At 42.9% G+C, this 57,671-nt stretch carries 48 protein-coding genes and 1 pseudogene (1 of these 49 cut by a window edge); 23 read left to right on the top strand and 26 right to left on the bottom strand.

What is annotated here, in order from left to right:
- A protein-coding gene (gene thiD, locus YK48G_RS05085) for a bifunctional hydroxymethylpyrimidine kinase/phosphomethylpyrimidine kinase (protein WP_203629641.1) crosses the window boundary here: on the top strand, positions 1–303 show its 3' portion. Its footprint begins 510 nt before the window's first position; only the last 303 of its 813 coding nucleotides appear in the window; its start codon lies beyond the left edge, outside the window; it ends in the stop codon at positions 301–303.
- A gap of 264 nt (positions 304–567) precedes the next feature.
- On the opposite strand, the gene YK48G_RS05080 is transcribed toward thiD, so the two are convergent.
- The 5 genes from YK48G_RS05080 to YK48G_RS05060 form a co-directional block, all read right to left on the bottom strand.
- On the bottom strand, positions 568–747 hold the full coding sequence (locus YK48G_RS05080) for a hypothetical protein (protein WP_203629640.1): 180 nt from the start codon (positions 745–747) through the stop codon (positions 568–570).
- Positions 748–749: 2 nt separating this feature from the next.
- Positions 750–1,445 carry an NAD(P)H-dependent oxidoreductase gene (locus YK48G_RS05075; protein ID WP_203629639.1) on the bottom strand — a complete coding sequence of 232 codons (696 nt, stop codon included), beginning with the start codon at positions 1,443–1,445 and terminating at the stop codon, positions 750–752.
- Positions 1,446–1,636: 191 nt separating this feature from the next.
- Positions 1,637–2,404 carry a DUF2705 family protein gene (locus YK48G_RS05070; RefSeq protein WP_203629638.1) on the bottom strand — a complete coding sequence of 256 codons (768 nt, stop codon included), beginning with the start codon at positions 2,402–2,404 and terminating at the stop codon, positions 1,637–1,639.
- Positions 2,397–3,296 carry an ABC transporter ATP-binding protein gene (locus YK48G_RS05065; protein ID WP_203629637.1) on the bottom strand — a complete coding sequence of 300 codons (900 nt, stop codon included), beginning with the start codon at positions 3,294–3,296 and terminating at the stop codon, positions 2,397–2,399. The genes YK48G_RS05070 and YK48G_RS05065 overlap by 8 nt, the downstream gene beginning before the upstream one ends.
- A 49-nt stretch (positions 3,297–3,345) precedes the next feature.
- Entirely contained in the window at positions 3,346–3,939 is a 594-nt protein-coding gene (locus YK48G_RS05060) for a helix-turn-helix domain-containing protein (RefSeq protein WP_203629636.1), read from the bottom strand.
- Between the two features lie 335 nt (positions 3,940–4,274).
- On the opposite strand from YK48G_RS05060, the gene YK48G_RS05055 reads away from it, so the two are divergent.
- The 7 genes from YK48G_RS05055 to YK48G_RS05025 all read left to right on the top strand — a co-directional run bounded on the left by YK48G_RS05055 (position 4,275) and on the right by YK48G_RS05025 (position 11,796).
- The gene (locus YK48G_RS05055) at positions 4,275–4,703 is read left to right on the top strand and encodes an OsmC family protein (protein ID WP_203629635.1); all 429 of its coding nucleotides are present in this window, start codon (positions 4,275–4,277) and stop codon (positions 4,701–4,703) included.
- A gap of 290 nt (positions 4,704–4,993) precedes the next feature.
- Positions 4,994–7,033 (top strand): ATP-dependent Clp protease ATP-binding subunit, encoded by a 2,040-nt coding sequence (locus YK48G_RS05050; RefSeq protein WP_203629634.1) that lies wholly within the window; start codon positions 4,994–4,996, stop codon positions 7,031–7,033.
- Between the two features lie 269 nt (positions 7,034–7,302).
- Positions 7,303–7,506 carry a cold-shock protein gene (locus tag YK48G_RS05045; RefSeq protein ID WP_013728822.1) on the top strand — a complete coding sequence of 68 codons (204 nt, stop codon included), beginning with the start codon at positions 7,303–7,305 and terminating at the stop codon, positions 7,504–7,506.
- 332 nt (positions 7,507–7,838) lie between these two features.
- Positions 7,839–8,714 (top strand): hypothetical protein, encoded by an 876-nt coding sequence (locus tag YK48G_RS05040; protein ID WP_203629633.1) that lies wholly within the window; start codon positions 7,839–7,841, stop codon positions 8,712–8,714.
- A 21-nt stretch (positions 8,715–8,735) separates the two neighbouring features.
- The gene (locus tag YK48G_RS05035; RefSeq protein WP_203629632.1) at positions 8,736–10,055 is read left to right on the top strand and encodes a hypothetical protein; all 1,320 of its coding nucleotides are present in this window, start codon (positions 8,736–8,738) and stop codon (positions 10,053–10,055) included.
- Positions 10,056–10,086: 31 nt separating this feature from the next.
- A complete protein-coding gene (locus YK48G_RS05030; protein WP_203629631.1) occupies positions 10,087–10,965 on the top strand; it encodes a hypothetical protein in 879 nt (292 codons plus the stop codon).
- 228 nt (positions 10,966–11,193) lie between these two features.
- On the top strand, positions 11,194–11,796 hold the full coding sequence (locus tag YK48G_RS05025; RefSeq protein ID WP_203629630.1) for a nitroreductase family protein: 603 nt from the start codon (positions 11,194–11,196) through the stop codon (positions 11,794–11,796).
- Positions 11,797–11,896: 100 nt separating this feature from the next.
- On the opposite strand, the gene YK48G_RS05020 is transcribed toward YK48G_RS05025, so the two are convergent.
- Entirely contained in the window at positions 11,897–12,517 is a 621-nt protein-coding gene (locus YK48G_RS05020; RefSeq protein ID WP_203629629.1) for an isochorismatase family protein, read from the bottom strand.
- A 761-nt stretch (positions 12,518–13,278) separates the two neighbouring features.
- On the opposite strand from YK48G_RS05020, the gene YK48G_RS05015 reads away from it, so the two are divergent.
- Positions 13,279–13,833 carry an NADPH-dependent FMN reductase gene (locus YK48G_RS05015; RefSeq protein WP_203629628.1) on the top strand — a complete coding sequence of 185 codons (555 nt, stop codon included), beginning with the start codon at positions 13,279–13,281 and terminating at the stop codon, positions 13,831–13,833.
- 158 nt (positions 13,834–13,991) lie between these two features.
- Complete coding sequence (locus tag YK48G_RS05010; protein WP_203629627.1) at positions 13,992–14,996, top strand: LacI family DNA-binding transcriptional regulator; 1,005 nt, start codon at positions 13,992–13,994, stop codon at positions 14,994–14,996.
- A gap of 84 nt (positions 14,997–15,080) precedes the next feature.
- On the opposite strand, the gene YK48G_RS05005 is transcribed toward YK48G_RS05010, so the two are convergent.
- Positions 15,081–16,424, bottom strand: coding sequence for a gluconate:H+ symporter (locus YK48G_RS05005; RefSeq protein ID WP_373300174.1), 1,344 nt, complete (start codon positions 16,422–16,424; stop codon positions 15,081–15,083).
- A 74-nt stretch (positions 16,425–16,498) separates the two neighbouring features.
- Positions 16,499–17,272, bottom strand: a complete 774-nt coding sequence (locus YK48G_RS05000; RefSeq protein ID WP_203629625.1) for an SDR family oxidoreductase — start codon at positions 17,270–17,272, stop codon at positions 16,499–16,501.
- Between the two features lie 282 nt (positions 17,273–17,554).
- On the opposite strand from YK48G_RS05000, the gene YK48G_RS04995 reads away from it, so the two are divergent.
- Positions 17,555–17,836 (top strand): type II toxin-antitoxin system HicB family antitoxin, encoded by a 282-nt coding sequence (locus YK48G_RS04995; protein ID WP_203629624.1) that lies wholly within the window; start codon positions 17,555–17,557, stop codon positions 17,834–17,836.
- Positions 17,837–18,281: 445 nt separating this feature from the next.
- Here the strand turns inward: YK48G_RS04995 and YK48G_RS13635 are convergent, their stop codons facing one another.
- The 10 genes and pseudogenes from YK48G_RS13635 to YK48G_RS04945 form a co-directional block, all read right to left on the bottom strand.
- A complete protein-coding gene (locus YK48G_RS13635) occupies positions 18,282–19,187 on the bottom strand; it encodes a DUF5776 domain-containing protein (RefSeq protein WP_203629623.1) in 906 nt (301 codons plus the stop codon).
- Positions 19,175–19,594: a hypothetical protein gene (locus YK48G_RS04985; RefSeq protein ID WP_203629622.1), complete on the bottom strand. Its 420-nt coding sequence runs from the start codon at positions 19,592–19,594 to the stop codon at positions 19,175–19,177. Before YK48G_RS04985 ends, YK48G_RS13635 begins: the two co-directional genes overlap by 13 nt.
- An 81-nt stretch (positions 19,595–19,675) precedes the next feature.
- Positions 19,676–19,777, bottom strand: a pseudogene (locus tag YK48G_RS04980) (DUF5776 domain-containing protein); the annotation flags it as partial.
- 48 nt (positions 19,778–19,825) lie between these two features.
- On the bottom strand, positions 19,826–19,966 hold the full coding sequence (locus YK48G_RS04975) for a hypothetical protein (protein ID WP_203629621.1): 141 nt from the start codon (positions 19,964–19,966) through the stop codon (positions 19,826–19,828).
- Between the two features lie 183 nt (positions 19,967–20,149).
- Positions 20,150–22,207 carry a DUF5776 domain-containing protein gene (locus tag YK48G_RS04970; protein WP_203629620.1) on the bottom strand — a complete coding sequence of 686 codons (2,058 nt, stop codon included), beginning with the start codon at positions 22,205–22,207 and terminating at the stop codon, positions 20,150–20,152.
- A 695-nt stretch (positions 22,208–22,902) separates the two neighbouring features.
- Positions 22,903–23,280: a type II toxin-antitoxin system PemK/MazF family toxin gene (locus YK48G_RS04965; protein ID WP_232365288.1), complete on the bottom strand. Its 378-nt coding sequence runs from the start codon at positions 23,278–23,280 to the stop codon at positions 22,903–22,905.
- Positions 23,273–23,527 (bottom strand): type II toxin-antitoxin system PemI/MazE family antitoxin, encoded by a 255-nt coding sequence (gene mazE / locus YK48G_RS04960; protein WP_203629619.1) that lies wholly within the window; start codon positions 23,525–23,527, stop codon positions 23,273–23,275. The genes YK48G_RS04965 and mazE overlap by 8 nt, the downstream gene beginning before the upstream one ends.
- A 217-nt stretch (positions 23,528–23,744) precedes the next feature.
- The gene (locus YK48G_RS04955; RefSeq protein ID WP_203629618.1) at positions 23,745–24,593 is read right to left on the bottom strand and encodes a hypothetical protein; all 849 of its coding nucleotides are present in this window, start codon (positions 24,591–24,593) and stop codon (positions 23,745–23,747) included.
- 148 nt (positions 24,594–24,741) lie between these two features.
- A complete protein-coding gene (locus tag YK48G_RS04950) occupies positions 24,742–25,542 on the bottom strand; it encodes a hypothetical protein (RefSeq protein WP_232365287.1) in 801 nt (266 codons plus the stop codon).
- A gap of 32 nt (positions 25,543–25,574) precedes the next feature.
- Positions 25,575–25,808 (bottom strand): hypothetical protein, encoded by a 234-nt coding sequence (locus tag YK48G_RS04945; RefSeq protein WP_203629617.1) that lies wholly within the window; start codon positions 25,806–25,808, stop codon positions 25,575–25,577.
- Between the two features lie 66 nt (positions 25,809–25,874).
- Between YK48G_RS04945 and YK48G_RS04940 the strand changes: the two genes are divergently transcribed.
- Positions 25,875–26,366, top strand: coding sequence for an RNA polymerase sigma factor (locus YK48G_RS04940; RefSeq protein ID WP_203629616.1), 492 nt, complete (start codon positions 25,875–25,877; stop codon positions 26,364–26,366).
- Positions 26,359–27,285 (top strand): anti sigma factor C-terminal domain-containing protein, encoded by a 927-nt coding sequence (locus tag YK48G_RS04935; RefSeq protein WP_232365286.1) that lies wholly within the window; start codon positions 26,359–26,361, stop codon positions 27,283–27,285. The genes YK48G_RS04940 and YK48G_RS04935 overlap by 8 nt, the downstream gene beginning before the upstream one ends.
- 102 nt (positions 27,286–27,387) lie before the next feature.
- On the opposite strand, the gene YK48G_RS04930 is transcribed toward YK48G_RS04935, so the two are convergent.
- Entirely contained in the window at positions 27,388–28,416 is a 1,029-nt protein-coding gene (locus YK48G_RS04930; protein WP_203629614.1) for a ketopantoate reductase family protein, read from the bottom strand.
- Between the two features lie 675 nt (positions 28,417–29,091).
- Between YK48G_RS04930 and YK48G_RS04925 the strand changes: the two genes are divergently transcribed.
- Positions 29,092–29,673 (top strand): YdeI/OmpD-associated family protein, encoded by a 582-nt coding sequence (locus YK48G_RS04925; protein WP_203629613.1) that lies wholly within the window; start codon positions 29,092–29,094, stop codon positions 29,671–29,673.
- A 113-nt stretch (positions 29,674–29,786) separates the two neighbouring features.
- Here the strand turns inward: YK48G_RS04925 and YK48G_RS04920 are convergent, their stop codons facing one another.
- Positions 29,787–39,245 carry a DUF7601 domain-containing protein gene (locus YK48G_RS04920; RefSeq protein ID WP_203629612.1) on the bottom strand — a complete coding sequence of 3,153 codons (9,459 nt, stop codon included), beginning with the start codon at positions 39,243–39,245 and terminating at the stop codon, positions 29,787–29,789.
- Between the two features lie 243 nt (positions 39,246–39,488).
- Positions 39,489–40,502: a lipoate--protein ligase gene (gene lplA, locus YK48G_RS04915; RefSeq protein ID WP_203629611.1), complete on the bottom strand. Its 1,014-nt coding sequence runs from the start codon at positions 40,500–40,502 to the stop codon at positions 39,489–39,491.
- Between the two features lie 83 nt (positions 40,503–40,585).
- Here lplA and YK48G_RS04910 point away from each other — a divergent pair, with 83 nt between their 5' ends.
- Both YK48G_RS04910 and YK48G_RS04905 read left to right on the top strand, forming a co-directional pair.
- The gene (locus YK48G_RS04910) at positions 40,586–40,963 is read left to right on the top strand and encodes a glycine cleavage system H family protein (RefSeq protein WP_203629610.1); all 378 of its coding nucleotides are present in this window, start codon (positions 40,586–40,588) and stop codon (positions 40,961–40,963) included.
- Positions 40,964–41,050: 87 nt separating this feature from the next.
- Positions 41,051–41,272, top strand: a complete 222-nt coding sequence (locus YK48G_RS04905; RefSeq protein ID WP_203629609.1) for a P8 family protein — start codon at positions 41,051–41,053, stop codon at positions 41,270–41,272.
- A 454-nt stretch (positions 41,273–41,726) separates the two neighbouring features.
- Here the strand turns inward: YK48G_RS04905 and YK48G_RS04900 are convergent, their stop codons facing one another.
- From YK48G_RS04900 to YK48G_RS04890, 3 genes are all read right to left on the bottom strand, one after another.
- Positions 41,727–43,631: a S53 family peptidase gene (locus tag YK48G_RS04900; RefSeq protein WP_203629608.1), complete on the bottom strand. Its 1,905-nt coding sequence runs from the start codon at positions 43,629–43,631 to the stop codon at positions 41,727–41,729.
- Between the two features lie 3 nt (positions 43,632–43,634).
- The gene (locus YK48G_RS04895) at positions 43,635–45,533 is read right to left on the bottom strand and encodes a S53 family peptidase (protein WP_203629607.1); all 1,899 of its coding nucleotides are present in this window, start codon (positions 45,531–45,533) and stop codon (positions 43,635–43,637) included.
- A 127-nt stretch (positions 45,534–45,660) separates the two neighbouring features.
- Positions 45,661–45,969 (bottom strand): DUF7671 family protein, encoded by a 309-nt coding sequence (locus YK48G_RS04890; RefSeq protein WP_203629606.1) that lies wholly within the window; start codon positions 45,967–45,969, stop codon positions 45,661–45,663.
- Between the two features lie 148 nt (positions 45,970–46,117).
- Between YK48G_RS04890 and YK48G_RS04885 the strand changes: the two genes are divergently transcribed.
- Positions 46,118–46,957, top strand: coding sequence for a DegV family protein (locus tag YK48G_RS04885; RefSeq protein WP_203629605.1), 840 nt, complete (start codon positions 46,118–46,120; stop codon positions 46,955–46,957).
- Here the strand turns inward: YK48G_RS04885 and YK48G_RS04880 are convergent.
- A complete protein-coding gene (locus tag YK48G_RS04880) occupies positions 46,938–47,954 on the bottom strand; it encodes a LacI family DNA-binding transcriptional regulator (RefSeq protein ID WP_203629604.1) in 1,017 nt (338 codons plus the stop codon). The genes YK48G_RS04885 and YK48G_RS04880 overlap by 20 nt on opposite strands.
- Before the next feature lie 228 nt (positions 47,955–48,182).
- Between YK48G_RS04880 and YK48G_RS04875 the strand changes: the two genes are divergently transcribed.
- From YK48G_RS04875 to YK48G_RS04860, 4 genes are all read left to right on the top strand, one after another.
- Positions 48,183–49,928 (top strand): phospho-sugar mutase, encoded by a 1,746-nt coding sequence (locus YK48G_RS04875; RefSeq protein WP_203629603.1) that lies wholly within the window; start codon positions 48,183–48,185, stop codon positions 49,926–49,928.
- 358 nt (positions 49,929–50,286) lie between these two features.
- A complete protein-coding gene (locus tag YK48G_RS04870) occupies positions 50,287–51,159 on the top strand; it encodes an ATP-binding cassette domain-containing protein (RefSeq protein WP_203629602.1) in 873 nt (290 codons plus the stop codon).
- Entirely contained in the window at positions 51,156–52,637 is a 1,482-nt protein-coding gene (locus YK48G_RS04865) for an ABC transporter permease (protein ID WP_203629601.1), read from the top strand. Before YK48G_RS04870 ends, YK48G_RS04865 begins: the two co-directional genes overlap by 4 nt.
- Before the next feature lie 14 nt (positions 52,638–52,651).
- Positions 52,652–53,209 carry a helix-turn-helix transcriptional regulator gene (locus tag YK48G_RS04860; RefSeq protein WP_203629600.1) on the top strand — a complete coding sequence of 186 codons (558 nt, stop codon included), beginning with the start codon at positions 52,652–52,654 and terminating at the stop codon, positions 53,207–53,209.
- A gap of 119 nt (positions 53,210–53,328) precedes the next feature.
- Here YK48G_RS04860 and YK48G_RS04855 read toward each other — a convergent pair whose 3' ends face one another.
- Entirely contained in the window at positions 53,329–54,648 is a 1,320-nt protein-coding gene (locus YK48G_RS04855) for an MFS transporter (protein ID WP_203629599.1), read from the bottom strand.
- Between the two features lie 535 nt (positions 54,649–55,183).
- Here YK48G_RS04855 and YK48G_RS04850 point away from each other — a divergent pair.
- Entirely contained in the window at positions 55,184–56,050 is an 867-nt protein-coding gene (locus YK48G_RS04850) for a DegV family protein (RefSeq protein ID WP_203629598.1), read from the top strand.
- Between the two features lie 162 nt (positions 56,051–56,212).
- Complete coding sequence (locus YK48G_RS04845) at positions 56,213–57,607, top strand: MFS transporter (RefSeq protein WP_203629597.1); 1,395 nt, start codon at positions 56,213–56,215, stop codon at positions 57,605–57,607.
- Positions 57,608–57,671: the final 64 nt, after the last annotated feature.

The raw sequence follows: 57,671 nt of genomic DNA, 5'->3' as shown, positions 1-57,671 counted from the left end.
GCCAAAAATATCGTCTTAAAGGGTAGCCACCACGACCCCAACCAAACCAAGGTGTCAGATTACATCCTCCTTGAATCTGGCAAAAGCTTCTGGTTAACTGGTGACTTCTACCCAACCGAACGCAAAAACGGCACGGGCGATAGTTTATCCGCCTGCATTGCTGCCGAATTGGCCAAGGGTGAAGACATTGAAACCGCCGTTCGAATCGCCAAAAAGTTTGTGGATGTCGCAATTGCCAATGAAATTCAAGTTGGCCATAAATTCGGCCCAATTAATCACTGGGCCCCGGCGGACGAACTCTAAAAATAAGCCGGTGTTATGAATGAAACTATTTTCTGATCACGTCATTATTGAGTTGGGATAAAATCCCGTATTGGCCTTCGAGTTCGCATAGCTATTCGGCGGCTAACGTCGTCAAAATAATGTCCTTCAGCTTCTACTACGGCAAAAGAAGCGTGGCAGTCATCTTTTGGGTGGCTGCTTTTTTAGTGCAAGTATTATTCTTACCTCGATGATATTTCATTACATAAGAGTCATTTTTACTCACTTTATCTCCCAGAAGCATCCCTACCACTTATCCGGGCTCCAAATTCGCCCGTCAATCTCATCTTGAGCCTGACGAATCCGTTTATTCTGCTCGGCTACCAATGCTTTAGTGGCTTCTAAAATTGAGCGATTAATAAATGACGGCTCCTGCTCCTGCAACTGGGATAATTGCTTGGTCAACCAATCCGTTGTGTCACTCATGCTCATTCCTCCTGATCGCGAATCATTTTAACGTTTGTTTTCAAATCATCAAGCTGGTCTTGCCGGGCCTCGATTGAACCGATGATAAGATCTAACTTCTGCTGGTCATCCTCAGACTTTTCCTGTTTCATATGAGTCAATTGGTCAACCAACCATTTCTCCCGATTATCCAGACTCAATGGCATTTGGGCACTCACATACTGCAAATAATCAACCAATAACAATTCTTTTTGTTCTTCTTCCAGATAGCCAAATTGGCTCACTACAAACGGCTTGAGATAAGTCATCCCCGCCTTATTAGCAAATGCTTCGAATGGCCGCAACAGTTCGGAAATCGTGAAGTGTTCACTGCCACCAGCTTGAAATTCGGCTTCAGCATCGCCCAAAGTCACTACAATACCCAGTTCTTTGTTCCGCAGCAGATGATTAGCCACCACAAATTTTCGGGTGAAGACATCATCCATGTACTGCTTCAAACTTGCTGGTGATGAATACCAATACAATGGGAATTGAAAAACCATTCGATTATATTTTATGAGTCGCTGCTGTTCTTGGACAATATCGATTTTAGTTCCCTTATACAGGTCATCGATATACTCAAATGCTACGTTTGTTTGAGATTTCCCAGCTGTTTTTAGAAATTCCTGAGTAGCTGAATCCGCTAACTTTGGATGAGAAATTAGAATTAATGTTTTCATTTTTAACCTCTTCAAATGGTTATTATCATTTTTGACTATTCTATTGATCAGCTATTATTCTAGACTATCCTGCTGAGCTAGCAAAGAAGATTTGCTCCCATTGCAAAAAACAGATGTCAGGCATTTCTGCTTAACATCTGTCAATTTAGATCCACGCTTGAGAATCAGCTGATATTATCACACAGCCATTCTTATATGCGCTTACGCTTAAAAGCACCGTATCCAAGGGCAATAAATATAACCGCCCAAATCAAGTTGCCAATGACCAGTTGCGTGTTGGTCAACATTGATTGTTGATATACATCTGGAGTTAAAAACTGAAAAGCCACATTGAACATGTTACCAGGATTCCATTTAATACTTGGCAAGGCCCTCCCAACAGTATTAATTAGAATTCTTGAAACTGCTGTCGCCATAAAAATGAAAAGAACACCAACGACAGCCGCAATTGAACTTGTTCGACTCAGGCTCGCAATTAGGAAAACGACAGTCACAACTAACAAACATGAAAAAAGATTGCTCAAAATGCTCGTCAATAAATTTTGCATGACCGTTTGATGGTTGTCATAAATTGCGCTAAACGGATAACTGTTTCCATACACGGCGTACTTCACAACAATTGCAAAAATAAACGCACACAAATGAAGCACAACGCAGTATATACCAATGACAATCATTTTAGAAAGATAGATTAACAATCTTTGATTATGCTGAGCAATTAAATGTTTGATTGTTCCGTGTTCAAATTCCATTGAAATAATGTTGGCACTGGCAATAATAATCAAGATGTCCAACCACTGTGCGGCCGCAAATCCCTGAGAAATATAATCATTTAGATCACCTGTGTGGATTGACGCAAATCCAACAAACAACATCAGGCTAAACAAAATCAACGGTGAAAATTGAATACTCTTTTGATGAACCATTTTATAAAGTTCTTGCCTGAGTAAATCAATCATGATCAGCACCACCTTTGATGAAACGCAAAGTTGCACTCTCCAAATCCATTCCCTCATGACTTACGTCCCAAAGTTGAAGGTCGTTTGTCAATATTACTTTCAGTGAATCAGTTAGCCGGTCATTTGAATTATTAATTTTAATTGAATGCTGTTGTAGCTCGGCCTTAATTCCCTTTGCGTCCAGCAGCGCCATAGCCCTCTTATTATCATTGGTGGTAATTAAATAATATCGCTTACCGAGGCCGCGTAAGGCTTGTAAAGTTGTCTGGAAAACAAGTTTTCCGTTATTAATCAAGATAATATCATCAGAAATCTTTTCAAGTTCACTCAAAATATGGCTAGAAACAATAAACGTTACGCCCTTAGCCGCTTCTGTTTTAATCATATTTCGTAGATCCAGCGTAGCCATTAGATCCAAGCCATTCATTGGTTCGTCAAGAATAACTAATTCTGGTTGATTAATCAGTGCCAGAGCAATTCCTAACTTTTGCTTCATCCCAAAAGAATATCCAGTCACTTTTTGGTGAATATAATTCTGCATCCCTAATAAAGCAACTATTCTATTCACTTCATCCTTACTAGCTGAATACAACTTAAAATGCTGAAATCCGCTTAAAAATGGATAGATCGACGGGCTTTCAATTAAGGCACCCGTCTTTAAGCTCATCTCATTGACGTTATGCTTAGTGATCCGTTGGCCATCGAAGAATAGTTCACCTTGATCATAAGAATAGATGCCCAAAATACACTTCATAATTGTTGATTTACCAGCGCCGTTTGGTCCGACTAGGCCGACAATGTGTCCCTTGGGAACATTAAATGAAAGATCATCCAAAACGCTTCGTTTGCCAAACTGCTTTGTTAAGTGCTTAAAAACTAATATATCCTTCATTTCAATCACTTCCCATTTTCAGATGTGATCGATTGATTAACGACTCAACTTAATCAGCCCTATGCCGCCAAATTAAATACAGGTTGAATAGCGCTAAGTAACCAGAAAATCCCAATCCATACTGAAAGCCAAACCCCATTTTAAACACATACATAATTGCACTGGCAATCGCTGATACCGTAAACAAAACATAGCCGCTTAAAAATATAGGAGATTTCAGTGGATCGACTTTTTTTAAACCATATTTACTGATTAAAATCCGCAGTCCCAAAATCAAAAAGACGAATACGTCCATCAATAAGAATGCAGCCATCGTCGCATATTGAGTCACTCGTTCGGCTACTAAGATGGCTAAAATGACAGTCAGAACACTACTTGTAAACCGATGGATCTTAGACGATTGCCGCGCCATCAGAATTTCACGACTTTTAAACTGCTGCGGATTCGATACTAACTGATCAAGAGAGACTCGATAAACCGCTGCCATTCGCCGCAAGGTATCAATATCAGGTAAACTTCGGCCGGTTTCCCAACCTGAAACTGTCTTTCTTGAAACATTTAGGCGATCTGCCAATTGTTGTTGAGTTAAAGACGAAGCCTTCCTTTGATCCCTAAGCCGTCGAGCAAATTGGTTATCAACCATATCGATCACCCCCAATGTAAATTCATTGTCACTATATAACAAGCTTATCTCTCAAGCATAAGCGCTAAATCAACGAATTAATCAAAAAAGTTAGATTAAATCAAGTTAACTCTCCCTATAAATCAGTTGATGACACAAACCGCAAACCAGAAACCGAACGCTTATCCGATAACAAATTGTGTCACCACTTTGGTGTTTTAGAAGTATCTGTATCCAATCCAACCCTCTCAATTAATATGCTTACTTGATATTTCAAATAGCTTTTGCACTTTCTGTTGGGAAGCGCTCTCTTTTATTGTAAACTATGGGCAGAAACTAACAAAGGAGAATTAGCTATGTCAGAATACACCCTTCATTCAGAACTACACAACATTGGTGCCAAAGTTGTTCATACCACCCGACTTCATCGATTTGTCTCAGACACGCCAACTGATCATCACGGAACCGATACCGGCCCTTCTCCCGTCGAATATCTACTGGGCGCACTGGGGGCTTGCCTAGGTGCCAGCGCTGCAGCTTATGCGCATAGTCCCAAATACAAAATCAAGCTCAACAAGTTTGATATGGATTTCACCGCCGAAACTGAACGCTACCCCGACAAATCATCTCGGGTTACTAAAATTCACGCCAAGATTGATTGTCAATCAGACGATATGGATAAAGCCAAAACTGAACAATTTGTCGAAGACGTTATTCATGTCTCCACGATTCACAATACTTTACAAAATGCCGTTGAATTTACGTTTGAAATTACGACACCGTAATCATCACGAAAATTACTTATCTTGTTAGCACTCAATTTTATTGAGTGCTAATTTTTTCGGAATTTTTTTGAAACTATTTTAATAACGCCTATATATAGGCGTTTAATCCAGATGATTCCCGTGCTCCTTTCTTGCATACATAACAAACATGTGATAATATATAGTTGTTCGGTAGGGGAATAAACGTTCCCGTTAACGAACGACTTTTAAAATTAGCACATTTAAACTCAAACACTTTAAGACCGTTGAGTTAAGCAAAGATTTGGCTCAACTAACAAGGGGGTATTTTGATGGATAATGATATTTTCGGCACCAATGGTTTTGATGATATTTTCAATGACCCGTTCTTCAAGCAAGCATTTAATGATGCCGACGGGCAACGGCAAATGCGACAACAGCCAATTCAGGTGCAGGAGCGTCAGCCGCAAAACAAGCAAACTTTATTAGATCAATACGGAACTGACCTCACCCAAATGGCCAAAGATGGCAAATTAGATCCGGTCATTGGCCGAGATAAAGAAATTGAACAAATGGAAGAAGTCCTCAGTCGCCGGACTAAGAACAACCCGGTTTTGATTGGTGAAGCCGGGGTTGGTAAGACTGCCGTTGTTGAAGGCTTGGCCCAAAAGATTGTCGCTGGTGACGTTTCTGAGAAGCTCTTGAACAAGAAGATTATTTCGATTGATGTGGTTTCATTAGTTCAAGGCACCGGAATCCGGGGCCAATTTGAACAGCGAATGAAGCAATTAATCGATGACGTTTCCAAGGATAAAAACGTCATCTTGTTCATCGATGAAATCCACCAGATTATGGGCGCTGGATCCACTGGTGAAGGCGACAAGATGGACGCCGGCAACATTTTAAAGCCAAAGTTGGCCCGGGGCGACTTCCAGTTGATTGGGGCCACCACCAGCAATGAATACCGTGATATTGAAAAAGATCAAGCATTGGCTCGGCGGTTCCAGCCAATTATGATTAACGAACCGAGTGAAAAAGATACCTTAACCATTATTAAGGGCTTGGCACCAAAGTACGAGAAGTTCCACCACGTCACCTATACCGCTGATGCTTTAAAAGCTGCTGTTTCCTTAAGCAACCGTTACATTCAGGATCGAATGAACCCTGATAAAGCGATTGACTTGATTGACCAAGCTGGTGCCAAAGTTGCCATGGGCTCATCATTAACCAAGGATAAGTCCACCTTACAACAAGAAGCTCAACAGCTTGAAAAGGACAAGCAGGCTGCTTCTTCCAAGGATGATTTCGAAAAGGCCGCTCAATTACGAGATAAGCTTGATAAAGTTAACGAACAGATTAAGAACATTGACAACGGCACCAAGGTCGAAACACCAAAAGTAACGCCGGAAGTCATTCAATCAGTAGTTGAACGCATTACCGGGGTGCCAGTTACCGATGTTAATAAGAACGAAGTCAACCAACTCAATAATCTCGACAAGGACTTGAAGAAAGAAGTCATCGGCCAAGATAACGCCCTTGATGCAATCTCGGCCGCTATCCGTCGAAGCCGGGTTGGCTTTACGGAAGGCAATCGGCCAATTGGCAGCTTCTTGTTTGTCGGCCCAACCGGTGTCGGAAAGACACAAACGGCTAAGGCCCTTGCAAAAGAGTTGTTTGGCACTACCAAAGCCATGTTTAGATACGATATGTCTGAATATATGGATAAAATCAGCGCCAGCAAGCTGATCGGCTCAGCTCCTGGTTACGTGGGTTACGAAGAAGGCGGCCGCTTAACCGAACAAGTTCGTCGTCACCCATACAGCCTCATTTTGATGGACGAAATTGAAAAAGCGCACCCAGATGTTTTGAACCTGCTGTTACAAATCTTGGACGACGGTCGCCTATCAGACGCTCAAGGCCGAACCGTTGACTTTAGCAACACCGTCATTATTATGACGAGTAACGCTGGCCAAGGAACAACCGACGACAAGCAAAACGTCATCGACAGATTAAAGCCGTACTTCAAGCTGGAATTCTTGAATCGAATTGATGACATTATTCAGTTCAATTCATTGACCAAGCCAGACTTGCTGAAGATTCTTGATCTGATGCTCAACGATTTGAACGCATTAGTCAATAAGTCGCGAGGTATCCACTTTACCGTAACTGATAACGCCAAGAATAAGTTAGTCGACATGGGCTACAGTAAAGAATTGGGGGCTCGACCAATGCATCGAGTAATTACCAAGGAAATTACCGATAAGTTGACCAACAGTTATTTAGAAAATCCTGACGTTAAGTCGTTCAACGTCGATCTTAAAAATAACAACACCATCGTCGTGACGCCGACAGATAGCCAAGTCGCTGCATAATTGGCGGTTTAATTAAAGCCAGTTGAATAATTAGCAAAAATGCCTTACTGGTTGCTGTCAAAGCGATTAGCGAGGCATTTTCTGTATAAACAATGCGTTGTCATTGACATAGTTCGATGGATAAGGTATCCTATTGTTAATGTGTTTTAGGTTTCCGAGTTTCAAAGGTACTTGTTTTATAGTTTTATGAAATGACTTCCTTGGAATCACGTTCAACTAGATGCATTAAATTTAAAATGCGCAAAAAGCGCAAGGAGGTTTCATATATTATGAAACAAGGTACTGTTAAATGGTTCAACGCTGATAAGGGTTATGGCTTCATTACTACTGACGATGGTGACGTATTTGTTCACTTCTCAGCTATCAACAAAGACGGCTTCAAGTCATTAGACGAAGGCCAAAAAGTTACCCTTGACGTTGAAGACAGCGACCGTGGCCCACAAGCTGCAAACGTTACACCAATCGAAGACTAATTTACTTTTTAATTAAACCTGAGAGAATCAACCAGAAATGGTTGGTTCTTTTTTTATGGCGACAAAGCGGCAATCCAAATTATCGAGCCGAGCTAAATCGTTAACGACTCTCCATAAAGTTCTGGTAAATCTAACCAACGCCCCCACTCACACATTACCATTCATAATCAGTAAAACTGTTGGCCACCATTAACTTTTACCAATCAATTACAAATAACCACATCCTAGTGATATCAACACCTAGCGCTTTTAAGGAAACGTTATCAATTATTCCACCCATGTTACATTTGTAATCAAGGTGCTATACTAAAATCATCACATGGAGGTGCGTTATGAACAAATCACTTTACATACTTGCGACAACCCTAGGATTCCTTGGCTGTGCAGTCGGCCTATCAACCTCACAGCCAGCTCATGCTCGAGGTGTCTATCACGTTATTAAGTCAAAAACTGTTAGCAACGTGGCTTACCACTGGAATAACACCAGCCAGAAAGCTTATCTATGGAACGCCAATTTGACCAAAAGGCTACATCACTTGACCAACTATCCTAACACTACCTGGTACGCGACCAAGGCGTTTAAAATGACCAATGGCCAGAAAACGGGTTTATTTTACTACGTTAGAAACGGCGCGGACACCGTCAAAGGTTATGTTTGGCAAGGCTATCTGTCAAAGGATAATAGCTCAAGCACCAAGGAGGGAGATAACAACGCCAACGTTACCAAAGGAAACCCCGGCGGCATTCCCTTTGCTACCAAGGACGAATTGATTGATCTCAGTGAAATCGATGAAGATGACGATGACTACTATGATTCAGCGGTTACCAGCTACCAAGATGCCCCGGTGATGAAACAATTCGAGGGAACAACGAGAAATACCAAGTTGGATGATGCCGCTGCCGGACAACTCGGCCATGATTTTGATTCTGTAACCCGCAAAGAATGGGGCGACAAACTCAATCAAATGACCTACATCAAGAACTCAGTGGCCCCCACTGCCCAGCAAAGTCGTCAATTGGCGCTCGGCCAACTCAAATTTTCAACCTTTGTGCGGGCCGACCTCAAAAAGCAGCACATTAATCTGGCCAAATTCCAAGGATGGCAGATTGGCATGACTAGCCAGCCAATCTACTCACAAACGCCCGACCATAACTATTCAAAAATGGGCGACTATACGATTGCGCTATTAGCACCAGCAAATCAGTGAAAACCATTTGGAGGCTATTTTATGAATAAAAGAGGGAATAAAAGATTATTAGGATTAGCCACGACTTTTGCCGTATTCTGTCTTGTAGGTACCCATCAATTGGCTGCTCATGCGGCTGGTGGTTACACGATTCTTAAAACGAGATATCATTCAAAAACGCCTTATCACGTTTCGACCTTTCGCTCCGTATTTATGTACAACCCAACCCATACTGCCAAGATCCACAACTTGAAGAATTATCCAAAGACCACTTGGTATGTTTCGAAAAGCCTACTGATTCATTGGCGGACGACTGGTAAAAATTATCGCTACTTTTACGTTACTAACGGCAAGGGCACTATTAGTGGCTTGGTTTGGCATGGCTTTTTGGCTCGGGGCGTGAATCCCAACGCAACAGCCGCCAACTCTGACACCAACTCAACAACGAATCAGCAAGATGCCACTACCAACAGCCTCAGCCAAACGTTAATTGGCTACTTTGACAGCACAGTCCCCAATGCTCAACTTCAGACAATTGCTAACAAGTTTCAGCAGTACGCCACCATTGAGGATCCAAGTAAGCCATGGAATGCAGCCCAGGATTTTGAAGACATGCTGACTAAGGACTATCCAGCTCTTTGGAAAAGCACGCCTAAAATTAAGTTCTTATACGAAAAACAAGCATCAGGCAATCTTGCTAAATTAAAAGCCGGCAGCCTTTCATTCAAAGATTACGTGAACAACGCCATCACAGGGGCTGAAGGCAATGAGAATTTCCACGCATTTAAAGGTGACCAAATCGGTGCGTATGCATGTCCTAAGTCAAGCCGTGCCTATGGCCAAGGGGTTGTCATCATTCAACCAGCTACAGCCAGTCATCAAAATAATTCTGATACCAATGCCAATGATGAGTCAAACAGCTCTAACCCGACTAATTCTCCCACCGACAACCCCGACGCATACTCGGGCACTATCGGCAATCAAGCGTTGAGCCGCTTTGATCATCAAGTTGACGATCTATTCTCTACGACAATGCATAGCACTAAGTTAGATCAATTCATCAGCCTCTGGTATTCCTCTGGCGAAAATATCGCTGCCAATGACAAGCAATTTATCCCCAAAATTGAAAGCGAAACTGGCCTCAGCCATATCAAAGTCATTGATCTAAACGGCAAGGTCGCCAAACCATACGATTTGCAGGCCGTCAAAGCGGCGATTAAAGCCCAAGGTGTTGATCCCAGCCAGTATAATGGTTATCAAATCGGCTCAATCGTCTTTCCAGCAGGCATCATCTCCGGGGCTGGTTATCCCGGCGATGGCATGATTATTTTGGGGCAGGCTGCCGACACATCAACTAACTAATTCATTAACTTTGCACGTTGGAGGCAAAACATTGAAGACAACTAAGATTTTAATTAACTATCTAATCGCTACCGGCACATTATTAGGCTTAACCACATTTTTTAACCCGCCAACCACCCATGCAGCTGGCACTTACCACGCCCTTGCAGTCAAACGCGTCAACCAGGTTCCCATTCACTGGAGTGGCGAAAACGTCAGCGCCTACCTATGGAACTACCATCTCAATCATAAAATTCAAAGAGTTAGTGCCCTGGGTAACATTACGCTTTATGCCAACAAAGTTTTGAAGATGACTAACGGAAAAAAGACGGGGATTTTCTACTACGTTACCAATGATAAGGGTACCGTAAAAGGTTATGTTTGGCGGGGTTATATGGTCAAAGGCGAACTCGATCCTGGTACGATGCCAAATACTGGCGGCATCCCTAACGCAGATAGCGATGAACTTGAGAATGTTGAAGGTTATAAAGTTGGCAGCGATCGCTACAACGAGGAAGTTGCTTATAATCAGGATGCCAGCATTAGTAACCAATTTAAAGCGGGCATTGGCAACAACATCATGCACATTGGCGCCCAACTCCACCGAACTGATCCCACTAATGCAAAATTAAGCACAGTGCCGTACTCTCACTTTAAGTTCATTAGCAACTCGACCAAGCCGACTGCTGAGCAAAGACATGAGTTGGTGACTGGCAAGCTATCCTTTTATAAATTTGTGAAAGCTGATCTGGAGAAGCAGGGAATTAATCTCGACCAGTATCAACATTGGTATATTGGTGCCGATAGTACGCCGATTTATAAAGCTGCTAGCAAGACTAAATACTACCCAACCTTTGGGGACTATACCATTGCCCTTTTGTCACCTCAATATAAGAGTGAGATAGAAAAAGCAAGTGGCCCACAAAATTAGCTGGTTCAAAAGGAATCCCTTTGTCAGATATGCCAATACCGGACCATCACTTTGTGGGTGATTATTAACAGGATGAGATCCGAGATGTTAACAATCTAAATCAAATCGGCATGTCAATCGGCTTGTACTTACTATTAGTAACTGTTATAATAGATTATCCGTTACTTTCCGCTAACGGATATGAATTTAAATACTATCTAAACAAAGGAAAAGGAGCTACTCACATCCATGAAAGAACAATTATTAGACCTCGCTAAAAAGCGCCGGTCAATCTACGCACTGGGCCGCAATGTTTCCCAAACCCCTGATGAAATTGCTGATTTGATTAAGCAAAACATCAAATGGGCGCCAACCCCATTTAATAACCAAACCACTCGGGCCGTGATTTTATTCGGTAGCAATCACGAAAAGCTTTGGGACATTGTTGCCAAGCGCCTGAAGTCTGAAGTTCCGACTGAGGAAGCTTACCAAAAAACATTAGCCAAGATCAACGGCTTCAAGTCAGCGTTTGGAACCGTCTTGTTCTACACTGATACCGATGTTGTTCATCGCTTTGAAAATGATTTTGCCCTCTACGCAGATAACTTTGCTGATTGGTCAGAACAAGCCCAAGGCAATGCTCAATTCGCCGTTTGGACATCGCTTGCTGAAAATGGCATTGGTGCCAACTTACAGCATTACAACCCACTGATTGATGATGAAGTTAGAGAAACCTTTGGCATTCCCGCAAGTTGGAATCTCCGCGCTCAAATGGACTTTGGTTCAATCGAAGCCCCTGCTGGCGAGAAGGAATTCATGGATGATGCTAATCGATTTAAAGTATTAAAGTAGTCAATCAATAAAATGAGTCAGATCACTTTTGTTTGAAGTGGTTTGACTCATTTTGCTATTATTCAAATGACTGCTTTTCAGCAAGTCAAACGATATTGGCTTAACCTAAATCTGGCGTAAATGCGCCATCCTCCAACAAGTCGGAAACAAATTCCGGAACAGTATCGGTTCGGTTCCAATCCCGCTGTAATTCACAAATTAGCTGTGGAATGGAAATTAAGTGAGCACCAGCTTGTTCAACTCGCCGTAGCGCCGTCTCGTGGGCAACTGGTGAAGTTCCACCAACTGCGTCTACAACTGGGTAAACTTCAAACCCTTCACTCAATGCATCCAGGGTTGGAAATGTTAAACAGGCCTCGGTCCAAAGTGCCAAGATAATAATCTTTTTGCGTCCAGTGGCCTTGATTGCTGCGTTATATTCCTGATCTTCCCACGCATTAATGGAAGTTCGATCATAGGAAGGAATATCGCCAAGTGCTTTTTTAATGGTTGGCAGCGTATCTTTGTTACGGCCAGTTGCAACATTAACGGTTGAAAGCACTATTGGAATTTGGTACTGCTTGCCAATTTTAGCAACCAGTGCGGCATTCTTAACCAAGTCGGCATGCTTCATCGAACCAATCGAGTTTACTTGAGTTGGTTGGTAATCAATAATGGTTAATACTGAGTTGTCTGGTGATAATAATCGATCATCAGCACCACGTTTCGCAAAACTTGTCATTGTTATCCCTCCAAAAATAAAGTGAGCGGAGCAAAGCGCTTAGAAAGCGGAGCCTAAGTTAACTTGGCTGAAAATCCCGGGCTTGGATTTTTGGGCAAGTTGACTTAGGTGCAGCTTTCTGCTTTGCACAGCTGTCCTACAATCAGTGAGCGGAGCAAAGCGCCTAGAAAGTGGAGCCTAAGTTAACTTGGTCAGAAATCCCGGGCTTGGATTTTTGGGCAAGTTGACTTAGGCGCAGCTTTCTGCTTTGCACAGCTGTCCTACAATCAGTGAGCGGAGCAAAGCGCCTAGAAAGCGGAGCCTAAGTTGACTTGGTCGGAAATCCCGGGCTTGGATTTTTGGCCAAGTTGACTTAGGTGCAGCTTTCTGCTTTGCGCAGCTGTCCTACAACAAAATGAGCGGAGCAAAGCGTTTAGAAAATGGCGCTTAAGTTAACTTGCCAGGAAACCCCAGGTTTGGGTTTTGGGACAATTCAACTTAGATGCCACTTCCCGCTTTGCGCAGCCATCTTTCTGTCTACGCTTACATATTACTCCTGAAGCTTGTGAACTGCGAGGATTTCGCCTCCCAATTAAGTAGCTGTAACGGCATTGAAGAGCTTGAAATTGTTTCACAACCGGTAGCCGTGTATTCAGCATTATTAGTTGACCATTCCGAACTTTCAGGTAAAATTGAATTGGTAAGGCTTTCAACAACTATGTTACCCTAGCCAACTAATGAACCACTGATCGTCGTCAACTTGCATCAATGGAGGTGTATTCATGTCAAAGAAAATTGGTATTTTAGTCGGCAGCTTGCGGCAGGGATCTTATTCGAGAATTGTGGCTAATGCCTTGGCAACCCAGTTTCCAGCCGACTACGAAGCAACATTTATTAAGATTGGCAGTCTCCCGTTTTTTAATCAAGACTTAGAGGAAACCCATAATGAACCAGGCGAATGGCAGGAATTTCGGCTCGCCGCCAAACAATGCGATGCCTTTGTCTTCGTCACTCCAGAATATAACCGTTCCGTGCCGGCCGTCTTAAAGAATGCCATCGATGTTGGTTCACGCCCCCGCGGCCAAAGCGTGTGGGATGGCAAACCAGCCTTAGTCATTAGCGTCACCAACGGGGCAACCGGCGCGTTTGGTGCCAACCACGCCCTGCGCCAGTCATTGGTCTTCTTAAATATGCCAACGGTTCAACAACCCGAAGCCTATATTGGCAACGTTACGAAATACATTGACCCAGACGGTAAGATTACTGATCCAAACGAGTTAAACTATTTTCACTCATTAGCTGATGCGCTAGTGGCTTATGTTGAGAAACTAGTATAAGTTACTGTTCCCAGATACTCACAGACTTATTGTGCCATGATTTATCGTACTTTATATTGGAAACTAAACTTACGCGGCTTACTAATAGCTTGATTTTCCGTTTCCATTCAGATTGCGTTATCATAATGGTATCAAAAAACGAGGACGGATTAACCAAAATGAAAAACGTGACCATTTCTGATGTTGCTAAAGCCGCTGGCGTCTCGGTTACAACGGTATCTCGCTATTTAAACGGTAATTTCAACAAAATGAGTGCTGAAACCCAAGCTAAAATCACAACCGTTATTAAACAACTGAACTATCATCCTTCCGCTTCTGCTCGGCGGCTGCGAACCAACCAATCCAAAACGATTGGGGTGATCGTTGGTGATATTTCGAATGTTTTTTCATCATTATTGTTCAGTGGGATCTACGAGATACTCCAACCACACGATTATAGTGTGCTACTCCTAAATGCTAATAACTCAGCCACAGAAGAACGTAAGGGTCTTAACCGGCTGCTTGAACAAGAAGTCGACGGTTTTATCATTCAACCCAGCCAATCAAGTTTCAACGATTACCAATTCGTTCTCAAAAACCAAGTTCCTTTAGTGACGGTGGACCGAGAACCTAGTGGCCACCCTCAACCAATTAGTCAAGTTGTGACTAATAACCTTGACGCTAGCCGGCAATTTGGCGCCGAACTCATAGCGGCGGGGTATAACCAAATCCTGTTGGTAAGCAGCACAACCGTTGCAATTTCAGCTCAAGCGCCTCGAATTAAGGGCTTTAAAGAAATTGCCGCTGAGTCTTCTGTGAGGGTCGTTAACCTCGACCTAGCTGATCAGCCGACTAACTGGTTAGACCAACAAATCCAAAATTATCGGCAAACCCCTTCAAAGAAAACCGTCATCGTCTCACTAATGGGCCCCCTGCTTTTTAAAACACTAGCCGCTCTTCGCCATTTAAAGTTACATTTTCCTGATCAAATTGGATTAGCCAGCTTTGACGATTGGGATTGGTCAAAATTCGTGGGGGATGGCATTGACCTCATGCAGCAGGACCCAAGGGAAATTGGTCGCCAGGCAGCCAAGATCTTACTGACGGCCATCGAAACCGCCAAGGCCACTCCTCCCACTACTAAGCTGATTCCGGCAACTCGAATTAATGGCCATTCATTTTAATATTAATCGCGACAAAAAACCATTCCATTTTTTCAAAGGAATGGTTTTGCTTTATTTTGTGGACAGCCGGCTTGAGGACTTCCATTACATAAATGCTGACACCGCCAAAACTGACAAGAGGCCACTAACCGATAAGACCGATGTTAAGGTCGTCCACGATAAGAATGTCTCTTTTAATGTTAATCCAAAGTATTCCTTAATCATCCAAAAGCCAGCATCATTCACGTGATCAGCAAACACCGATCCAGCACCAACTGCTAAGACCATCAAAACCGGATTAGCACCCGATTGGGTAATCAACGGGGCCACTAATCCAGCGGCGGTCAGTGATGCCACGGTTGCCGATCCTAAGCTGACTCGGAGTAAGGCAGCGACAATCCAAGCAGCAATCAATGGGGACATGTTCATTTGCGTAAATAGATCTGAGATGTATTTGGCAATCCCACCATCCATTAACACCTGTTTAAACGCACCGCCACCACCGATAATCAGCAGCATCATCGCAATTTGTTTGATCGCAATCACCATGGAGTTACTAATCTCGGCCATCTTCTTACTGCGGGCCAGCCCCATTGTATAAACAGCAAATACCAGTGATATCAACATGGCCGCATCAGGTGCCCCGACAAACTGAATGGTTTCATTAATTGGATTGCCTTTTGGGAGGACAAATTCACAGATTGTGGCCAAAGCAATCAAGATAACCGGCATCATCGCCGTGAGCGCACTAATGCCAAACCCCGGCGTTTCTTCAAGTTTAAATTCCTTGAACTCTCCTAACGTGCTAATATTGATATCCCGTCGATACACTTTTGGATAGACCTTATGCAAAAACATGTTAAACAAAGGGCCAGCAATGATGATCGTTGGAATCGACACGATAATCCCAATTAGCAGTACCTGGCCTAATTCGGCATGGAAGATTCCAGAGATCGCCGTTGGGGCCGGGTGTGGCGGCAGAAATGCGTGGGTGACGTTTAAGGTTGCTGCCATTGGGATTCCTAAATACATCAACGGCAAGTCGATTTCTCTAGCAATCACGAAAATAATTGGCAGTAAAACAACCAATCCCACTTCAAAAAATAGTGCTAAACCAACAATAAATGCAGCCAATACAACGGCAACTTGAATGTGGCGTTTGCCAAATTTTTCAATTAAAGTATGGGCAATTCGATAACCGCCACCAGAATCCGATACGAGCTTACCAAGCATGGAGCCAAAGCCAAAAATCACGGCTAAATGTCCCAGTTGCCCGCCAATCCCGGTTTCAATACTTAATGGAATCTTGGCAACCGGAATTTGCAACAGCAACGCAACAACAAACGACGTAATAATCAGCGACAAAAACGTGTTGAGCTTAACCACTGTGATCAAAAAGACCAGCAGGGCAACGCCAATCGCAACAATTAGTAATGGCATACTGAACATCCTTTCAAATAAATGCATACCAACCCAAAAGCCAACTTTACTAATCGCTTAAACTTCTCTCTACATCATGAATGCTATCTAAGCAAGTAACCACCATCCACTGGCAACATCACGCCCGTCACGTAATCGGCCGCTTGACTTGCCAAAAAAACCATCGGCCCCATTAATTCTTCTGGAACCCCCCACTCGCCAGCGGGAATATGCGCCTTGATTTCGGGGCCACGAACTGGATCATCTTGTAAGGCTTTAGTCATGTTAGTTTTGATGTATCCTGGCGCCAATGCGTTTACTTGAATATTGTATGGTGCCAAAGCATCCGCGTAAGCTTTGGTTAACCCCAAAACACCATGTTTGCTGGCAGTGTATGGGAAAATATACTTGCCAGCCCGATAAGATTGCATGGACCCAATGTTGATAATCTTCCCATGCTTTTGTTTTGCCATCTCCTTAGCCGCTTCATGTGACATGTAATAAAGCGCGTTCAAGTTAAGATTGATCACTTTCTGCCAATCTTCATCTTTGAAATCCAGCACGTCGTTTCGCAATTGCATGCCAGCGTTGTTAACCAAAATATCTATATGGCCAAATTGCTTGATAACAGCGGCAACTGTTTCTTTAGCAGCCTCAGGAGCCGTGATATCTTTTTGGAGAAAGCCAATTTGTTGCCCATTAGCTTCAACAATCTTTCGCGTATCTTCCCAGCCTTTTTGGGATCGGCTGACAATAAAGATGTCAGCGCCATACAGTGATAACGCGATTGAATAATTCTTCCCTAATCCTTCCGCACCGCCAGTAATTAAGGCGACTTTTCCTTTTAACGAAAAACTGTTCTGATCAAAATCTGCCATGACGCTCATCCTCCAATTAACTTGTACGTACTTAAATCCAATATGAATGGCCAATTCATTTTTAAATTGGGTGTATCGATACACCTTCGAAGATAATGTACCCTATTACGGCAAAATAATCAAGCGCTTACATTTTTATTTTTTAAATTAGTCTGACTTCCCAATGAGTTTAACTGAACCTAATTCATTAATTACCGCGTTTAATGCATCATTCAAGCATATTAAATTATGTTAGAATAAATTAACAGCCACTAGTTATCAACGTTATAGGAGGTTTCAGACATGGCAAAAAAGGATATCGTTATCTATCCAGCAATTTTTGATCCAGAACCTGAATCTCATGCAATTAATGTGACCTTTCCAGACGTTCCAGAAGCCATCACTTATGGTAGAAATGAAACCGACGCCGCTTTCTACGCCAACGAAGTATTGGGGTTGGCTCTCGTAGATCGCAAGCGAAAACTGCCAAAAGCAACGCCCATTAACGAAATCCCGTTAAAAGATGGGCAATATGTTGTCATGATTGCCGTTGACCTTAAAGAAGCTAAAAAGACTATTTGCTAATTAATAATCAAGCAACTAGCTAGTTCGTCACTTAATCCAGATGATGAGCTTAACAACTATGTTCAGGGATAAAATTGCTATCATTTTTGTTTATCATTAGCACTTAAATGCCATACGACCTATTTTTATATATGTCGTATGGCATTTTGACGTCATGAAAGATCCATTCTATTGTCTGAACTTTTAAAAACATGACGTTAAGTTGCATCGCTATCCCTGTCAGGGTAAAACTCACGATATCTTTTCCACTCATCCCTTTTTAATTCGTTGCATTATCTGATCGTTATTCTCAATAATTGCACCTAAACAACTCATAATAAGGTTCACTGGCAAACATTTCTTTTTAAATCGGGAAGGAACTATTTAGACATTTTTTCCAAAATAATTGTTCAATTGTAAAAAAAGCAGCCCATCAAATCGATGAACTGCTTCAAATTTTATTTAATTAATTGTTTTCTTGAATAACCAACTTTTTATTCCCAGTCAGATAATCACCGTTGCTCAAAACATACCGACTAGTTAAGTTGTGCTTGACAATCTTCTTAACCTTCAGATGGGCACCCTTCTTGTAATGCTTAACTTTTTTGGTCAAGTTAACATTTCGATAGGCGTTGGCCCCATTCTTGGAAATGACCGTCACCTGCTTGTCCTTTGGCATTGAGGCATAGTAAACCGGCACAACAAACTTCCGATTAGCGGTAATGTAACCTGTCTTCCCGTCAGTCTTACTACCATGGTTCACATCACGGACCTTGTACCGCAATGCCCCATCCTTGGAACGAGCGTAATCGGTCACAACGAACATTGGCCGGTTCACTCGTTTGGCTTTGGGGTACTTAGCAACTTGATCGTTTTTGCTGAAGTTAGCATGCTTATAAAGATAGATATTCTTTGTAGCATAAACCACAGCGCCCTTCACAGCCGCAGCGTTAGGAATTGCGGGTTGCGTAGTTGTGGTTGAACTACTTGAACTCGCTTGTGTCGGGGTAGTACTGGATTCCTGTTGGGTAGGCGTCACGTAGCCAGTCGCATTGGTATTATTGTTTGGAGTCGAGTTAGCCACAACATGGACAGTTAAGTTATCCTTATCATCAGCAGTCATTGTGTAATCTTTAGGGGTATTAGCTGCCAATGTATAGCCATTTGGCGCGGTGGTGACAATGCCAGCCTTGCCTACATACCCGCTAACCGTTTCAGTTTTAACTATTTTATTATTAGTATCAACGTACGTAATTATCGTATCGGCTGGCTGAAAGCCATATGTCACTGTAAAGTTTTCAGCTGTTGGATCATAGCCATTGGGTATTGAGATGGTTGGCCCATATGGAATATGGTAGCTCAAATTTGCCATAAAACTAACATATAAGACGCTGCAGTAAGACCCTCAGGAATTTCAGTTGCATCATCCTGCCCATCAACACCGGAATAAATCGTCTTCGGATCTTCCGGGTTTACCATACAATCAACTCTAGATACATTTCCAAAATACATTCCTGGCCACGCAGAAATACTCACCGAATGAATATCATTCTCAGCATATCCCGGAACGGTTATATCAGGACTCTGGACATTTTTGACCCCAGTTAAGACTTTTTGATCTGCCTTTAACTGGTGGCCCTGAGTATCATTCACCCGAACCGTTAAATAATTTTGCGTATTGGCCGCTTGGGCTTGTTTCCCATTAACCAGGATAAAGCCAGCCACTATCGCAGTCGTGGCAATAACCCCCATAACTAATCGTCTCAATCCCTTGTTCATTTGAATTCCTCCTATGTTCATGATAACTTAACACTACTAATTATTCTGATTTAAAATTGAACTGCTCTAAATTTTATTCAATTAATTGGTTCCTTGAATCGCCAACTTTTTATTACCAGTCAGATAGTCACCGCTGCTCAAAACGTACCGACTGGTTAAGTTGTGCTTGACAATCTTCTTAACCTTCACCAGTGAAACGTATTGATCCGGATCCGGCAATAGCTGATTCCCTCAGGTATTAACAACTTGAACAGTCATATCATTTGCTTTGTTATCCGCCTTGGCGGATTGGCCACCTACCAATATGAGTCCTAGTATCGTGGTAACCACGGCTAGCGTTGCTAGTATCAAACCTTCTAATCTTTTATACATCAAAAGCCCCCAAAAATCCCAGTATTATAAGTTCATACTAATTCTATAATATAATTGTATCACTATTGTTATTTAACTGACTACTTTAATTTCCAATCACAAAAAGCCCCAATATAGTATTGAGGCTCAGCCATTATGCGTGTGAATCACACTTAGATTTCTAGCTAGATTTTATTCAAACGCTTAATTGGTTCCTTGAATCACCAACTTTTTATTACCAGTCAGATAATCACCGTTGCTCAAAACATACCGACTAGTTAAGTTGTGCTTGACGATTTTCTTAACCTTCAGATGGGCACCCTTCTTGTAATGCTTAACTTTTTTGGTCAAGTTAACATTTCGATAGGCGTTGGCTCCATTCTTGGCAATGACCGTTACCTGCTTGTCCTTTGGCATTGAGGCATAGTAAACTGGCACGACGAATGCACGATCAGCAGTGATATACCCTGTCTTGCCGGCAGTTTTACTGTGGTGGTTGACGTCTCGAACCTGATATCGTAGGCGGCCGGCTTTAGAATAAGCATTGTTTGTGACAACAAACATTGGGCGATTAATCCGTTTAGCTTTAGGATAAACCGCTATTCGCTGCGACTTCTTGAAGGTTGCTTGGCGATACAGATAAATCTTTTTGGTAGCATAAACCGCGGTACCTTTCTTGGCGGCATTGCTTGGAACAGCTGATTTAGAAGTGGTCGAATGACTCGTTAAATCACCATTATTGCTTGCTGAAGTCTTGGGTGTCGTCGACGTTATCGAACCCGTTGGCGTCGCTGCCGGGTGCTGATCATTATCAGGCACCACCGGAGTTGGCGTTGGATTACCCTTACCCACCGTCACTGTAATCGTCTTTTTAACCGTCACACTATTCGTAACCGGATAAACGTAGGTCACTTGGTAAACGCCATCTTTGGTTAAATCAACTTCATTATTGGCAACCTTTGTAGCCGTTCCGTTGGCAGCTACTTTTTGAACGGTGTAAGACGCATTGGCCGGTTTAGTAATTGCTTGACCATTTTTATCATAAAACTGCACGTCTTGATAGGCACCTTGATCCCAAGTTGCTTTGGATGATACCGGATAAGTTTCGTCTTTAGCACTAATCAGCTTATGAATCGCTAAGTAGGCGTCCCCCAATGTCCGTCCATTATACTTAGTTTCATTCATGACAATCGACGACCCATTGTTGTCTCCATAAATTACGCCACCGGTTCCCATCGTAAAAGTATAAGTTGGCTGTTCGGTACCGTTATCCAAAATGTTAAAAGCATAACCTTCATCATGAAGCTCATCAGCAAGCGATGTTTGACCATCCAATCCCTTTAATTTAGTTAGATGAATTGTCACAGATGAGCCAGTATACACTGGGCTGCCAACCGGCAGACTTTCGCCGTTCAGGTTTTGGTACGTAAAGGCATCCAGATTCGAGGAAATCGGTGGCATTAAGTCCTGAACGTCCTTAGCCAAAACTGCCGAACCCTGGTCATTATTGGTTGCGGCGATGAACACATTCTTGTTGTTAGTATCCCAATAATCCAGTGGACTCACGTATTTACCAAAACGGAGGTTCAACCCCAATTCAGTGGCGCCATCATAATCAGAATTCCACGGAATGCCGTAACTGAAGTTTCCCACTTGAATGTTGTCAATCGAGTTATTAGATCGGGGCAAAACTTTCAGCGGCGTATTAACTTCCACAGAATCTCCTGGTGCCAGCGTGCCAATCACCCGGTACTCATTCAAATCTTGTAGGTCACTCGTATTTCCATTTAAATACATATACTGAATGTCCATTTTCGAAGCTGGTTGAGTCGAATCACGATAGTCGGTCTCAATCTTAGGCGCTTCACTGCCAGCATAAACAACGTTGCTTGTCTTAACATAATATCTTGGCAACGTAATGATTTCGTTTACCGTGTATGTTTTATTTGAGGTGTTGGTCACTTTAAAATGTTCAACAAGCCCTTGAAAGTTCGAGCTGTCCACAACAGAACCATTTCGATCCGTTGACCCCGGCATCGTTGCATAATTTGAGCGAACGGTCTTACCGTCTTTGCCAGTTACCGAAAAATAAAATTCATGACTAACATGATTATACGTAGGAATATTGGTATTCGGTTGGCTGCCAGTATAAACCAGCGAATTATCCGCCGCTTGTGCCCGCGTACCCCCAAGTACAAAACTAATTAGAAATAATCCGAATACTAATAAATACCTTACAATAACTTTTCGTTGTTTAATCATCGTTTTCCCCTCCATTTGCGCATTTGCGGATGCCGCAAAAAAACGATTACCAAAACGGCATTCAGCCCCCTATTTTGTTATTATTTACCTAACAGTTTTATTATTTCATATTTAATAGTAATTGTGAAATTTAAACTCTGGCGGACTCGGAGAATGAGTTTAGAGTTGAGGGGTAGAATAAGAAAGTTGTGAGCTTGTTTTGGCAAATTGCTTTTATACACTTTTATACACACCTAGGAATTATCAATTGCGTGTTCTAGTTGATGACTGGAATACCGCCATTTTTTCGGGAGTTGGTCTTCAATTCTTGGAAATATCGGATGGGTAATCGGCTCGGGAAAGCGCTGCTCAATTAACCACCAAACTGTTAAGCTAGCTTGGCCGTGGTGAGTACCGGCGAGGGTAATGGCGGCTAACAATCAGATATCAGCCGGGACTTTTTATCGCGAAGTGAACCAACCCAGCCTAAAAAAGTCCAAACGAAAAGACGAACAGCCAGCATATAATATAATATTTAGCTAATTCGTCTTTCTATCACTACTTTTTCTACGTATTGTTAAGCGAATCGCTGTTTCGTATGGATGTCCCATTGAACCTGTAAACAAATCCCGCCAGATGACTGCGGGTAAAAAAATAAGGCGCTCAGTTAAGAGTACCTTAAGTGTTGAGTTTAGAGATTGGTTAGAGAATCGTCATTAGAGATCAAGCATATCTTGGATGTACCGTTTTAATTCTGTGTAGGTTTTGTCCGAGATATGATTGATGATTTGCCCGTGGCGCAATTTGTAATCAAAGTTAGTTAATTGCCATCCAACAACGTAGCCTTTAACGCCAGTATTTTGACTGCCGTTGATGAGGATTGGAAAGTACCACTGATTGTTTTGATAACGGTCACTGGTGGTTATTGGCATCGCGAGTACCATTTCGGTCGCCTGATTATAATCAGTACTGCTCATGACGACATAATGTCTTCGAATGTTCACGAAGTTGGCATCATGGCCACCATATTCTTTTCCGCTATGCGGTTCCGCGTCTAAGACAACAATGTCGCCTTTAATGGGCATGCTAGTCATCTAATCGCTCCAATCCAACGGGGTCAACTGGTTGCAATTCCGGATCGTTTTGCACGTCAGCTTGGAAATCATAATCTTGTGCTTCTTTAGTCGCAAAGATGTTGGTGTGATTGGTTGGTTCGTAAATAATAGTCCCATCAGCTAACTTGCTAGCTTTATATTCTTCGCCTTCAGTGACCCCAACTTGTGTCGGGACAGTTAGTACAAGACTGTTACCTGATTTACGAACTTTTACTTTGTTGATCATTTTAAACGCCCCTTTCTGAGTGGCTTAATTATATCCCAAGTAGTTACCCCTGTGTATACACGAAGCCCGCATCGTTGGCAAAAGGGCATTCAATTAAGAGCGTCTTATTTAGCGTGTAGCGATAACCTGTTAGTTAATTGTTTAACGGCCATTTATCAGTTTGGTTGTTTAAAATAACATTGTTGCAATAAACACTTCTAATAACCAATAGCCATTTTTATTCTTTTGATACCGTAACAAAAGTAAAGAATTTCTGATTTCCGATGGCGTACAGGCTAGCCGAAATATCGTTATCTAACTGGTAAGGTGTATGTTGATTAGTGATGGTCAAACGATACTGATAAGGTCCCTTAGCGCGAACCTTACTGTTAGAAACCCCTTTAAGTTTATGACCATAATATAAATACATTACATTTCCTCTAACAACTGAACGATTTATCTTGGCATAACTGGTTGGAACGGTTTGCTTTTGGTAAGCACTTATGATGTTTTCAGCAGCTCGCCGATTAGTATACTTATAATATTCAACATAGCCATTCGAAGTCAACTTAACAGCGTTACTATCATATGTCCCAAATTGTGAAAAACCAGTTAAACCACCCGAATATAGTACATTATTGCCATATGGGAGCATGTATCCTGGACGCTTAATTCGCACAGTATTTGCAGAATAATTAATAGCGAACGTTGGCCCGCCAACCAAACGATTGTTACCAAGTAGCTTATGTTTCAAAGTATAACTAAGATCAACACCAGTTCCATAAAGCACCTTTTTCCCATTCTTTGAACCTGTCGATTGAGAATCAATAACCGTGCCCTTAGGTATACTGATATTTGCCCGACGGGTTAACGCATCCTGATTGGTTCCTGGTTCGTTAACGTAGTAGTATATGGACGCTTTGGTATTCTTAGTTAATCTGTAGAAACGATGTTTAATGCCATATTTTTTAACGTAACTAGCGCTTACGCGTTTCACGTTACTAGCTGATGCAGAAACCACCGATAAGCTTAATATTCCAACCATGATACTAGCGACGGCTAGTAAACTAACAAACCCTTTCTTCATATGTGTCCCTCCAATTAATTACTCAAAAATCTACTGGATTACGCCTAGAATTGCCACTTTCTTAGTTGTTAATCCTGTAAGTGCCGACCGCAACGAAACGGCGGGATTATCAGCTTTCAAGTTTCAGTTATTAACAAAGGCTGTCGGTTTATTTCTCTTTTGCAAGCATTAAGCCGGCAAACTTTTCTCCAGAATATACTGAAGACTTTGTTTGCTCATAATAGATACCGATTTTATATCCAGTTAAAGATTCGCGCTTTTGAGTAGTATACCCAGCCTCATCAAGGGCACGCTTAATAGCGGTCAATTTTTGTTGGTCAGTCGTCTGATTTGAATATGAATGATAAAAACTATCGTTCACTTTTTTATCTGTAAAAATATTAGTAAACTCTTGACGATACTTTGAATCATCAGGCCCATTAGCGACCACTTTTGATAGGTTTAACGAAAGGGCTGTATTAGGAAATAGGTTTAAGACTTGACGTGTCAATGATTGAGATGGCGATTGATTAAGATAGTTTTGATAGTCCTCATCATTTAAAAAGCCGGTAATATCTAAGTTGTTCCATACTTTGTAATTTGGATTATAGCCAGCTTTTAGATAGCCACGCCATACATATCCCTGAGCATTAGACTTCCCGTTGGGGGTTGCTGCCCCAACGTAATAGTAGACGCTTTTTTTATTATTCTTAGTCAAGATTACCGATCGACTTAAATGCCATGACGTATTTGGATAGTTCCTTAAATTATATAACTTCCGGGTATGGTTTAAATTCCAGGCATAGACATTCTTTTTAAAGTTTGTAAGGTGAAAAGGCCGACTGTCGGTATAATATTTCGTCTTAGTAACTTTGTAGGGACTCGCGGCATGGGCGCTGACTTGATCCAAACTCAAACCAACAAGCCCAAAAGCAATCAATAGTGATAGTGTGAACCATCTTTTTTTCATCGTCAACTTCCTCCATTCACTTCCTCAAAAGTTTACCGGATTACACCTAGAATTACCACTTTTTTGGTTGTTAACCAGGAAATTAACAATTGCCTGTTCTGAATGATCGTCGCCGTCAGCACCGTTAACAATTGCCGTAAGGAACCAATAACCTCGTCACCTGAACTGACGCATGAGGTGCAAGAATCCCGAACAACCCCGCAGCCAGTATAAGCACTGATCTTTTTCACCAAAAGCTTATTAACGATCTTCTTCAAATTCATCATAACTGATTCTCCATAACCGTTACTTTTCCCATACCCATTCGTTATCTCTAGTGAAAGGGGGGCATCATGAAGCTCGATGATTATGAAACACTAATTAAAAATATTTCAATTGAGTTAATGCACTACTTGATCAATCAGGGCGCTAATAAGGAGCTTGCTGAAGACGTTATTCAAGACGTCTTTGTCAAAATTCTCAAAATGGATATGATTTTGCCGCCCAACGCCATTCGGCCATATATGTACCGAATGGCCCGCAATCAATACATTGACCAATATCGTCGACAGACGCGGTTCAAGAAGCTACTCCAATCCTTTTTGATCCCTGAGGCAAGCCAACCACAACCTCTGATACCTTCTGATCGTCACGAAAAGCTTGCCAAAGTTCTGCATCAATTAGCCAAAAAGGATCGGCAGCTGCTGAAGGCAAAGTACCTTGATGGGCAGTCGATCACCCAAATTGCCCACCAAACTGGCAAAAGCCCAGCAGCAATCAAAATGCGCTTATACCGAATCCGCAAGAAATTAAGAAAGGTGTTAGGTGATGAATCAAATGAATAATGAACAATTTGAAAAAATGGCTTTTAAAGTCAAGCTAAAGCGATGGCTTATCACTATCTTGATTGTCATCGTCACCGTCCCCGTAGTCTTAGTGGTTGGCTACAAGTTCTCCCAAAGCTTGGCCGGTCGTCAAACCCAACTGCTTAACGATAAGATGGAGACTGTACAAGCAATTGCTGCCCCCAACATTCAGATCAGCGACCAAATCGTTGATGACACCTCAATTTGGGGTGGTAAAGTCATTAGCCATCAATACAAGGAAATCGACGGTTATCGCATTCCGTGGTCCACTGCGGTCGGCCAGTACAACTGGTCTTTTAACTGGATACCAAATAACAGCCTAATTGATACCACCCGGACAGCGGCCTATACTCGATTAACCCAACAAAAGGTTCCTCTTTTTTACAATAATCAGGTGCCAAATCCAAACATCAAAAAGGCCGCCGAATTACCAGCGGTCGCTAAGATGAAGGGCTATGTCGCCGAGATGGCTATCACCTTCAAGCAGCCGTTGACTTATCGTCAAATCCAGTCTCGACTGCCAAGTAATCTTCATGCCAATTGGTATTGGTTGGGAGTCGGTGGTCAAGCAGATCCCACCATCGAAGACAACCACTTTCTGGGAATCCAGTCAATTCAACGAGGCGGCAAATTAGATAATTTGAGTTATCAGGCTTTCAGAAAGTCACTCAAAAAGGTTTCCAACACGGCTTTAGACTCATACAACGGCTTTTCTTTAACGGATTATGCCCACCAGTACGCCAAGAAATATCCAACCTTGAAACAGGCTAAATTTGCTGGCATTATCTTAACCGGTAAAAGTGAAAACTTTAAACAGTTGCTTAACCAAGATTGGATTGCTGAAAGCTCTGCTGGAGCAACCATTAAACGAGTTCCCTATATTCAACCGAGTTACTAATTAAGATTCCCAGCCAAAAAGCCAACTAGCCAGGCGGTTTTGCTACCTGATTAGTTGGCTTTTTGAATGCCACATTTCTAAAATTGGGCTGTTATCCCTTAGCTACGCATCGACTTCTGCCTTTTGGTCAGCGGTCTGTTTTTTAGCATTCTCCGCTGCCAAAACTGACTTCATATAACCATCAACGTCAAACGTTCCAGCGAATTCAGCCAAATGAACCAAGTTTCTCAAGAAATCATGGGTTTTAGCTTCATAATGATATTTGAGGCCGAGGTCATAGATGTAGCCATTGATGTAATCGACTTCAGTTTGGCGATTTTTCGAGATATCTTGGTACATGGATGGGAAATGCAACGGATTGGAGACGGTGCTGACATATTTGACGGTCTCCCACTCTTCTTGGCGCGTGTTCAATAACGTAATGCCGGCCCGCTCGCAAACGTCAAAGGCTTCATCAATTAATTGAACACCTAATTTTTGTGCAACCGGCGATTGGATGTATTCGCCCATCCGAATCTTGAACATCGTGCACAGCGTGTTGATGACGGAGTTAAAGATCACTTTGGCCATCAGAGTGCCCAAGAAGTTTGTCGTCAAGTTCGGGTTAAGGCCAGCCTGGGTAAACTCATCGACAATCTTGTGGGTCATTGCATCCGGCTTTTCGGTTTCATTTGCCAAGTTCATCGAACCGGCGCCCTTTGGCCCAATGAAGTCAACGTCACCGGCTTGATTGAGGACTGTCCCAATCAAGGCCGTCCCGCCAAGCAAGCGTTCTTTAGGGAAATATTGGTTAAGCTTTTCAACGTGGCCCATCCCATTCATGCAGGTCACGACGTATTGTTTGTCGTTAAAGAAGCGGGCAGAGCGTTTCAGAAAATCCGCTAACTGATACTGTTTGGTGAACACAATTAAAACATCCGGATCACCTTGATACTCTTCTGGATAATAGACGTTCACGGGCACTAAATGCCGATTTTGACCATCACGAGAAACATAAACCCCTTTTTGGCTGCGAATCGTTTCCACTTGCTTATCCCAAGTATCGACAAAATCGACATCAAAGCCAGCTTCTTGTAATAATACGCCATAACGTAATCCCATAGCACCTGCGCCTAATACTGTATATTTCATGTTAAAATTTCCTTTCTTGGTTTGGTTATATGTAGCGGGTTACTGGTTCGTTTGAGGTTGGCGAGTGGTTGTGGTTCTGGGCAGCCGAGCTGAATGATGCGCCACCAAGCGGAAGTTTGCACCTAAGTCTTCTTGCAAACCCCAGCCCGGGATTTCCGGTCAAGAAAACTTAGGCTCCGGCTTCTAACCGCTTGGCTCCGCATACTGCACAAAAAATCGCCCCTCATCATTTCTGACAAAGGACGACATTTGGCCGCGGTACCACCTTCATAGACACATTGTGCCCACTCGTTAACTGCTCTAACGGACAAGTCCGAAGCTGGCTTACTCATCGCTCACCAACTTATAGGTTAAGCATGAAAGTCACAATCATTAATCGCTACACCATCTCTCAGCCGCCGAATGGATTTTCTGTCGAAGCAGGTTAACGAAAACTTCTTTCAAATTGATAGTTCGTATTATGAGATATTGATTAGGATTTGTCAATGGTAATTTAAAATTAAATGTGAATATTTTCTAATGCTTTTTTTAGATTCCCTTTACCATCAGCGGTTTAACCCAATGACTATCATTTAAAATTAATTAAAGCATCGACATCTCACCCCCCATAATCTCATAATTCCGATCCCCCTTAGCGCCTCAAAATTGTACAATTGAATAAAGGGATGATGCAAAGTGACGCTCAAAAATCCAATTAATCATTTATCCGTCACTAACCGCGACGACTTTCGCAGTTGGCTCAAATCAAATTACCAAACGGCAACTGAATGTTGGGTAGACGTCAAGCGTGGCGTTCCTAAAGACGCTAATCACTTTTGGTACGTTGATGCAGTCGAAGAAGCCATGTGTTTTGGCTGGATTGATAGTACCTATAAACGACTTGCCAAAGGACGGCCCGCCTCGCAGCGGTTTGTCCCTCGAAAGCCGAACAGTGCCTGGTCCGAACTCAACAAAGCCCGTTGTCGGCGTATGGAAGCATTGGGTAAAATGACGCCAGCTGGTGAACGCCTGCTGCCAGATATGGATCCTGCCCACTTTCGAATCGACCCCAGAATCAAGCGCGCGTTAAAACGACGACCTGGCGCCTGGGAATTCTTTTGCTCGTGCCCGCCGCTTTACCAACGGGTACGAGTTGATACCATCCAAATCAAAGCTAACCAGCCCAAATTATTTCGTACTAGAATGACTAAGTTTGCCAATGCCTGCCGCGATCATCGGCTGATCGGTTCATGGAACGATGGTGGCCGGCTTAGTTAAACTTCCAAATGAAAAGCCCAATGCCGATTAATAATAAATAATTAACGGCATTGGACTTCTTTTTGTTAGCTCATTTTTAAACCTGATTCATCTTTCTCATCAACCATTCCTTTCTATTTCGCCTGTTTACGTTTCGTGTAGTAAATTGTTCCAACAACCGTCACCGTTACTAGCAAGATCACGCCGATTACCACGTACAGCTTATTATCGCTATCGCCAGTTTGCGGTAATGCCTGTTTACCTGTATAACCAGCTGATGGGAGCGCCTGTGGGCTGGTAAGGCTGCTGCCGCTAGTGCCATTAGTTCCGTTAGTGCCATCACTTGCTGGGAGGGCATCGGGTTCGTCTAACGTGGCACTGGAATCGGGGGTGTCTTCATCGCTTGGCAGTGGTAACGTTGCGTCATCATCCGTTTCAATATCATTGTGATAGTTAATCTTGTCTTCGTTAAGCGTTACGGTACCGGATACATGAGTGCCAGTGTATGCCGCACCGCGTTTTGTCACGGTTGTCGTGTACCCATCGGCCTTGTAATCCTGTTCGGAGACTTCATAGCGGGCCCCCATTGGCAAGTTGAACTGGATGCTTTGGCCATGGGTTAACGTGAAGGTAGCGTTTCCGCCACTAATGTGAATCGACCCTTCACTCTCTTGACCATTGCTCGTCGTCACCGTTCGGAAGTTGCCGTCCAGTGGGTTACCAATCCCATCTACCACTTCAATGTGAAAGTTAAATGTTTTGGCCCGATCGCCCGCTTCGTTCACGAATTTATTAACCGCGAGCGATCCCATCTTAATCTCGCCTGCTTTGGTATTAGTGAACTCAACGATCCCATTTTGGTCAGCAATCATCGTGAACGGAGCTGTCATCATCCCGCTTGTCTCAAGGCCGCCATTGACCTTGTACGAAGTTACATAGCCAGCAACGAATTCTTCACCAACTGCGTAAGTGTGATCAATCGGCAAGCCGGTTAATTGTAAGGATTCTCCTGCTCGCAACGTGATCAATTCAGACTGGCCATTCGTAATGGTAACGGTCGTATTATCCGTCGTACCACTATTCTGGTGATTCTTAATGGCTTGGTAAGTGCCACTTGCGCCAGAGTAGATTCTGAAGCGGAAGTCTTGATTCCTATCAGCGGCCGTGATGCCATCCCCGGCAAGGGCCTTGCTGATCTTTAAGTTAGCCGTGGCTGGTTTTTGCTTGGCGTTGGTGAATAGAACTGGGGTGGTTTGCTGGTCTTGGATCTCAAACTTACTAGTCTGTTTACCATCATAGGTCTTCGTATCATTGACTACCCAGCTTGTCTTGAAATCAGTCGCCCCTAATTCCGTTACCGAGAAATCCGTATCAAGTGGTAATCCAGAAATGATTAACCGTTCCTTGTCCTTCAATTGAATCGTGGTTGACCTATCATTTCTCAATTGGATATCAAGTAATTGTACTGAACCACTTTGAGTAAACTTGGTTGCTTTGAACTCGCCGCTAATTGCCGAGTGAATCTGGAAGTCAAATGTCTGATCCTCATCAGCTTCGGTAATTCCAGTGCCAGCCAGTTCCTTTTGAATTTGGAGCGAACCGCTAGCTGGTTTGTGCTTGGCGTTAACAAACTCAACTGGGGTCATTTTACCGTGAAGTTCAAAGTTTGTCGTCTTGTTCGTATTCATCAGTTGAGCGCCATTCAGGATGTGGCTAATTTCAAAATTCTCAGCACTATCTTTGATTTCTTCAACGTTGAATTTCACATTGAGCGGTAAGCCACTGATTGTTAAGAATTCTTTGTGACGAAGGGTGATGGTACTCTTCGTCTGACCAGTTTCATCATCAGTTACAAACTTCACCTTAACATTTTCCTTGGTTCCATCCGCGTTCTGTTTCACCGCATCGTAACCTTCGGAATTCAATTTGCCTTCAAACTCAACAACGTTAATGTCGAACTTGAATTGATGAGCCTCGTCTCCTTCCTTAAGCCCATCACCCATGATCGTCTTTCGAATCATCAATGAACTTGCATCTTTGCTGTTAACGAAGAGAACTGAAGACTTTTTGTCATCCTTCATAGCAATTGGGATAGTCTTCTTACCCTCATGACTACCAGTCCCGTCAATCTTATACGCTGTCTGAAAGTCTTCACCATTAACCTCTTGTACAATATATTTCGAATTGGTTGGCAATCCAGAAATAATCAGTTTTTCATTGTCTTTAAGTTCAATCGTAGCCGACTCACCGTTCGTAAAGTGAATTGTTCCGGGATCTTCTTGACTATAATCATCAACTTTCACGTAATTATAGTTACCATCAACTGATTTATCAGTTATCACTTTGAATTGGAAAGCCTTGTTTCGGTCAGCATCTGTGATTCCCTTACCTGACAGTAACTTCGCAATTTCAAGTGAGGCTCCTTCACGAGTATTGATGAAGTCGACGGTTGTTGATTGATTGTGCAGAATGGTTATTTCAGGAGTGGCATTTCCGATCGTTTCACTTAAACCATTTAACTTATATGAAACATCGTATTCAAATCCTTCAGTTTTGATTTCCTCAATTTTATATGAGTATTCATCTGATAAACCGATGATATTAATTGACTCTTCATCTTTCAGTGTGAGGCCTTCAGCAACACCATCAGTAAATTTAACTTCTGATTTTGTAGTACCTGTATTGGTATACTTCCATGCATTGAAAGTATCGTTCAAGACGCTACTACCCTTCAATGCGGTTGCCAAAATCTCAAACTTAAATTCCGTTGACTTGTCACTTTCCTTAATGCCGGCACCTGCCAGATGCTTACTAATTTTCAAACTTACATTCTTCTTAGTGTTGATGAATTTAACCTTTGAAAGTTTCTCCTCACTTGTCTTAAAAGGTTCTGTTTTATTAGTTTGAACTTCAGAACCACCATTTAAGATATGACTTGAAATATAACCAAAGGCATTTGTTTCAGCAATCACAACTTTAGTTCCTGCCGGAAGCCCTAAAATGGTCATCTTTTGATCACGTTTAAGTTGTAATCGAGTGGTCTCTTTATCATCGACCTTTGCAACTTTGCCATCTTCAAACTCAATGAATCCGGTTTTTACCTCACCGTTGGTTGATTCAAGTTTGTATTGAGTTTTCATAGAAATCATTTGGTTATCTTGACCCGTTGCTGTTATCGCAAAGTTAAACGTTTTTTTGTAATCAGATGAACTGAGATTATTACCTGCAAGTCCCTTTTCAATTTCTACAGCCGTTCCTGGTACATGGTTGTTAAAAATGAGTGGTGGAAGGCATGATTGACCACAATCTCCTTCACCAGTCACAATCTGATGTTGATGGCCAGACTCATTATGATCACCATATTGGTGACTCACTTCGTAGCCATCACGAGTCTTTTCCTCAATATTAATTTTCAGGCCCTTCGGTGTAAAGACAGTCAGCGATTCATTTACCTTAATGGATTTGGTCGTGCTGTACGTCTCACCATCTTCATCCTTAGTAAACGTCAGATTAAATTCTTCAAGATCACCACTCTTGATTGCTCGGAAATTCTTTTTCTCGCCCCAATCAGGTTGAGGGTTCTTAATCGTTAATTTAAACTCGAAATTTTTATCCTTCGGAGGCACCACACCACTGACAGTCTTCTTAACTTTGAAGGAAACCAGTTCTGGTGGCAAGTTTCTAAACAGAATTGCGTTGCGACTACCTTTACGGTTAAGCGTCAAATATGCTTCATTGCCTTCACGTTCGTAATCACCATCAACCTGATGATAAACATCCCAATCCCAACCGGGCTCCTCTGGAAATTCTAGCTCCGTTACTTTAAATTCGGTTGCTTCAATTGGTAAACCGGTGATGACAAATTTTTGACCATGCTGCAGTGGGATGTTGTAAGGATCTTTATTTTGACCATCTATTTTTGCCTTGCCATCTTCATCAAAAATAATTTTATATTTTGTGATCGTATTCCCGCTGTTAACATTCACAACAGACGCGTTGTATTTTTTATCATCTTCATCTTGCTTGCTAGAAACAGCTTCTTTAGTTTCCTTATTACCAGCTTCAATATTAAACAGGAAGTTATCTTCAGACTGTGTTGCACTAACTCTCTTCTCAAATTCAAACGAATTTTCTTTCTGTTCGTTGATGAACTTCAGATGTCTTCCATCCGTGTTAATTGGTCCAACATAGTGGTAATCACCATCCCCATCCGATTTGGAAGGCGCTTTACCGTGGTTATGGCCGTCAATTGTGTACCTCGTATACTTATACGTGTCGTCTTGCCGTTCATATACTTTAAACTGCACATTCTTCGGCAGTTTAATGCCATGGTAATTTTCGCCGTCGCGAAGTTGGATAGCTTCAGTACTACCATTAATGGTAATCTTGGTCGCCTTACCACTACTGAAATGGAATGTCACCTTTGTATCGCTTCCACCAGCATGTTTCCAGCCCTCGATATCTCCAGAGAAGGTTTCATCTCTGTTGCCATCCTTGTCCATTGCTTCAAGGTAGAAATCAAACTGCTTATCCTGATCATTTGCAGTGTTCGGCCCTTTAATTGTCTTGGAGAAGGAGAATTCGCCAGGCTCGATGGCATTGGTGAAAGTGGCAATCGTGTTATCGGTCTCTTCGCCCTGTTGGAGTTTGAACGGGTTGGTTTCTTTTCCTCTAAGTCTAATAGATGAGTTGCTAGAAATATTTTCTAACTGGTGAATCGTGTCATACTTCTCGGCATCCAACTCTGTGATTTTGAAATGCTGATTCTGCGGCAAGCCAGAAATTTTGAGCTGTTGACCATCCTTAATTGCTGGCAGTCCAGTGGCAGTTCCGCTTTTGAAGGTCACTGTGCCTTTAACGTCATTATTGTTTTCATCTAGTACAGGTTTACCTTCTTTATCAAATACAGCATATTCAAAGTCGCCATTGAAATCTTCATTAACTGCTGATAATCCATTGGTTGCTTTAACGTCAAAGGTGAACTCATCATTTGAAGTGTCCAGGCCATGACTGTTGACTTCCTTTTTGATGATTAAGTCACCGTCGTATGGGTTGGCTACTTCGAGAACGTAGACAGTCTTATCTTTTTCGACATCAGCCATTGTAAACGATCCGGATTCATATTGTGTGAACCGGCCACTCAGCCCTTCCGTCTCGACAATCCGATACGTTCCTTTGGCGGTGAGATCCATAAAGGTTGCCGTGCCATCCTTACCTGTTTTTAATTTATAGACTTCTGGGCTGCCCTCGCCCTGATCAGCCGGTGTCATGACATCTTGCCATTTGCCCTCCGTACCCATTTTCTGAAGCTTAAACTCAACTCCTTCAAGCGGATCGCTGGTTATATCATCTCGTTTGATGACGTTCACACTAAAGTGCTTAATATTACCCCAAGCGGAAATTCCTGACTCAAGAACTGTCCCTTGTGTAAACTCCTTTGTCCCAAGACTTAGAGTCACTTTATTTTCGAAGTCAGCACCGGTTGTATCTTGAATTTCAGTGTAGTACTGAACGATGAGTGGTCCGTTTAGCTGATACCCCTCTTTGAATTGGATAGTTAACTTATCCAATTCCGGAGAGTATTCAAGAGTATAGTTATTTGAACTGATTGGGGTACCCGGTTCGTACTCAACTTTGTGCTTTTCTTTATCTTGGGCTTTCACTCGTTTTGCTTCGTAAATCTTGACATGGTAGTCGTCCTGTTGTGCTCTTAAATGATTATGCTTACCACCAGTGATCTGGTCAACCAATTGGATTGGACCAGTAAACTCTTTTTCTTCGCCATTTATTAAAACATTCCATTTGATAGCCGTAATGTCTCGGCCGTTATCATTGATGATTTCTTTCTGGCCACTTTTATCTAATAAATAGCCTGCATCGATATAGTACGTTTGGGCTGACGCCTTTAGTTCCTTACTGGTTATTCCAGACGCAGAGACATTATTATTAAATAACCACTCCTTTAAGTGTTCATAGTTCTCTTTAGAATCAAGCGATAAGCTTTCTACATTTGTGCTGTAGTCTAAAGTGATAACGTTGTAGCCTTCGTCTTTAATGAATTGTTTTCCTTTATCAGTTAACTCAATTTGAAGTTCAAAACTTGTTTGAGTTAAGTTCTTAAAGGATAAGGTGTAAAAGTCATCCGTGTTTTCTGCATATTTTTCGACCTGGTCCCCTTTTTCGTTTAGTTTGCCAAATGATACCTTGATATTTTTGGCTGGGTCATTTTGATCATAATCAATACTTTGCAATTGTTTTCGCTCGGTTTCAGGTTTATCATTTTTGTAGCTGATTATAGAATCGCCTTCACCAAAATTATCAGTAACTGTGAATTTACCAGCAGCGTCTAAATAATCTTTGAAGTTGAAGCTGGATGTCCAGTGGATTTGACGATTACTCTTTGAATTACTGAAATCTTCTGATAACGTACCGACTTTGGAAATGTTTTCTCGAACTAGTTTAGGCAATGCAACGGAGGCACAAACTTTATCGATCTCTTTTTCGCCGTATTCTATATCAGCACAATTTCTAATATTCCAAACAGTATTTTTAGCCGTTGCTAACGCTTCTTTGTTAATTGGTACTTGCTTCAGTTCAATCTTAAAATTTTTAGTACTCATTTTAGGCGGTGAACTCTTAATAGACAACTTAAAGTCATTGCTATCTTTTATTTTTTGGATTATAAACGCTGACTCATCGCTGTCTTTCCAATTATATTCAACACCTTGGTGGGGACCATCCCAGACATCTTCGAGCGTTACTTCTTGTTTCAAATAGCCTGCCCCATTATTAGCATAAATTTGAATATAATTAGCAATGTTAAAACCCTCTTTCTTAGCATTTTCCCGAATTGTTTCGTGGAACTCGCTGAAATTCAAATAATCGTTAGTCGTCCCTTCGGCGGGCTCCGTAATCACAATCGGAAATTTGACGTTCCGATCGAATTTGTTAACTTCAAATGTCCAATCAGTAGTAAAGTCAGTCCAATTAGCACCAGAGCTTGTCTTTACATTGAATTTGGGATCCTCAACCGACTCAAATTTACTTGTCCCTTTCCACGTAACTGTGTTGGTTAGATCCTTGTAGTTTTCATCTTTAATACTGCTAGGATCTTTAGGGGTAACCTCGTAAGACAACTCATAGGTGATCGGGTTATTTTCAGCCACATTTTCTTTTATTTTTTCCTTAAATTGTGCAGAGAAGCTTGCCTTTCCAGTGTCACTTGAATCATTATTAGTAAATTTAAAGGTAACATAATCATTAATGCTTGCCTCATTTTCCATCGGTTCTAACACAAACGACTCGTTTACATACTTAAATAATTCTGATCCCAATGTATCTGTCATCACGAGATTTTTAATATCATCTGCGTCATATACAGTAAACCTCACAGTATATTTTACATTGCCACCTTTAACAATCTCGGCCTTTTTATTCAGCATTCTGCGATCATTGCTCACCTTAGCTTGTGCCCAAGGTCCATTATTTCCAGTATCATTTCCATTCTTCCAGAAGGATACTTGGATTTTATTGACATATTCATTGTAATTAACAAAATCAGTAATGTCCGCAATTACATCAACTTGGATAGCTTTTATTTTCTTGCTTTCTCCAAGTAGCTCACTTGCAATGAACTTAAAATTGGCTCTTTGAGCAATCTGGCTATTCCCAACAACCTTTTTATACATAGTCTGGTCAGTATCACTACTCGATATAGTCACGGTTTTCCCTTCATTTGGCGTAATCGTAAATTTGTACGTCGCCCCCTGAAAATCATACCCCGCACCAAATTCATCTTGTAAAGTTACTTCATCTAGGGCATCCTCTGTTTCAAAATTGGCCGTCCAATGTAACTTACTGTAGTCAGTAATTTGGACTCCCTGTTCATTTTCGTCAGTTTTGTACTTCCCAGCCTTCTTAAGGTCAAGTTTTCCTTTTTCAACTGTAATTTTATGCTCGTCACTAGCAATTTCACCGAAGCTAAAAGTTTCAGCATCTTGTGATAAAGTTGTTTTCGCGCTTGCACCATATTCAATCCGATTTTCTCCGGTGTCCACTCCTGGTGTAAAGTCGATCTTAACTTCTTGAATATCATCTTCACCCGTTTTCGAGATAGTGAATTTTCCAATTGTCTTGCCATTAGGTGTTTTTATATCCGTGCTATCACTATTGCCGTTTTTATATGCATACTCAAATCCCTTAATTTGGAAAGTATAGTAATCCCCATCTTGAATTACTGGATTCAATTTATTAAGTTCATTAATACTTTGAGTATTCCAGCTCCAGTTGATTGTGATTTCCTTACTATTTCTGAAAGATGCTGGAATAGAGACACTATCATTGAGGGTTCCATCAATAAACTGTTTATTGCCCTCATCATCCGTTAATTGGATCGTGTCAAAAAAGTAATTTAGTTTGCCGAGGTTGCGTGACCCGTTTTTGTCACGAAAAACTCCGTTCACCGGAAGAGTTGATCTTAACGATTCTCCACTTGCCCCATCCGCATCATCATCATCATCATCCCCCGCCAACGCCTTCTTAGCAACGTCCACACTTGCTAAAGAAGAATCGCCGGGAGTTTGGCTTTCTTTATTGTTACCGGAACTTCTTTGGATACCACTATTGTTCTGATTAGTACTTTGAGAATTCCGAGCATCCTTTTCAGCGGCCTTCTTCAAATTTTCAACCGCTTTTCGACTCTTCTCTTCAGCGGCTTTTTGATCTGCTTCCCGTTTTTCCTTCACAAATTCTTTGGCCTTATCACTGTCAGATTGTTCTGGTTCTTCAATCTCGTCAGCCTGAGAAGAATTTGCGTTAATTTCATTTTTTTTGGACTCTGCTTGAACTGGCTGCTCAGCTGAATCCTTTGAGGTTATTTCCTTTTTTTCTGCTTGGCTCTCTTTAGCTTCGGTTTCTTTCTTCTTATCCTCCCGTTCCTTTGCCGTCTGCTTTTGAGCTTCTTCGGCCTGCTTTGCCGCTTCAACCTGGTCACTGGCTGCTTCATCCTGTTCCGCTTCGGCTAACACCTTATTCACCAAATTATCGTCTTGTAAGTTGCCATCGACTTTCTTACTGCTAGTGTTGTCTCTGGCCCCCTTGGCATCTCGACTCACCACCGTCAACGTCGGCAACTTCATTTCCTTTTCGTCAACTGCCACGGTCAATTCACGCCGATCAACTGGCCTATTGAACTTAACCGGCAAGACCACTTCCAAATCGGTCTTATCAATCGCATGACGCCATTCGATCGTCGAATCCTTACCATCGATATCTACGACCACTTTAGTGCTGTCATTCTTAAACTTGTATTTACCCTTCTTAATCTTTAAAACATCTTCATCATAGTCAAAAGCCACCTTGCCCGACCGTGACAGTGACCCGACCGTTGCGTCAAAGGCTAAGTTTGCCTTATCGCCAACTTTAGCATTCGTTACTAATTGTCGTTTATCGTCAATTAACTTGGCATTTTTAACTGCAATTTCATCGGTTGCCACCACATCGGCCACTGCTGCCCCTGCGGTGTAAAAGTTACCGAACACTAGGGTCAAAACGCCAATGAATTGTACGATAAATCCCTTCTTTAATAATTTCATAATTTTCCCTCCACAAATTCTAACAATTACCTTTATCTTATTAACAAAATAAGATTATCAATAAAATTAGGCGAATTTAAAAAGAAATTGTGAATTTTTATATTTGATAATCGAAATCCCGAATATTCATTCACAAAGTGTAATATAGTCACCGAAAAATCATCTGCTTAGGCTAAATTTTAGGCGTAAAAAAACGCCATCCAACTAGTGAATGGCATAATTTATTGTGATGATTCTGTGATTTTACTTTAAGTGATCTTCAATGAATTCAATCAATGAATTGTTATTAGTACTTTTTAGTTTTGCTTTTTTAACAGCTCGAGTTATATTCCAGTTACTTGGCTTTTTGCCGACCAGCTCAGTTTCAACCGTTCTCAAATCATCGCCGGCCTCAAAAAAGGGATTAAATTTGAGATGGCGCACTTTACCATCCTCAATCGTCCAATTCATCCCCAGCTTACCTTCAGCCAGCTCCCGGTCCGCGTAGTCATAGTACCCCGGGTTATGCCCGTAATTCCACTCATCGGTCCCATAGGTTTCGGCTAGTCGCTGATCGACTTTCTGCCAATCCTCATCGGTCATGTGATAAACTTCAATATCATCTAGGGAAGGCACCTGAAAAATCTCCTTGAGCAAGTACTCCCGAAAGTCGGCCATCGTCATCCCAGCCGGCAAATAGTCCTTCAAATTGACCATCGGGCTCCGTTTGGAACGAACCCCCAAGCCCTTTTGCTTCTCAACTTGGTTTTCGGTCAACACCCGCTTGGCATTTTCAATATTAAGGTCATACATAATCGTCCCGCCGGCCGCGACACCTTGGCCACTTTTAAACATCGTCATCCCTGACCACTTCTTGCCATCTAAAACCAGGTCGCTGCTGTTGGGCTTCATTTGAACATCGAGATGTAACTTCCGCAGGGCCGCCAGCACTGGTCCGGCGAAATGCGCATAGTCACCAAAGTTTGTTGTATCAGCTGATAGAATGTTTTCAAAGATGAAATTTCCCATATCGTGATAAACGGCCCCACCGCCAGACGTTCTTCTTACCAACTGAATGTCATGGGCGTGTAAATAGTCAATGTCGACTTCAGCCCAAACGTTTTGATTGCGGCCAATGATGACTGAGGGTTGGTTGATATAAAACATCAATCCATGCCCTGGCAGCTTAAGGTCGTTCACAAAATAATTATCCAAGGATTGATTCACCCGCGCGTCGTAGCCGGGCTGCCCGTTTCTGGAAATGTCAATTAAATACATTGGCAATCGCCTCCTGCAGAATCTTAGTTCTATTGACAATTATACGTTATAATCTAGGTAAACAATACTAAGGCGTGATCGTGATGAAAACAACTTCAATTTGGCAGAAATTTGTTAACTTGTTTAAACGCCGTAAACAACCGCAACTCTCCGATATTAAGGTCAAAAGCGGCGTTTGGTACGCTCGGGACCAAAACGGCGATTATTTACTGGGTATTGATCGGTCAGTCTACGACCAAATTGGCAAAATTACTTTCGCCGATTTTCCAACCCAACTCACCAACATCGAAATCGATGATGACCTATTGGACATCGAGGGTGATAAATCTGTTGAAACGCTTAAATCTCCCGTTTCGGGAAGAGTTATCGAGCGCAACCACGAGATTGGCGACGACATTGACCGACTCAATCAACCCAACCCCCAGGTCAACTGGATTATGAAAATTGAGCCAGCTAAGTAGCGAGTTTGATTTGTTTGAACAATTTTTGCGCCAAATTTCAAATTTGAACTATAATAGAATTAGACACACAGAAGGAGGTATTTACTAATGGCAGAAGAACCAGGTGCAGAATCCCCATTGTTGAACAAAAAGATGAGTGAGGCATTCGACTGGAGCGATAGTGATATTCCGGTACGAGATGCTTTGTGGGATTATTATATGGAAAAGAACGACCATGACACCATGAAGACTGAAAAAGACATGGAACCATACATGAATATGTCAACTGACGATCTTCAAGCTGATGCTGAGAAGTTACTCAAAAAGTAGCCTTCAGCTCTACAAAAAAGACATTCACGCAAAAGCGTGAATGTCTTTTTTGTAGAAAGCTGAAGGCGTCCAGAGTGCGGAACAAAGCGATTAGAAACTGGAGCATAAGGTCCCCTAACGTAAATTCCCGGGCTTGGAATTTGCGTTAGGGGTGCTTATGCGGAAGTTTCTGCTTTGTGGAGCACGTTTCGACTCGGCTGCCAAGAACCAAGTGCGGAGCTGGGCGGTTAGAAACTGGAACATAAGTCTCCTCAGGCAGAAATTCCCGGGCTTGGAATTTTTGTTTGAGGTGCTTATGTAGAAGTTTCTGCCCAGCGGAGCACGTTGCGCCAGCTAAACTAACCAGAACCAGCCCACCGCTTCTTACCCAAATTAAAATCCTAAACGAGCAGCGCCATCATCCCCAACCGAGGATAATGGCGCTGCTCATTAATTTCTAAAACCAACCACTGTTCTACTGTTCACTACCAAACTTATCATAAAGTTTCTCAAAATTAATCGTTCCTAAACCAGTTGCCTGGTTGTACAATTTACCCGGTTGGCCTGTGTAGTACAAATTATTATTCTCAGTGCCGTCGAGAACCGTGAACGGGCTGTCAGCCTGTTGGGCAAACTGGTAAATCTGCGGATTCCAAAAGCCAATTGGCGTTTGACGGCCACTATTCATCACCGCGTTAGCTGCGGCCATTTGAGGTGACGTATAACTGGTTCCACCACTAACCGACCACTGTTTAGATGGCGTTTTAATAATCTTTCGATGTTTGCCAACGTTTTTGACGGAAATAACCTTCCCAGAAATATAAGTTGCATAACCAGTTTGAACATCAGCGTTACCAGAAATATCCGGCAAATTTCGTGAATGACCGGTTCCAAAGATAACGTGCGGGTTCTTGTTGACCACAAACTGATGCGTCTTTTTTTGCTCGGATAAGTAATTAACCGCTCTAAACGTGTTAACCCCAGAGACACCTTGCTGGTATCGCGGCGTTGGGTTTAAAGCCGAAAAGCCACCGCCACTGGCCCCAAAGATGCCGTACTTCAAATCACTGGCAGTCGTCGCGTTAACATTGCCCCAAGCGCGTTCTGTTGGGATGTCAATTAGCTTATTATTAATGATCTTTTGATACGGCAGCGTCGTCCCACCAACGATGACTTGATAAGGCGAAGACGACATCGAATGAATTTCCTTTAACGATGATTGGCTGGTTCGCCCATAATCCCCGCTTGACTTAAAGACCGTAATTCCTTGAGCAGCCGCTTGTTCTAACAATAGGTTAAAGGCATTACTATATTGTTTAACTGACGTACTTGGGTCGCCCCACTCAGCTGCCGCTTCTTCGTCTGGGGAAAAGCTGGTCGAAATTTGCTTGTCTTGGTTACTGGAAACGGCAGTCATAAACGAAGCAAAATACGTAGAAGCATCAGACGTCTTCGTACCGCTCAAATTGCCAACATAGAAATCAATATCTGCCTGCGGGGCAACTGACGAAGCTGATTGGACATCAACCGTTGCTTCCGTTTGCAAGCCGCCTAACGAGTCATTTAGCGATTTTTGCGCGTCAGCCTTTGTTCCCACCGTGTAAATTCGATGGATTCGGCTCACATCATCGTTAACCCCGGATTGGCGCCAGTATGTTGTCAAATCACTGTTGTGAATATCACTATAACTGATAATCCCAATTCGTTGACCTTGGCCTTGCAACCCCCGATTATATAGGGTATTTAACTTGTAGGCATTCGCAAACTTAGCGGCGCCGTACTTTCGAGAAAACGCGTTGCCGGCCAATGTTGTATCAGGCTTCGTCGAAGTAGTTGGCAAATCGGCTGTCAGCGCAGTATGCGCCTTCTTAGCTGTCTTGTTGGTAGCCTTTTTAGTTTGCTGGCCATACAAGCCAATAACTGCAACGACTTTAGAAGATAACTTACCAGGTAACTTATAGCGGGTCTTAGCCGGATACCCCTTTTTGGCCGCCGGAACGTTTTTTGCTTCAAAGGCCCGTTTCATGTTAGTCGTCGTTGCAGTGAGCCTTAGCGACATGTTGCCTGGATAAGCGACTGCTTTAACGTGATACTTTTTTAAATAGTTCTTAAATGACTGAATGTAGCTATCGGATTGACCAAATTTATCGGCAAACGCTGCCGGTGTCAAATACTGATGATACTGCGCGCTGGTTGGGTCGACCGTGTTATAAACATAGTTCGTTAAATCTGCTTGGTTAGTCGGTTTCAACGCCACGTTGACGACAGTAGTTTTAGCCGCCGCCTTAGCCGAGTCAGTGCCAAGACTGACACTGGCGCCAAGTACCAACAAACTCCCCAATGTCACAATCGTGAGTCGTTTTTTCTTTGAAATCATCATTAATTACCCCTCATCGCTAAACTTACTATTCAGCTTTTCAAAGTTAATCGTCCCCAGCCCCGTCGCTTGATTATAAAGTTTGCCGGGTTGGCCCGTATAATACAAATTATCGTTATTATCAGCGTCATCAAGAACGTTAAACGGACTATCAGATTCTTGAGCAAACCGATAAATCTGCGGGTTCCAGAATCCAACCGAAGTCCGGCGCCCGCTGTTAATCACAGCGTTAGCGGCCGCCATTTGAGGTGTGGTAAAGCTGGTGCCGCCATCAACGCCCCATAACTTAGCAGTGACTTTAACCGCTTTGTGCGTCTTAGCGTTAATCGAATAGCGCTGGCCCGAAACATATGAAGCATACCCCGTTTGCCGGTCAGCATTCCCGGCCACATCAGGCAGGTTCCGTGAATGACCGGTACCGAAAATAACCCGAGGATGCTTAGTTAACTGATACTTACCATTTTTGAAAGTTAAATAGTTAATCGCTCTAAACGTATTAACACCAGAGATCCCCTGTTGATATCTTGGCGTTGGGTTTAAGGCTGAGAAGCCACCACCACCGCCACTAAAACTACTATACTTGGTATCGGCGGCTGGTGATGAATACGTATCCCCCCAAGCACGTTCTTTTGTTACCGTTACTACCTTGTTGGCGATAATTTTTTGATAAGGAAGGGTCGTGCCGCCAACAAGCACTTGGTAAGGCGAGGTTGACATCAAATGATTCTCTTTGGCACTGGATTGTGCGTATGGCCCTCTGTCACCACTCGCTTGAAATACCGTTATTCCTTGGGCAGCTGCTTGTTCCAAAATCAAGTTAAAAGCATGGCTATATTGGCGGACAGTCGCACTGGGGTCATCCCAAGCAGCGGCAACCTCAAATCCAGGTGCCATGCTGGAAGTCAATTGCTGATCACGATTGCCCGAAATCGCAGTCATAAACGTCGCGTAATGAGATGACGGCAAACTTGTCCGAGTGCCTGAAACATCCCCACTATATAAATCAATGCCCGCTTGTGGGGCAACTGAAGAAGCGGATTGCGCATCGAGGGTCGCTTCCATTTGAGATGCTTGGATCGCCACGTTCATTGCTTTTTGCGCTTGGGCCTTTGAATCAACCGGGTAAATATGCTGAACCCGGTTTAAATCATCATTGACCCCAGCTTGATGCCAATAAGTGACTAAATCACTATCGCGAACGTCACTTGTGTTAATAATGCCAATCCGTTGGCCTTGTCCCTGCAATCTCTGATTGTAAAGCGTGTTTAAATGATAGGCATTGGCAAACTTAGCCGCACCATATTTTTTAGAGAAGGCGTTCCCGACTAGGCGCGTGTCTGGCTTATCTGTCGTTGATAAATCAGCGGATAGCGTCGCCGAGTGTTTGTGAGTCGTTGCTTTTTTAGTTGTTTTCTTAGTCTTATTGTTAGCGGCTGACTGCTTTGGGTAAAGGCCAATAACTGCTACCACCTTTGTCGAGAGTTGTCCCGGCAATTGATAAGCCGTCGTGGTTTTGCCATCCTTTTTGACGGCTTTGGCCTTAAATGCCTTCTGCATATTCGTGGTTGTCGCAGTTAGTTTTAACGACAAGTTGCCCGGATATGCCTGGGTTTGAACGTGATATCGCTTCAAATAATCCTTAAACAGTTGAACGGCGCTATCCGACTGGCCAAATTTGTCAGCAAATTCCTCAGGTGTCAAATATTGATGAAACTGCGCACTAGTTGGATCAACTGTATCATAAACGTAGTTAGTCAAGTCGGCCTCATTGGTTGGCTTCAGTGCCACGTTGACAATGGTCGTTTTAGCCGCGTTGGCAGGATGGGTGCTGATTGCCGTGCCAACCCCAAAGGCCAGCAAACCACCTAACGCCGTCATGAGTAATTGTCTTCCCCTCAATATCATCACTCTTTTCTATTATTAATATGAACTAATTATACCAACCTAATCAATTGAATACCTTAATTTAGATTGTCAGTAATGGTATTCACCGGTTTGAAGGACCCGTTGAACAAGTTTCCCAGCCAATCATTCAAAGCTTTTTTTGCGCTCTTTGAATGAGTTGATCACTGACAATTTCGCTGGTAAACCGTTGCAGCGGCGTATAGGCGTGACGGTCTTTAAACGCCACTGGAGTTACCTTGACGATAGCGACCATTAGCTTATTTTCGGTGATAAAGACTTGCCCGATCTGCCTAAACTTTCCCTTGGTATGCTTACCAGTCCGCCAACTATGTAATTTAAACTCACCCGCTTCGTCAGTCTTAATTTGATAGTGCCCGGATTCATCGGTTTCCAGCGGCACGCCAATGTATTGGAACACGTCATATTTTCCCTTCACAGTTTTTCGCCCTCTCAATCATTTTACATAAGTTAGTTGTGAACAAAGTTAGAACAATTTTCTAATATTAATCGAAAAATCACACATTACTCATTGATTCATATACAATAAGTATTGTGTTAGAAACCAACGCGTAAGGAGTGATTAAATGAACCGGATAAAAATTGTAACCGACTCAGCCGTTCACCTATCTACTGCGGATATTCATCACTATCAGATTAAAGTTATGAATCCACCAATTTTAATAGATGGCAAGCTGTTCGGTTACGTCAATCAAATCAAAAGCGAAAAATTCCTGCAGCTATTCGAAAAATGTTCCGTCAAACCAGTGATCGGTGATCTTTCGGTTCCAGAATTAGTCGCCACTTATGATGAACTTGGTAATGACGGCAGCCAAATTCTTTCAATCCACCTGAGTGACAAACTAACCAGAAGCTATCAGAATGCTACACTCGCGGCGGCACAATCCAATAGTGATGTCACGGTCATTAACAGTGAAGTCACTGCTGCCGGCTTGGCCTATCAAGTGCTGGCTGCTGCCAAATGGGCAGATCAAGGCGAAACAGTCGCCACAATCACTGATAAGCTTACTAGAATCAAAACCAATACCAGAATCTTTTTCTCAGTTCAAAACAATTCTCAACTCATCAACCGCAAAATGATTGGTAAATTTCGCGGCTTATTTGATAAACAATTAAACGTGTCATACATTCTGGCTTTCTTGAATAATGACTTCTCGTTTGTAACCCGAAGCCGTAAGGAAGACCTCATTAGCGCCTTTTGGGAAAAGCAATTAGCAGAAATGCATCATCAACCGATCGTTCGGCTGTCCATTCTATATTCCGGCAGTGGTGATCGCGCCCAGTTTTTATATACCATGCTGACTCGGGAATTTCCGTTTGTCCCGATCTCAATCGTCGCGACTAATCCAGAAATGGCCACATTCATTGGCCCTGAATCTACCGGCGTTACTTATCTGTTGGGTTAATACTGCTTTCCCGCTGGATCAGCCGATTGCCGACAACGACTTTTTCTGGGGTTCGCTGATTATCAGTTGGTGTGCTGGCAAGTTGCGCAAGCAAGCGAACGGCCACTTCGCCCATCATGCCAGTATCCACCTTAACTGCAGTGAGCGCTGGAATCACGTATTTGGCAACCGCAGTATCATTAAAGCTCACCAAGCTGACTTCATCCGGCACCGCGATGCCATTTTCATGGAGGGCTTTTAATGCGCCCACTGACATGGCATCATTGGTAACAAATAACGCATTGGGAAAGTGTTGTCGATCTTTTTTGATTGCCTGGTTAATTAAGTCATAAGCTGATTGAAGCGTATAGTCACCCACGAAAACATGCTCAGGGTCATAAAGCGACTGGCGCGCCAAATAATTGTGAAAGACATCCAGCCGCGGATCGACAATTTTTAGCTGCCGATCGCTGGTATATTCGACCCCGGCAAGAATGCCAATTCGTTTTAAGCCGCTGCCAATAAAATAATCCAAAACTGATTTTGTGGAGTAATCAAAGTCAGTCACCACGCAATCATATCCCTTAGCCAAGGTATCAAAGTCCACAAAGACAATGTTTGTGGTCACTTTTAACATAGTGTTAATTTGCCGATCGCTAAATTTGCCAATCGCCACAATTGACTTAACATCATCGTCAATCGCATCAAGAGAATCATCCGCAAAATAGCGTTTAACCTTATAGTGGAGCTGGTCAGCCATCTTTTCGGCGCCCATTCGAATCGATAGATAGTATAAATCGTCTAATTCTTGCTGTTCGGTGTACCACTGGACGACCGCAATGTTATCCTTAGCGGTGTTTAGTCGGTGCTTCTTGGTATAATCTAAATCCTCTGCAATTTGGAAAATTTTCTTTCGGGTCGAATCACTCACCGAAAGTGACTTATCATAATTAAGCACCCGCGAGACCGTCGTGATTGACACGCCAGCCTTGTGGGCGATGTCTTTGATTGTTGCCATAGTATCACCCCTGCCTTCTGTCCCTTTTCCTCAAGTATAGTCCCCTGTTCAAGTCACCATTGATAATTTAGTTAATTTACTAAAATAATTATCTTTTGTTCACCTTGATAAGTCAAGGGTGTTCCGTCAGATTAACGTTTTTAGATAGTAAACTTATTGACGTTAGCGTCACTAATTTCTATAATGAAACTGAATTGAAATGGAATTGAATACAGGGAGGGTCATGTCGTGAAAGACACAATTAAAGCCGCTTACCAACAATGGCAACAACAGCCAAATTTACCAGCCGATATTTTGCTTGATCTCAATAAGATGAAAGATGATTCGGAAAAACAAGAAGATGCTTTTGGTACCTTTCTATCGTTTGGAACCGCCGGCATGCGGGGAATCTTAGGTGCTGGAACCAACCGGATGAATATTTTCACCGTCCGTCAAGCCGCAGAGGGCCTAGCAACCTTTATGGACACTTTGGATGACGCCACCAAAAACCGCGGGGTGGCGATCAGCTTTGATTCTCGTTACCACTCAAAGGAATTTGCTCACGAATCCGCTAAAGTGTTAGGGTATCATCATATTCCAACCTTTGTCTTCGATGACATCCGCCCGACCCCGGAACTATCTTTTGCAGTCCGGCACCTTCATACCTACGCTGGCATTATGATCACGGCCAGCCATAATCCAAAACAATACAACGGCTTTAAAATCTACGGCCAAGATGGCGGCCAGATGCCGCCAAAGGAATCCGATTTGATTACGTCCTATATTCGCAAAAATAGTGACTTGTTTGCCATCAAAGTAACCCCTGAACAAGAATTGCGGGAAGCCAAACTGATGAATCTGATTGGCGAAGACGTCGACCAAGCTTATTTGGATCGGGTCAAGACCGTTAACATCAACCTAGACTTGATTAAGCAGGTCGGAGCCAACATGAAATTCGTTTACACACCGCTTCATGGCACCGGTAAAGTCATCGCCCGGCGAGCCTTGGAAGCAGCCGGCTTCAAGAATTATGTCGTTGTCCCGGAACAAACCATCGCTGACCCAGAATTTCCAACGACCCCATTTCCAAATCCGGAATTCCCCCAAGCTTTTGATTTGGCTAAGGCCCTCGGTAAAAAAGTCGAAGCCGACGTATTGATTGCTTCAGACCCTGACGCTGACCGCCTAGGCTGTGCTGTTCGCCAGCCTGACGGCAACTATCAATTATTAAGCGGCAACCAAATTGCCAGTGTCCTGCTGAACTACATTTTGACTGCTAAAAAAGATGCCGGGGATTTACCCGACAATGGAACGATCGTCAAATCAATTGTGTCAACTGACTTAGCCGTCAAAATCGCGGCGTCCTACGGCGTTGCCACCAACAACGTTTTGACCGGCTTTAAGTTTATTGCCGAAGCGATTCACCATTATGAAACCGCACACGACCATACCTTCCTGTTCGGCTTTGAAGAAAGTTTCGGTTACTTAATCAAACCGTTTGTCCGTGATAAGGATGCCATTCAAACCGTTCTGTTATTGGCAGAAGTCGCCGCTTACTACAAGAGTCAAGGGAAGACTTTGTATGACGGCGTTCAAGAGATGTTTGAAAAGTATGGTTATTACGCTGAAAAGACGATTGCCAAGGAATTTGACGGTTTAGATGGCAAGGATAAGATGGCTCACATTATGGCCGAGCTGCGGGATAACCCACTGACTGAGCTAAATGGGCACAAAGTTACCAGCCACGCCGACTATCAATCATCCGTCCTAACTGATAAGGATGGTAAAACCACTTCAATCGCTTTGCCAAAATCCAACGTTTTGAAGTACTGGTTAGACGATGAGACCTGGGTTGCAGTCCGCCCATCCGGAACTGAACCAAAAGTGAAGTTCTACATTGAAGTCGTTGATAAGAGCCAAGCAGCGGTGGATGCTAAGTTGAATCAGTATGTAGATGAATTGAACAAGTTGATTGATCAGTTAGTGACACATTAGTTAAGTGACACTACTTATTGTCATACACTTAAAGGTTATTATCTTACCAAACGAAAACAGCTTTCCGATATGGTGTTCGGAAAGCTGTTTTCGTTTGGTACCATTAGCAAATTCCCTGTAGTTAATCATGTGGCACAATTTGGAGATTCAAGCAATTATTTCCGATATGAAGCAGGCCTCATTCAAAAAATTCTCTCGAATGTTAACAGCAATCATTATTTGGTAAAAATACGTGACCTTATTTTCATATCCCACCTTTTCTACTGATTAGAAATATCATAATACCGCCATGTTAAACATTTCTTGCTTGCCAAGCGTCCCCCTTTCATTTACTTTAGCGATGAAAGGGCTGATACAAATGAAATTAACATTCAACAACCTTTCCATGACTTATGGAAAGAACCAGATTCTTAACGGCTTAACGACTGAATGTCATTCCGGCGAACTCATTGGCTTACTAGGTCCCAATGGTGCGGGCAAGACCACTTTAATCAAACTGTTAGCAACCCTAGCAAGCCCCACCGGCGGCGATGTGCTTCTCGACGGTACAAGCATTGTTGCCCATCCTAATGTGATGAGAAAGCAACTGGGTTATTTGCCGCAACAAGTTCCTTATCTACCTAACCTAACTGCTCGAGAATATTTGACCTATATCGCCGCTATCAAACACGTTCCCAAAACGCAAACCAAACCGCAAATCGAGAACTTACTCTCGCAAATGCACTTACAAGCTACTGGCAATAAACGGATTAAAGACTTTTCTGGTGGCATGCGCCAGCGCGTTGGTATCGCGGCCACTTTGTTAAACGACCCGCAGATTATTATTGCCGACGAACCAACGGCTGGCTTGGATCCCGAAGAACGGGTCAGTCTTAGAAATATTTTTGCCGAACTGGCAAATGATCACTTAGTCATCATCGCCACCCACATTGTTTCCGATATTGAAGCGATTGCGACCAATCTATTGTTAATTCAAGCGGGTCAATTCCGGTATGACGGCACCCCCGCCGACTTATTAAAGCGAAGTACGGGCACCGTTTGGGAGTATCGGGTTGATGACAATCACCTGCCTGCTAATCTCAATAAAGGCGCTCGATCACTCATTCAACGTGCCGATGGGATTCACGTCAGAGAAATCGCGGCTCACACGCCTAGTCAACTCGCCAAACCGGTTGCAGCCGACCTTGAAGAAGCCTGCTTGGGCGTTTTTAAGGGAGTGATCCAGTTATGAAACAAGTCTTTTTAGCCACTACTCGTGAAAAAATCCGTCGCCCCGCTTTTCCAATGATCTGCCTAGCATTACTATTCTCAATTGTTTTGATGATCCCCCGCGCTAGTGGTACGATGCGCGCAATCATCATTGATCCTAACATCTTTCGTCAAGCCAATAACATCAGTTGGGTACCAATTAGTGTCAGCTTCATCATGGGGTTTTTCTTACCCCTGATCAGTGCGGTTTATTTACGAGATTCAATTGGGATAGATCGAGATACAGGCAACCTAGCCTTTTTCTTAACAACTCATTTTTCCAAATCAGCGTACCTCTATGGTAAGTTCTTAAGTAACCTGTGGTTAACTGGTAGTTTTTGGTTGATTATTTTATTGACCTCATTGCTCAGTGCCATCTTCAAATATGGCATTGCTTCACTTAACTTCGTTCAATTTCTCATGCCCTTTTTGATTCTACTTCCTGGGCTCATCTTTTTGGCTGCCCTCACAATTTTAACTGAGGTTTTACCGCTTCTCCGGCAAAAGAGCGGCACGGTTATTTTGGTGATCGGGCTGATCTTTCTCTACACCGCTGGCGCCAATTACATTGCTCATCAAAGCTTTTTCAATCAACTATTCAATCTATCCGGGACAAACTATCTAATCAGTAATATTAAGCAATCGATCGCGATGAATGCAGGGGCCAAATTAACAACCCTTAAAATTATTGGCAGCACAACCATGCGTTATTCAGGAACTCAGAATTTAATCTTTTCGCCAATTCAACTCAATTGGGCCGACTGGCTGCGCATCGGTATCTTGATTATCCTTAGTTGCCTGATGGTTGAATTGGCTAGCTTTTGCCTTGAGAATCGCCCTATTCACCGGCAAAAACGGCCGTTCAACCTCTGGCGGCCAACCGTTAGCACTCAAACCCGAGTCGGCCTTTGCCTTCACCTAATGACTGCCAATAACTCAGTTCTATTATTAAGTTTACTCGTCGGCACTTGGGGGTGGGCGTGGTTAGCTCCCAGTCATCAAGCCACCCAAACGCTTTTTCCACTACTAGTCATTTTGGCCACCCCAATTTTTTCGGCCTTGGGGGCACTAGCGTCTCAATCCCACGTTTATGACTGGTTAGCAACCATTCCCAATGGCCAGCTTCGTCAAACCATTTGGACTGGCACAATGGGAATTGCCTTTTCCTTGATACTCATCTTACCAATCTTTTTAAAGCTCACCTTCGCCCTAAAAATTTCTCTGTTCCTTTGGGGGTTGCTAGCACCATTGTTGTCACAGTTACTCGGTAGATGGACCGCCAGCTCACGGCCAACCCAACTGGTCTTGTTGGTCTTTTGTTACTTATACCTCAATGGCGCGCCGGTCATTGCCCTAAATCCTGCTCCCGTTCAGCTTTTAACTATCATTTATTTAATTTTATTAGTCATCACATTTACTTCTCTGGTTAATCATCATAGAATAAAGCTAAATCATTTCTAGTGGAAGTGAGGAAAATGGATTCATTAATCGGCACCCGGCTTAAACGAAAGCGACTCGAACTTGGACTTACCCAAGCTCAAGTTGCCAACCAATTATTTGTAACACGCCAAACAGTGGCTTATTGGGAAAATAACAAACATTTGCCTTCTTTGTCAGTCTTACAGGAATTAGCCAGTTTCTACAATGTTAATCCTAGTTATTTTCTTGGCGAAGACTTTTCAGCCACTCATCACTTTAACGTCTTTGCCTTAATTGGCAGCATTTTCACTACCCTACTGCTGGCCCCAACATTATTTTTGATAACCTTGGCCGGCTTAGCATTTGCCTGGATGATGACTGGCTTCTTCCTAATTGCGCCCTTTATGATTTTGTTAGAAAGCCAAACCGGCGTCCATCCCTTTACATGGTGGCGGGTAAATCTTAGCCTCGGCTTATTTGCCGGCGGGTTAATTGCAACCCCGCTGTTATGGTTATTGTCCAAGCAAGTATTGCATCTCACCATTACTTATTTGAAGCACTCGATTAACGCTATTTCCTATCAAGTCATTCGACCCGTTGAACCAAAACATTAAGCAAATCAAACCGGCAGTGCTCACTCACCTTTATGGGTGAACACTGCCGGTTTGATTTGCTTATGTCCCGTCGGTTAGGGCTTAGCTTCATTACATCCTACTTAATAACTTGATCATGATTACTTCGTGTAGTCAATTGACTTGGTCTCTTTGGTGAAGAATAAGGCAATCATTGAAACAACCGCCATGATTGCTAAATAATCGCCTACTGCGTGAATGCCCCATTCAGAAACTAGCCACGACGCAATTGTTGGGGCAAACGCTGCCCCGACGATTGCTGACATGTTGTAAGCAATCCCGGCCCCCGAATAACGCGTATTGGTTGGAAACAGCTCTGGCAAAAGCGCGCCGATTGGGCCGTAGACAATTCCCATCGCTAGAAATCCGACTAACAGAAAGAAGAGGCTGCCCCAAAGATTGCGTTCGCCTTGGAAAAAGAATGGGAACACAAACGCAAAGGCGACAATGACAAAGGTTCCGGTTAAGAGGACCTTTCGCCGGCCAAATTTGTCCGACAAAATTGATGAGTAAACAATCATGCCGCCAAACGCAATCACTGAGCCCATTAGTAACAGTAGAAATTCCTTGTTATCAAAACCAAGAACCGTTGTCGCATAACTTAATGACCAAGTTGATAACAGGAAGAAGAACGTATATGATACGGCCATTGCCAAGGTTCCTTGTAGAACCTGGCGCCAATTCTTGGCAAACACTTCAACTAATGGCGCCTTTTGAACGTTATCCCGCTGCTGGGCCAATCGGAATAACGGGGTTTCTTGCATTCGGCGTCGAATCCAGAGACCAACAACAACCAAAACGGCTGAAGCCAGGAAGGGAATTCGCCAGCCAAACGCTGCCATTTGGGCCGGAGTTAAGGTTGATTCCAGAACATAATACAATCCGTTACTCAGGAAAAAGCCAATTGGCGCTCCTAGTTCGGTAAATGAGCCAAATAAAGCCCGTTTGCCTTTAGGCGCGTTTTCAGTTGCGACCAACACCGCACCGGACCATTCACCGCCAAGCCCAATTCCTTGAATAAACCGGGCTAAACAAAGCAGCATAATTGAAGCCATCCCAATTGCTTTGAATCCCGGCAGAAAACCAATTGCAACGGTTGAGATTCCCATCATTAATAATGAAACCACCAATGCGCGCTTTCGCCCCAATTTATCGCCAAAGTGGCCAAAGAGCAATGACCCCAGTGGCCGGGCAACAAAGGCAACTCCGAAAGTCAATAAGCTTAAAATCATGGCAATTGTCGGGGTTACGCTTGGAAAAAAGACATTCGGAAAATAAGTTGCGGCAGCCGTGCCATAGGCGTAAAAATCAAAAAATTCAATGGCCGTGCCAATCATTGAAGCCATAATAACGGTCCGAACCGGATCTCGTTGTAGTGCTTTTGTTTCAGTACCTGTATATGTAGTCGGGGTTTCTTCCATATCGTCACATTCCTTTCTTTATAAGCAAAACGATCTTCAAATCTCTTAATCTTCTGATTGCCAACGATTTAGTCAAAATCCATCGATTAATGGACTATCAGTCATCTGTTAAGCCACTTCCAGCAATATTACGTTCAACAACCGCTTGGATCTATTAAAATCAAATGAGAAAAACAACAAGTGGGCCTCACCTCCTTAAAGCTAAAAAAACACCAAGGACCATTTAGCAGTCCTTGGTGTTTAAACCAACCCTGCCCGCTACTTGCGGGCATCACAACGTTGCCCGCAGTCTAAATAATGACAATGACGCGGACGACAATACTTGTTAAGTTCATTGTAGAGTTCGTTTTTTTCATACTCGTTTCCTCTTTTCATTGATTGAATAGCATATTATCATGATGTTTATGAAAAGTAAATAAGAAAATTAAAATAACTCAAATTTTGTTACTCTTTCAGATTTATCACACGCTTCCTTTGTATTCCCGCAAAATCAAGGTTAGAATAATAACGAATCCCCAAAGAGAGGAAATTAATTATGAAAACAGCCGTTATTACTGATAGTGCCAGCTATTTAGATAGGAATGTCGCCGCTAAGTACCACATTTTGGTGTTACCCATCACCGTTATCTTCGGGCAGCAACAGTATCAAGACGGGGTAACCATTACCTCAAAAGCCTTCCTCGAAAAACTAGCCAATAACGATCAATTACCAACAACTGCCCAAGTCACAATGGGCCAGATGCAAACTGCCTTCGATCAGTTAAGTGATCAAGGCTTTGATGAAGTTATCTGTGTCAATTTATCATCTGGGATTACATCATTTTATGAAAATTTGGTTGCCTATAGTCGCCAAGTAACCAACATTAAAGTTTTCCCATTTGATTCTAAAATTGCCAGTGCCGGCGAAGCAGATTTGGCATTACTGGCCGGCAAACTTGCCTTAGCTGGCGAGAACGCGGCCACCATCCTGCCTAAACTCAAACAACTTCGCGATTCAATTCACGTCTGCCTGGTTGTCGACAGCCTTTCTCATCTTCAGCGAACGGGTCGGATCTCCAACACGTCAGCCTTTTTTGGCAACCTACTGAAAATTAAGCCAATGCTGACATTTGATCAAGCCGGTAAAATTGTGCCCTTGGCTAAAGATCGCACCCTAAGGCAGTCGCTTGAACACATCGTCCGCTTTATTTCAGAAAGCCAAGCTGACTTCAACTTACCAATGCGAATTTCGGTAGTCGACGCGAATAATCCTGAACAAAGCCAAGCTTGGGTTCGCCGCTTTCACGAACAATTTCCAAACGCGGCCATCAGTACTGATCAAATCAGTCCGGCAATTACTGTTCATACCGGCGAAAAAGCGATGGGCGTTGTGTGGGATATTGATTGGCAATCTTTAGTTTAACCTAGGTTCAAAGGGAACTAGTCATTAATATCATATGTTAGTGATTCATCGAGGCTGAGTTCAGAATTGTTTCTGTTCCGGCTTCGTTTTTGTTGCCAAGACGCTTACATGCGGTTAGTTGCCTCGGCTCACTCATTAATTCAGATAAAGGAAGTCTAAACATTGAACGAAAAGATCAGTCGGCAAACCTTACTTGCTTTGCTTGCCGCGGCACTGCTATCATTTACCGGTATTTTAACCGAAACCTCCATGAACGTCACTTTCCCCGAGCTTTCCAAGGTTTTTAGCGTCACCTTGGATACTGTCCAGTGGCTGACCACCGGCTACTTATTAATGGTCACGATTGTGATGGCGACAACCGCTTACCTGCTGAAGCGATTTTCGGCCCAAACAATCCACTTATTTGCTGCCCTGGCCTTTGTAGTTGGCGACGTGATGTGTGCCCTTTCGCTTAACTTTCCGATGTTGTTAAGCGGCCGGATTATCCAAGCGATGGCCACTGGATTATCAACGCCACTCATGTTTCATATCATCTTTACCCAAATCCCCAAGGGGCGTATTGGATCGATGACCGGGCTGGCCGGGATGGTTATTTCATTTGCGCCAGCCCTTGGACCAACCTATGGTGGCGTGGTTTCCTCCGTTACCTCTTGGCGGATGATCTTTTGGCTAGTCTTACCAATCGTCATCATCAGTTGGTTGCTGGGAACTCACTATATTCACATTCCAGCCCTTGGCACTAAAGAATCAATTGATTTAATCAGCCTCGTACTTTTGGCAGCCACCCTAATGGCTTTTGTCTACGCCGTCAGTAAAGCCGGGATTTACCCTGTCCAGAGCCAGCAGGTACTGTTGCCGTTCTTGATTGGCGTCATTGCACTTGGCCTGTTTATCTACTTTGATACCCACGGCAAAACTCAACTATTGGACATTGGGATTCTAAAATTTGCATCCACGTCATTGTCAGCCTTCACCTACTTTTGCCTACAATTTGTTAATATTGGGATTTCCTTTGTGATTCCAGTCTACGCGCAATACGTTTTACACGCCTCACCAATGGTTGCTGGGATGGTCCTGCTGCCGGGGTCGATTATTGGCGCCTTCACTTCACCATTTGCCGGTCGGATTGCTGACGTAAAAGGGTATGCCTTGCCAGTTATTGCCGGGCTAAGTTCGTTAACGATTGGTAGTTTTCTTTTCGTTGGCATCCAGAATCTTTTGACCCCACTGATCATTGTTTTCGTCTATATCTTCCTGCGGTTTGGTTTTAACATGGGCTTTTCGAACACGATTTCCAATGCTTCTTTGAACGTACCCAAAGCTAAAACTGCCGACCTCAATTCATTCTTTAACATGCTCCAACAATTTGCCGGTTCCATTGGTGTCGGCATCTTAGCGGCCGTAATGGCTGCCAATCAAAATCACGGCACTGGCACCTTTACTCAAAGGTCCTACTCGGGCGGCCATATCGCTTTTTGGATTGCAACTGGATTAAGCCTGCTCGCATTATTAGCCACCTTGGTAAATTTCAAAATCCAGCATCAAAATGCCAAATAGGTAATCAAAACCCACTAAAATTGATTATCTATGTTTAACAATCCCGCTTGCCAAGCAAGTTAAT

This window comes from Lentilactobacillus fungorum (assembly GCF_016860605.1).
GTDB lineage: Bacteria > Bacillota > Bacilli > Lactobacillales > Lactobacillaceae > Lentilactobacillus > Lentilactobacillus fungorum.
The sequence above is the reverse complement of the archived record's forward strand: the minus strand, read 5'-3'. Positions and strand labels throughout refer to the sequence as shown.

Coding starts and splice junctions, on each gene's coding strand:
- YK48G_RS05080 (WP_203629640.1), bottom strand. CDS start 747: ATGAGTGACACAACGGATTGGTTGACCAAGCAATTATCCCAGTTGCAG.
- YK48G_RS05075 (WP_203629639.1), bottom strand. CDS start 1,445: ATGAAAACATTAATTCTAATTTCTCATCCAAAGTTAGCGGATTCAGCT.
- YK48G_RS05070 (WP_203629638.1), bottom strand. CDS start 2,404: ATGATTGATTTACTCAGGCAAGAACTTTATAAAATGGTTCATCAAAAG.
- YK48G_RS05065 (WP_203629637.1), bottom strand. CDS start 3,296: ATGAAGGATATATTAGTTTTTAAGCACTTAACAAAGCAGTTTGGCAAA.
- YK48G_RS05060 (WP_203629636.1), bottom strand. CDS start 3,939: ATGGTTGATAACCAATTTGCTCGACGGCTTAGGGATCAAAGGAAGGCT.
- YK48G_RS05055 (WP_203629635.1), top strand. CDS start 4,275: ATGTCAGAATACACCCTTCATTCAGAACTACACAACATTGGTGCCAAA.
- YK48G_RS05050 (WP_203629634.1), top strand. CDS start 4,994: ATGGATAATGATATTTTCGGCACCAATGGTTTTGATGATATTTTCAAT.
- YK48G_RS05045 (WP_013728822.1), top strand. CDS start 7,303: ATGAAACAAGGTACTGTTAAATGGTTCAACGCTGATAAGGGTTATGGC.
- YK48G_RS05040 (WP_203629633.1), top strand. CDS start 7,839: ATGAACAAATCACTTTACATACTTGCGACAACCCTAGGATTCCTTGGC.
- YK48G_RS05035 (WP_203629632.1), top strand. CDS start 8,736: ATGAATAAAAGAGGGAATAAAAGATTATTAGGATTAGCCACGACTTTT.
- YK48G_RS05025 (WP_203629630.1), top strand. CDS start 11,194: ATGAAAGAACAATTATTAGACCTCGCTAAAAAGCGCCGGTCAATCTAC.
- YK48G_RS05020 (WP_203629629.1), bottom strand. CDS start 12,517: ATGACAAGTTTTGCGAAACGTGGTGCTGATGATCGATTATTATCACCA.
- YK48G_RS05015 (WP_203629628.1), top strand. CDS start 13,279: ATGTCAAAGAAAATTGGTATTTTAGTCGGCAGCTTGCGGCAGGGATCT.
- YK48G_RS05010 (WP_203629627.1), top strand. CDS start 13,992: ATGAAAAACGTGACCATTTCTGATGTTGCTAAAGCCGCTGGCGTCTCG.
- YK48G_RS05005 (WP_373300174.1), bottom strand. CDS start 16,424: ATGTTCAGTATGCCATTACTAATTGTTGCGATTGGCGTTGCCCTGCTG.
- YK48G_RS05000 (WP_203629625.1), bottom strand. CDS start 17,272: ATGGCAGATTTTGATCAGAACAGTTTTTCGTTAAAAGGAAAAGTCGCC.
- YK48G_RS04995 (WP_203629624.1), top strand. CDS start 17,555: ATGGCAAAAAAGGATATCGTTATCTATCCAGCAATTTTTGATCCAGAA.
- YK48G_RS13635 (WP_203629623.1), bottom strand. CDS start 19,187: ATGGCAAATTTGAGCTACCATATTCCATATGGGCCAACCATCTCAATA.
- YK48G_RS04985 (WP_203629622.1), bottom strand. CDS start 19,594: ATGAACAAGGGATTGAGACGATTAGTTATGGGGGTTATTGCCACGACT.
- YK48G_RS04975 (WP_203629621.1), bottom strand. CDS start 19,966: ATGTATAAAAGATTAGAAGGTTTGATACTAGCAACGCTAGCCGTGGTT.
- YK48G_RS04970 (WP_203629620.1), bottom strand. CDS start 22,207: ATGATTAAACAACGAAAAGTTATTGTAAGGTATTTATTAGTATTCGGA.
- YK48G_RS04965 (WP_232365288.1), bottom strand. CDS start 23,280: ATGACTAGCATGCCCATTAAAGGCGACATTGTTGTCTTAGACGCGGAA.
- mazE (WP_203629619.1), bottom strand. CDS start 23,527: ATGATCAACAAAGTAAAAGTTCGTAAATCAGGTAACAGTCTTGTACTA.
- YK48G_RS04955 (WP_203629618.1), bottom strand. CDS start 24,593: ATGAAGAAAGGGTTTGTTAGTTTACTAGCCGTCGCTAGTATCATGGTT.
- YK48G_RS04950 (WP_232365287.1), bottom strand. CDS start 25,542: ATGAAAAAAAGATGGTTCACACTATCACTATTGATTGCTTTTGGGCTT.
- YK48G_RS04945 (WP_203629617.1), bottom strand. CDS start 25,808: ATGATGAATTTGAAGAAGATCGTTAATAAGCTTTTGGTGAAAAAGATC.
- YK48G_RS04940 (WP_203629616.1), top strand. CDS start 25,875: ATGAAGCTCGATGATTATGAAACACTAATTAAAAATATTTCAATTGAG.
- YK48G_RS04935 (WP_232365286.1), top strand. CDS start 26,359: ATGAATAATGAACAATTTGAAAAAATGGCTTTTAAAGTCAAGCTAAAG.
- YK48G_RS04930 (WP_203629614.1), bottom strand. CDS start 28,416: ATGAAATATACAGTATTAGGCGCAGGTGCTATGGGATTACGTTATGGC.
- YK48G_RS04920 (WP_203629612.1), bottom strand. CDS start 39,245: ATGAAATTATTAAAGAAGGGATTTATCGTACAATTCATTGGCGTTTTG.
- lplA (WP_203629611.1), bottom strand. CDS start 40,502: ATGTATTTAATTGACATTTCCAGAAACGGGCAGCCCGGCTACGACGCG.
- YK48G_RS04910 (WP_203629610.1), top strand. CDS start 40,586: ATGAAAACAACTTCAATTTGGCAGAAATTTGTTAACTTGTTTAAACGC.
- YK48G_RS04905 (WP_203629609.1), top strand. CDS start 41,051: ATGGCAGAAGAACCAGGTGCAGAATCCCCATTGTTGAACAAAAAGATG.
- YK48G_RS04900 (WP_203629608.1), bottom strand. CDS start 43,631: ATGATGATTTCAAAGAAAAAACGACTCACGATTGTGACATTGGGGAGT.
- YK48G_RS04895 (WP_203629607.1), bottom strand. CDS start 45,533: ATGATATTGAGGGGAAGACAATTACTCATGACGGCGTTAGGTGGTTTG.
- YK48G_RS04885 (WP_203629605.1), top strand. CDS start 46,118: ATGAACCGGATAAAAATTGTAACCGACTCAGCCGTTCACCTATCTACT.
- YK48G_RS04880 (WP_203629604.1), bottom strand. CDS start 47,954: ATGGCAACAATCAAAGACATCGCCCACAAGGCTGGCGTGTCAATCACG.
- YK48G_RS04870 (WP_203629602.1), top strand. CDS start 50,287: ATGAAATTAACATTCAACAACCTTTCCATGACTTATGGAAAGAACCAG.
- YK48G_RS04865 (WP_203629601.1), top strand. CDS start 51,156: ATGAAACAAGTCTTTTTAGCCACTACTCGTGAAAAAATCCGTCGCCCC.
- YK48G_RS04860 (WP_203629600.1), top strand. CDS start 52,652: ATGGATTCATTAATCGGCACCCGGCTTAAACGAAAGCGACTCGAACTT.
- YK48G_RS04855 (WP_203629599.1), bottom strand. CDS start 54,648: ATGGAAGAAACCCCGACTACATATACAGGTACTGAAACAAAAGCACTA.
- YK48G_RS04850 (WP_203629598.1), top strand. CDS start 55,184: ATGAAAACAGCCGTTATTACTGATAGTGCCAGCTATTTAGATAGGAAT.